The organism is Piscinibacter lacus (genome assembly GCF_016735685.1).
In the GTDB taxonomy this organism is placed as follows: Bacteria; Pseudomonadota; Gammaproteobacteria; order Burkholderiales; family Burkholderiaceae_C; genus Aquariibacter; species Aquariibacter lacus.
Genome location: NZ_JAERRA010000001.1, coordinates 499,918 through 555,667 on the forward strand (window position 1 = coordinate 499,918; position 55,750 = coordinate 555,667).

General features: G+C 72.2%; 50 protein-coding genes and 1 pseudogene (2 of these 51 running past the window's edge). 24 read left to right on the forward strand and 27 right to left on the reverse strand.

Annotated features, from left to right (window positions below; genetic code table 11):
* The 5 genes from JI742_RS02300 to JI742_RS02320 form a co-directional block, all read left to right on the forward strand.
* On the forward strand, nt 1-471 hold the 3' portion of the coding sequence (locus JI742_RS02300) for a F0F1 ATP synthase subunit delta (protein WP_201823651.1). The gene continues 63 nt to the left of window position 1, outside the view; only the last 471 of its 534 coding nucleotides appear in the window; the start codon falls outside the window, past its left edge; it ends in the stop codon at nt 469-471.
* An 88-nt stretch (nt 472-559) separates the two neighbouring features.
* Entirely contained in the window at nt 560-2,113 is a 1,554-nt protein-coding gene (atpA, locus tag JI742_RS02305) for a F0F1 ATP synthase subunit alpha (RefSeq protein WP_201823654.1), read from the forward strand.
* Between the two features lie 38 nt (nt 2,114-2,151).
* On the forward strand, nt 2,152-3,030 hold the full coding sequence (atpG, locus tag JI742_RS02310) for a F0F1 ATP synthase subunit gamma (protein WP_201823657.1): 879 nt from the start codon (nt 2,152-2,154) through the stop codon (nt 3,028-3,030).
* Between the two features lie 49 nt (nt 3,031-3,079).
* The gene (atpD, locus tag JI742_RS02315; protein WP_201823659.1) at nt 3,080-4,495 is read left to right on the forward strand and encodes a F0F1 ATP synthase subunit beta; all 1,416 of its coding nucleotides are present in this window, start codon (nt 3,080-3,082) and stop codon (nt 4,493-4,495) included.
* A 116-nt stretch (nt 4,496-4,611) separates the two neighbouring features.
* The gene (locus tag JI742_RS02320) at nt 4,612-5,028 is read left to right on the forward strand and encodes a F0F1 ATP synthase subunit epsilon (RefSeq protein ID WP_201823661.1); all 417 of its coding nucleotides are present in this window, start codon (nt 4,612-4,614) and stop codon (nt 5,026-5,028) included.
* 121 nt (nt 5,029-5,149) lie between these two features.
* Here the strand turns inward: JI742_RS02320 and JI742_RS02325 are convergent, their stop codons facing one another.
* Together JI742_RS02325 and JI742_RS02330 are read right to left on the reverse strand one after the other, a co-directional pair.
* Nucleotides 5,150-5,914, reverse strand: a complete 765-nt coding sequence (locus tag JI742_RS02325; protein ID WP_201823663.1) for a 16S rRNA (uracil(1498)-N(3))-methyltransferase — start codon at nt 5,912-5,914, stop codon at nt 5,150-5,152.
* A gap of 17 nt (nt 5,915-5,931) precedes the next feature.
* Nucleotides 5,932-6,984, reverse strand: a complete 1,053-nt coding sequence (locus JI742_RS02330; RefSeq protein WP_201823665.1) for an aminoglycoside phosphotransferase family protein — start codon at nt 6,982-6,984, stop codon at nt 5,932-5,934.
* Between the two features lie 243 nt (nt 6,985-7,227).
* Here JI742_RS02330 and JI742_RS02335 point away from each other — a divergent pair, with 243 nt between their 5' ends.
* From JI742_RS02335 to rsmA, 3 genes are read left to right on the forward strand one after another with little or no spacing between them, the layout of a single operon-like run.
* Nucleotides 7,228-9,807, forward strand: a complete 2,580-nt coding sequence (locus JI742_RS02335) for an LPS-assembly protein LptD (protein ID WP_350309619.1) — start codon at nt 7,228-7,230, stop codon at nt 9,805-9,807.
* The gene (locus JI742_RS02340; protein WP_201823667.1) at nt 9,804-11,144 is read left to right on the forward strand and encodes a peptidylprolyl isomerase; all 1,341 of its coding nucleotides are present in this window, start codon (nt 9,804-9,806) and stop codon (nt 11,142-11,144) included. Before JI742_RS02335 ends, JI742_RS02340 begins: the two co-directional genes overlap by 4 nt.
* A gap of 17 nt (nt 11,145-11,161) precedes the next feature.
* Complete coding sequence (gene rsmA, locus JI742_RS02345) at nt 11,162-11,926, forward strand: 16S rRNA (adenine(1518)-N(6)/adenine(1519)-N(6))-dimethyltransferase RsmA (protein WP_201823670.1); 765 nt, start codon at nt 11,162-11,164, stop codon at nt 11,924-11,926.
* A gap of 245 nt (nt 11,927-12,171) precedes the next feature.
* Here the strand turns inward: rsmA and JI742_RS02350 are convergent.
* The 3 genes and pseudogenes from JI742_RS02350 to JI742_RS02360 all read right to left on the reverse strand — a co-directional run.
* Nucleotides 12,172-12,639, reverse strand: a pseudogene (locus JI742_RS02350) (barstar family protein); the annotation flags it as partial.
* A complete protein-coding gene (locus tag JI742_RS02355) occupies nt 12,602-13,003 on the reverse strand; it encodes a guanyl-specific ribonuclease (protein WP_201823677.1) in 402 nt (133 codons plus the stop codon). The gene JI742_RS02355 and the pseudogene JI742_RS02350, both read right to left, overlap by 38 nt.
* A gap of 217 nt (nt 13,004-13,220) precedes the next feature.
* Nucleotides 13,221-15,518, reverse strand: coding sequence for an NADP-dependent malic enzyme (locus tag JI742_RS02360; RefSeq protein WP_201823679.1), 2,298 nt, complete (start codon nt 15,516-15,518; stop codon nt 13,221-13,223).
* Between the two features lie 244 nt (nt 15,519-15,762).
* Here JI742_RS02360 and JI742_RS02365 point away from each other — a divergent pair, with 244 nt between their 5' ends.
* The 6 genes from JI742_RS02365 (at nt 15,763) to JI742_RS02390 (ending at nt 23,218) form a co-directional block, all read left to right on the forward strand.
* The gene (locus tag JI742_RS02365) at nt 15,763-17,940 is read left to right on the forward strand and encodes a sensor histidine kinase (protein WP_201823681.1); all 2,178 of its coding nucleotides are present in this window, start codon (nt 15,763-15,765) and stop codon (nt 17,938-17,940) included.
* A gap of 20 nt (nt 17,941-17,960) precedes the next feature.
* Nucleotides 17,961-18,629, forward strand: a complete 669-nt coding sequence (locus JI742_RS02370) for a response regulator transcription factor (RefSeq protein ID WP_201826298.1) — start codon at nt 17,961-17,963, stop codon at nt 18,627-18,629.
* Nucleotides 18,630-18,660: 31 nt separating this feature from the next.
* Entirely contained in the window at nt 18,661-19,674 is a 1,014-nt protein-coding gene (gene thiL, locus JI742_RS02375) for a thiamine-phosphate kinase (RefSeq protein ID WP_201823682.1), read from the forward strand.
* Nucleotides 19,675-19,700: 26 nt separating this feature from the next.
* Nucleotides 19,701-21,023 carry an OmpP1/FadL family transporter gene (locus tag JI742_RS02380; RefSeq protein WP_201823685.1) on the forward strand — a complete coding sequence of 441 codons (1,323 nt, stop codon included), beginning with the start codon at nt 19,701-19,703 and terminating at the stop codon, nt 21,021-21,023.
* 61 nt (nt 21,024-21,084) lie between these two features.
* Complete coding sequence (locus tag JI742_RS02385) at nt 21,085-21,645, forward strand: phosphatidylglycerophosphatase A family protein (RefSeq protein ID WP_201823688.1); 561 nt, start codon at nt 21,085-21,087, stop codon at nt 21,643-21,645.
* 4 nt (nt 21,646-21,649) lie between these two features.
* On the forward strand, nt 21,650-23,218 hold the full coding sequence (locus tag JI742_RS02390; RefSeq protein ID WP_201823691.1) for a nicotinamide-nucleotide amidohydrolase family protein: 1,569 nt from the start codon (nt 21,650-21,652) through the stop codon (nt 23,216-23,218).
* A 98-nt stretch (nt 23,219-23,316) separates the two neighbouring features.
* On the opposite strand, the gene holA is transcribed toward JI742_RS02390, so the two are convergent.
* The 7 genes from holA to JI742_RS02425 all read right to left on the reverse strand — a co-directional run bounded on the left by holA (nt 23,317) and on the right by JI742_RS02425 (nt 30,450).
* Nucleotides 23,317-24,390 carry a DNA polymerase III subunit delta gene (gene holA, locus JI742_RS02395; protein WP_201823693.1) on the reverse strand — a complete coding sequence of 358 codons (1,074 nt, stop codon included), beginning with the start codon at nt 24,388-24,390 and terminating at the stop codon, nt 23,317-23,319.
* 24 nt (nt 24,391-24,414) lie between these two features.
* Complete coding sequence (locus JI742_RS02400; protein WP_201823695.1) at nt 24,415-24,969, reverse strand: LPS-assembly lipoprotein LptE; 555 nt, start codon at nt 24,967-24,969, stop codon at nt 24,415-24,417.
* Between the two features lie 16 nt (nt 24,970-24,985).
* Nucleotides 24,986-27,787 (reverse strand): leucine--tRNA ligase, encoded by a 2,802-nt coding sequence (gene leuS / locus JI742_RS02405; RefSeq protein ID WP_201823697.1) that lies wholly within the window; start codon nt 27,785-27,787, stop codon nt 24,986-24,988.
* A 143-nt stretch (nt 27,788-27,930) separates the two neighbouring features.
* Entirely contained in the window at nt 27,931-28,347 is a 417-nt protein-coding gene (locus JI742_RS02410; protein WP_201823700.1) for an ExbD/TolR family protein, read from the reverse strand.
* 16 nt (nt 28,348-28,363) lie between these two features.
* Complete coding sequence (locus JI742_RS02415; protein WP_201823701.1) at nt 28,364-29,044, reverse strand: MotA/TolQ/ExbB proton channel family protein; 681 nt, start codon at nt 29,042-29,044, stop codon at nt 28,364-28,366.
* A gap of 16 nt (nt 29,045-29,060) precedes the next feature.
* Entirely contained in the window at nt 29,061-29,873 is an 813-nt protein-coding gene (dapB, locus tag JI742_RS02420) for a 4-hydroxy-tetrahydrodipicolinate reductase (RefSeq protein ID WP_201823703.1), read from the reverse strand.
* A 7-nt stretch (nt 29,874-29,880) separates the two neighbouring features.
* Entirely contained in the window at nt 29,881-30,450 is a 570-nt protein-coding gene (locus JI742_RS02425; protein ID WP_236676746.1) for an outer membrane protein assembly factor BamE, read from the reverse strand.
* Nucleotides 30,451-30,584: 134 nt separating this feature from the next.
* Here JI742_RS02425 and fur point away from each other — a divergent pair, with 134 nt between their 5' ends.
* Nucleotides 30,585-31,025: a ferric iron uptake transcriptional regulator gene (gene fur / locus JI742_RS02430; RefSeq protein ID WP_201823704.1), complete on the forward strand. Its 441-nt coding sequence runs from the start codon at nt 30,585-30,587 to the stop codon at nt 31,023-31,025.
* A 13-nt stretch (nt 31,026-31,038) separates the two neighbouring features.
* Here fur and hprK read toward each other — a convergent pair whose 3' ends face one another.
* From hprK to hpf, 3 genes are all read right to left on the reverse strand, one after another.
* Nucleotides 31,039-31,989, reverse strand: coding sequence for an HPr(Ser) kinase/phosphatase (gene hprK, locus JI742_RS02435; RefSeq protein WP_201823705.1), 951 nt, complete (start codon nt 31,987-31,989; stop codon nt 31,039-31,041).
* Between the two features lie 30 nt (nt 31,990-32,019).
* Nucleotides 32,020-32,490, reverse strand: a complete 471-nt coding sequence (locus JI742_RS02440; RefSeq protein WP_201823706.1) for a PTS sugar transporter subunit IIA — start codon at nt 32,488-32,490, stop codon at nt 32,020-32,022.
* A gap of 210 nt (nt 32,491-32,700) precedes the next feature.
* Entirely contained in the window at nt 32,701-33,045 is a 345-nt protein-coding gene (hpf, locus tag JI742_RS02445; RefSeq protein ID WP_201823707.1) for a ribosome hibernation-promoting factor, HPF/YfiA family, read from the reverse strand.
* Between the two features lie 340 nt (nt 33,046-33,385).
* Here hpf and corA point away from each other — a divergent pair, with 340 nt between their 5' ends.
* From corA to JI742_RS02460, 3 genes are all read left to right on the forward strand, one after another.
* Nucleotides 33,386-34,354 (forward strand): magnesium/cobalt transporter CorA, encoded by a 969-nt coding sequence (corA, locus tag JI742_RS02450; RefSeq protein ID WP_201823709.1) that lies wholly within the window; start codon nt 33,386-33,388, stop codon nt 34,352-34,354.
* A 191-nt stretch (nt 34,355-34,545) separates the two neighbouring features.
* Complete coding sequence (locus JI742_RS02455) at nt 34,546-34,761, forward strand: hypothetical protein (protein WP_201823711.1); 216 nt, start codon at nt 34,546-34,548, stop codon at nt 34,759-34,761.
* Nucleotides 34,758-35,960 (forward strand): MFS transporter, encoded by a 1,203-nt coding sequence (locus tag JI742_RS02460; RefSeq protein ID WP_201823716.1) that lies wholly within the window; start codon nt 34,758-34,760, stop codon nt 35,958-35,960. Before JI742_RS02455 ends, JI742_RS02460 begins: the two co-directional genes overlap by 4 nt.
* A 75-nt stretch (nt 35,961-36,035) precedes the next feature.
* Here JI742_RS02460 and JI742_RS02465 read toward each other — a convergent pair whose 3' ends face one another.
* The 10 genes from JI742_RS02465 to JI742_RS02510 all read right to left on the reverse strand — a co-directional run bounded on the left by JI742_RS02465 (nt 36,036) and on the right by JI742_RS02510 (nt 45,291).
* On the reverse strand, nt 36,036-37,079 hold the full coding sequence (locus tag JI742_RS02465) for an NAD(P)/FAD-dependent oxidoreductase (protein WP_201823718.1): 1,044 nt from the start codon (nt 37,077-37,079) through the stop codon (nt 36,036-36,038).
* A gap of 13 nt (nt 37,080-37,092) precedes the next feature.
* Nucleotides 37,093-37,536 (reverse strand): nuclear transport factor 2 family protein, encoded by a 444-nt coding sequence (locus tag JI742_RS02470; RefSeq protein ID WP_201823722.1) that lies wholly within the window; start codon nt 37,534-37,536, stop codon nt 37,093-37,095.
* A gap of 4 nt (nt 37,537-37,540) precedes the next feature.
* Complete coding sequence (locus tag JI742_RS02475) at nt 37,541-38,329, reverse strand: SDR family NAD(P)-dependent oxidoreductase (RefSeq protein ID WP_201823724.1); 789 nt, start codon at nt 38,327-38,329, stop codon at nt 37,541-37,543.
* A gap of 61 nt (nt 38,330-38,390) precedes the next feature.
* Nucleotides 38,391-38,972 carry a DUF3833 domain-containing protein gene (locus JI742_RS02480; protein WP_201823725.1) on the reverse strand — a complete coding sequence of 194 codons (582 nt, stop codon included), beginning with the start codon at nt 38,970-38,972 and terminating at the stop codon, nt 38,391-38,393.
* The gene (locus tag JI742_RS02485; protein ID WP_201823726.1) at nt 38,969-40,300 is read right to left on the reverse strand and encodes an MFS transporter; all 1,332 of its coding nucleotides are present in this window, start codon (nt 40,298-40,300) and stop codon (nt 38,969-38,971) included. The genes JI742_RS02480 and JI742_RS02485 overlap by 4 nt, the downstream gene beginning before the upstream one ends.
* 29 nt (nt 40,301-40,329) lie before the next feature.
* Entirely contained in the window at nt 40,330-40,917 is a 588-nt protein-coding gene (locus JI742_RS02490) for a chalcone isomerase family protein (protein WP_201823727.1), read from the reverse strand.
* A gap of 4 nt (nt 40,918-40,921) precedes the next feature.
* Complete coding sequence (locus tag JI742_RS02495) at nt 40,922-42,181, reverse strand: SAM-dependent methyltransferase (RefSeq protein WP_201823728.1); 1,260 nt, start codon at nt 42,179-42,181, stop codon at nt 40,922-40,924.
* A 25-nt stretch (nt 42,182-42,206) separates the two neighbouring features.
* Complete coding sequence (locus JI742_RS02500; RefSeq protein WP_236676747.1) at nt 42,207-43,076, reverse strand: DUF1365 domain-containing protein; 870 nt, start codon at nt 43,074-43,076, stop codon at nt 42,207-42,209.
* A 10-nt stretch (nt 43,077-43,086) separates the two neighbouring features.
* Nucleotides 43,087-44,427 carry an NAD(P)/FAD-dependent oxidoreductase gene (locus JI742_RS02505; RefSeq protein ID WP_201826304.1) on the reverse strand — a complete coding sequence of 447 codons (1,341 nt, stop codon included), beginning with the start codon at nt 44,425-44,427 and terminating at the stop codon, nt 43,087-43,089.
* 333 nt (nt 44,428-44,760) lie between these two features.
* Nucleotides 44,761-45,291, reverse strand: a complete 531-nt coding sequence (locus JI742_RS02510; RefSeq protein ID WP_236676748.1) for a glutathione peroxidase — start codon at nt 45,289-45,291, stop codon at nt 44,761-44,763.
* Between the two features lie 213 nt (nt 45,292-45,504).
* Between JI742_RS02510 and JI742_RS02515 the strand changes: the two genes are divergently transcribed.
* From JI742_RS02515 to rfaE2, 5 genes are all read left to right on the forward strand, one after another.
* Nucleotides 45,505-46,443, forward strand: coding sequence for a MerR family transcriptional regulator (locus JI742_RS02515; protein WP_201823734.1), 939 nt, complete (start codon nt 45,505-45,507; stop codon nt 46,441-46,443).
* Complete coding sequence (locus JI742_RS02520; protein WP_201826307.1) at nt 46,434-46,610, forward strand: DUF2256 domain-containing protein; 177 nt, start codon at nt 46,434-46,436, stop codon at nt 46,608-46,610. The genes JI742_RS02515 and JI742_RS02520 overlap by 10 nt, the downstream gene beginning before the upstream one ends.
* 2 nt (nt 46,611-46,612) lie before the next feature.
* Nucleotides 46,613-48,166: a cryptochrome/photolyase family protein gene (locus tag JI742_RS02525; protein WP_201826309.1), complete on the forward strand. Its 1,554-nt coding sequence runs from the start codon at nt 46,613-46,615 to the stop codon at nt 48,164-48,166.
* 82 nt (nt 48,167-48,248) lie between these two features.
* Nucleotides 48,249-49,115 carry a ferritin family protein gene (locus tag JI742_RS02530; RefSeq protein ID WP_201823737.1) on the forward strand — a complete coding sequence of 289 codons (867 nt, stop codon included), beginning with the start codon at nt 48,249-48,251 and terminating at the stop codon, nt 49,113-49,115.
* Nucleotides 49,116-49,141: 26 nt separating this feature from the next.
* Nucleotides 49,142-49,636 (forward strand): D-glycero-beta-D-manno-heptose 1-phosphate adenylyltransferase, encoded by a 495-nt coding sequence (gene rfaE2 / locus JI742_RS02535; protein WP_201823740.1) that lies wholly within the window; start codon nt 49,142-49,144, stop codon nt 49,634-49,636.
* Between the two features lie 15 nt (nt 49,637-49,651).
* Here the strand turns inward: rfaE2 and rrtA are convergent, their stop codons facing one another.
* Complete coding sequence (gene rrtA / locus JI742_RS02540) at nt 49,652-50,356, reverse strand: rhombosortase (RefSeq protein WP_201823743.1); 705 nt, start codon at nt 50,354-50,356, stop codon at nt 49,652-49,654.
* On the reverse strand, nt 50,353-53,253 hold the full coding sequence (glnE, locus tag JI742_RS02545) for a bifunctional [glutamate--ammonia ligase]-adenylyl-L-tyrosine phosphorylase/[glutamate--ammonia-ligase] adenylyltransferase (RefSeq protein ID WP_201823746.1): 2,901 nt from the start codon (nt 53,251-53,253) through the stop codon (nt 50,353-50,355). The genes rrtA and glnE overlap by 4 nt, the downstream gene beginning before the upstream one ends.
* 164 nt (nt 53,254-53,417) lie before the next feature.
* Here glnE and JI742_RS02550 point away from each other — a divergent pair, with 164 nt between their 5' ends.
* A protein-coding gene (locus JI742_RS02550) for a YhdP family protein (protein WP_286184020.1) crosses the window boundary here: on the forward strand, nt 53,418-55,750 show its 5' portion. It continues 2,158 nt past the right edge of the window; only the first 2,333 of its 4,491 coding nucleotides appear in the window; the start codon lies at nt 53,418-53,420; its stop codon lies off the right edge, out of view.

A 55,750-nucleotide genomic window follows, 5' to 3' on the forward strand; every position in this document is an offset into this window, starting at 1 on the left:
GGCGACGTGGCGGCCTGGGGCCGACAGATCGATGCGCTGGCCGCGGTTGCGGTCGACGCCGGTCTGCGGGCCTTCGCCGACAACCCCAAGGTGACCGTGTCGCAGGTCGAAGAGGTGTTGCTGGCTGCCAGCGGACAGGGCGTCGAGGACGGCGTGCGCAACTTCCTGCGCGTGCTGCTCGACAACGGCCGCCTGGCCGCCCTGCCCGAGGTCGCGGCGCAGTTCCGAGCCCTGGTCAATGCGTCCAGTGGCGCGGCTGATGCCGTGGTCCACAGCGCGTTCGCCCTCGACGATGCGCAACTGTCGGATCTGGCCGAGACGCTCGAAAAGCGTTTCGGCCGCAAGCTCAACGCGTCCGTGGTCCTGGACTCGGAGCTGATCGGCGGCGTTCGCGTCGTCGTCGGCGACCAGGTACTCGACACCTCGGTGCGCGCCCGCCTCGAACGCATGAAGGTCGAGCTCACCGCCTGAGGCGGCGAGCGCGACGGCACCGAATCACCCCTGGACAGCGCCGCACAGCCCAGGCCGACGAGCCGCTGGACCCGACTGGGAGCACACGATGCAACTCAATCCCGCTGAAATTTCCGAACTGATCAAGAGCCGCATCGAGGGCCTCGGCGCCTCCGCGGACGTGCGCAACCAGGGCACCGTGCTGTCGGTCACCGACGGCATCGTTCGTGTCCACGGTCTGTCCGACGCGATGGCCGGCGAAATGCTGGAGTTCCCCGCGACCAAGGACGGCCAGCCGACCTACGGTCTCGCGCTGAACCTCGAGCGCGACTCCGTCGGCGCCGTGATCCTGGGCGAGTACGAGCACATCTCGGAAGGCGACACGGTCAAGTGCACCGGCCGCATCCTGGAAGTGCCCGTCGGCCCCGAGCTGATCGGTCGCGTCGTGAACGCGCTCGGCCAGCCGATCGACGGCAAGGGCCCGATCAACGCCAAGATGACCGACGTCATCGAGAAGGTCGCCCCGGGCGTGATCGCGCGGAAGTCGGTGGACCAGCCGGTTCAGACCGGCCTGAAGTCGATCGACTCGATGGTGCCCGTGGGCCGTGGCCAGCGCGAGCTGATCATCGGCGACCGCCAGACCGGCAAGACCGCGGTGGCGATCGACACGATCATCAACCAGAAGGGTCAGAACATGACCTGCGTCTACGTCGCGATCGGGCAGAAGGCCAGCTCGATCAAGAACGTGGTGCGCTCGCTGGAGCAAGCCGGCGCGATGGAATACACCATCGTGGTGGCCGCCAGCGCCTCGGAATCGGCGGCGATGCAGTACGTATCGGCCTACTCGGGCTGCACGATGGGCGAGTACTTCCGCGACCGCGGCCAGGACGCGCTGATCATCTATGACGACCTGTCCAAGCAGGCCGTGGCCTACCGCCAGGTTTCGCTGCTGCTGCGCCGCCCGCCGGGCCGCGAAGCCTATCCCGGCGACGTGTTCTATCTCCACAGCCGCCTGCTGGAGCGTGCCGCGCGCGTGAACGCCGACTACGTCGAAGCCTTCACCCAGGGCGAGGTCAAGGGCAAGACGGGTTCGCTGACCGCGCTGCCGATCATCGAGACGCAGGCCGGCGACGTGTCCGCCTTCGTGCCGACCAACGTGATCTCGATCACCGACGGCCAGATCTTCCTGGAGACCAGCCTGTTCAACGCCGGCATCCGTCCCGCGATCAACGCCGGTATCTCGGTGTCGCGGGTGGGCGGTGCGGCGCAGACCAAGCTGATCAAGGGCCTGTCGGGCGGCATCCGGACCGACCTGGCGCAGTACCGTGAACTGGCCGCCTTCGCGCAGTTCGCCTCGGACCTGGATGCCTCGACCAAGAAGCAGCTCGACCGCGGTGCCCGCGTGACCGAGCTGCTCAAGCAGGCCCAGTACCAGCCGCTGTCCATCAGCATGATGGCCGCGACGCTGTACGCCGCCAACAAGGGCTACCTCGACGACATCGCCGTCAAGCAGGTGCTGGCTTTCGAATCGGGTCTGCATCAGCACCTGAAGACCAGCCATGCCGCCCTGGTGGCCAAGCTCGAAGCCGACAAGGCGCTCGACAAGGATGCCGAGGCCGAGCTCAAGGGCGCGATCGAAGCCTTCAAGAAGAGCTTCGCCTGATCCCCGTCTGACGACCCCCGAGAGAAAGGAGCTCCGTCATGGCGGCCGGCAAGGAAATTCGCGGCAAGATCAAGAGCGTCGAGAACACCAAGAAGATCACCAAGGCCATGGAGATGGTCGCGGCTTCGAAGATGCGCAAGGCCCAGGACCGCATGCGTGCGGCCCGGCCTTACGCGGACAAGATCCGCAACATCACGGCCAATCTCGCCAAGGCCAATCCGGAGTACACCCACCCCTTCATCGTGAGCAACGACGAAGCCGCCGCCAAGGCCGGCTTCGTGGTGGTGACGACGGACAAGGGTCTCTGCGGCGGTCTCAACACCAACCTGCTGCGCGCGGTCACGGCCAAGCTGCGCGAGCTGGACAGCCAGGGCGTGGCCTCGGAATCGGTGGCCATCGGCAACAAGGGCCTGGGCTTTCTGAACCGCATCGGCGCCAAGGTCGTGGCCCAGGCCACCGGCCTGGGTGACACCCCGCACCTCGATCGCCTCATCGGTCCGGTCAAGGTGCTGCTGGATGCCTATGCCGAAGGCAAGCTCAAGGCGGTCTACCTCTGCTACACCCGCTTCATCAACACGATGAAGCAGGAGTCGGTAGTGGAGCAGCTCCTGCCCCTGGCGGCCGACAAGCTGCAGGCCGACAGCGGCAGCCACAGCTGGGACTACATCTACGAGCCCGACGCGAAGTCGGTCATCGACGACCTGCTGCTGCGCTACATCGAGGCGCTGGTCTACCAGGCGGTTGCCGAGAACATGGCGTCCGAGCAATCGGCGCGCATGGTGGCCATGAAGGCCGCGACCGACAACGCCGGCACGGTGATCAACGACCTGAAGCTGGTCTACAACAAGACCCGCCAGGCCGGCATCACCAAGGAACTCTCCGAGATCGTCAGCGGCGCAGCCGCCATCAGCGGCTGACGCCGCGCCCTGCTCGCAGCAGCAAAGAACCTGATTGAAGGAACGCAAGATGTCGAACACTCAAGCCGCGGTCGGCAAGATCGTCCAGTGCATCGGCGCGGTCGTGGACGTGGAGTTTCCGCGCGACCGCATGCCCAAGGTCTACGACGCGCTGAAGATGGAGGGCTCGGCCCTCACGCTGGAAGTCCAGCAGCAGCTCGGCGACGGCGTGGTCCGCACCATCGCCCTGGGTTCGTCCGACGGCCTGCGCCGCGGCCTGACCGTGACCAACACCGGCGCGGCCATCACCGTGCCGGTCGGCCCGGCCACCCTGGGCCGCATCATGGACGTGCTGGGCTCTCCCATCGACGAGCGCGGCCCGGTCGACCAGACCCACACCGCCTCGATCCACCGCAAGGCCCCCAGCTACGACGAGCTCTCGCCGTCGCAGGAGCTGCTGGAAACCGGCATCAAGGTGATCGACCTGATCTGCCCCTTCGCCAAGGGCGGCAAGGTGGGTCTGTTCGGCGGCGCCGGCGTCGGCAAGACCGTGAACATGATGGAGCTCATCAACAACATCGCCAAGGCGCACAGCGGCCTGTCGGTGTTCGCGGGGGTGGGCGAGCGGACCCGCGAGGGCAACGACTTCTATCACGAGATGGCCGATTCGGGCGTCGTCAACCTGGAGAACCTGGCCGAGTCCAAGGTGTCCATGGTCTACGGCCAGATGAACGAGCCGCCGGGCAACCGCCTGCGCGTCGCGCTGACCGGCCTGACCATTGCCGAGTCCTTCCGCGACGAAGGCCGGGACGTGCTGTTCTTCGTGGACAACATCTACCGCTACACCCTGGCCGGTACCGAAGTGTCCGCGCTGCTGGGCCGCATGCCCTCCGCCGTGGGCTACCAGCCGACGCTGGCCGAGGAAATGGGCCGCCTGCAAGAGCGGATCACGTCGACCAAGGTCGGCTCGATCACCTCGATCCAGGCCGTCTACGTGCCTGCGGACGACCTGACCGACCCCTCGCCGGCCACGACCTTCGCCCACCTGGACGCCACCGTCGTGCTGTCGCGTGACATTGCCTCCCTGGGCATCTACCCGGCGGTCGACCCGCTCGACTCGACCTCGCGCCAGATCGACCCGAACGTGATCGGCGAAGAGCACTACTCGACCACCCGCGCCGTCCAGGGCATCCTGCAGCGCTACAAGGAGCTGCGCGACATCATCGCCATCCTGGGCATGGACGAGCTGGCGCCGGAAGACAAGCTGACCGTGGCCCGCGCCCGGAAGATCCAGCGCTTCCTGTCGCAGCCCTTCCACGTGGCCGAAGTCTTCACCGGCTCGCCGGGCAAGTACGTGCCGCTGAAGGAAACCATCCGCGGCTTCAAGATGATCGTGGCCGGCGAATGCGATTCGCTGCCAGAGCAGGCCTTCTACATGGTCGGCACCATCGACGAAGCCTTCGAGAAGGCCAAGAAGCTTCAGTAAGACCTGCTGCGGCTCGGTCTGGCCGCAGCGCCCGCTGCCTTCGGGCGGCACGGCGCAGCGGCTGGGCCAGTCCCCGGTCCTGCTGACTGCTTCCCACCCTGACACCAAGGTTCCCCATGGCCACCATCCACGTTGACGTCGTCTCGGCCGAAGCCCTGATCTTCTCGGGCGAAGCCAAGTTCGTCGCGCTGCCCGGCGAAAGCGGCGAGCTGGGCATCCTGCCCAAGCACACCCCCCTAATCAGCCGCATCAAGCCCGGTGCCGTGCGCATCGAGCGGGCCGACAACGGCGAAGAGGAGTTCGTCTTCGTCGCGGGCGGCATCCTCGAAGTGCAGCCGGACCGCGTGACCGTGCTGGCCGACACCGCCATCCGCGGCCACGACCTCGACGAGGCCAAGGCCACCGAGGCCAAGCAGAAGGCCGAGGAAGCGATGAAGAACGCCAAGAGCGACATCGACTTCGCCAAGGCCCAGGGCGAATTCGCCGCGATGGCCGCCCAGATCGCTGCGCTGCGCAAGTTCCGCCGCAAGTAAATCGCGCCGGGCCCGCGTCGCCGGGTTCCGCCAGACGCCCTCGCCACCCTTGGGTGCCGGGGGCGTTTTCACGTCCGGGCCAAGGTGGGTCTTGTCGTGGGCCCTGCCGCCGCGCGACGACTCAGCCCTGGGCGGCGACGGCTGCCAGCACCATCAGCGGCGCGGTCTCCGCGCGCAGCACGCGGGGCCCCAGGCTCAGCGGCTGCCAGCCCGCGGCCAGGGCCTCGGCCTCTTCCTCGGGGCTCAGGCCGCCCTCGGGCCCGCTGAGCAGGCGCAGGCCCTGGCCCGGCGCCAGGGCCGCCAGGGCGGCGGGCAGGGCCAGGGCCTCGGGCCGGAAGCTCAGCAGGTAGCGAGCCGCGGCGGGGTCGGCTTCAACCGGGCTGCGCAGTCCGTCGCGGAAGCTGCGCACGGGATGAAGCTGGCAGACCCGCGCCCGGCCGCATTGCTCGGAGGCCGCCACCGCAATGCCCTGCCAGTGCGCCAGCCGCTTCTCGGCCCGCTCGCCCTGCACGCGCAGCACCGAGCGGGCGCAGATCAGCGGCTCGATCGCGGTCGCGCCCAACTCACCGGCTTTCTCGACCAGCCAGTCCATGCGCTCGTTGGCCGGCATGCCAAGGGCCAGGCTCACCGGCCGAGACAGCTCGCGGTCCACCGGCTCCGCGGTGTCGACCCGTACCTGCACGCTGCTGCGGCCCATGTGCAGGATCTCGGCCGACCAGTCCAGGCCGCCGGGCTGGCCGGGATGCGCGCGGCCGTCGAAGAGCCGCAGCCGCTCGCCCGGCTGCAAGCGCAGCACCTGCACATGGCGGGCGCTGCCCGGCGGCAGCTCGAACACATCGCCCGCGCGCAGCGGGCGATCGACATGGCAACGCGGCGCAGCGGCCATGGCCGTCGGCGCCCGCTTCAGAAGGTGGCGGCGTCGAGCCGCTGCACGCCGGCCAAGCGCTCCAGCAAATGAGCCAGCGGCCCCAGGCCCTGGTAGCGCGCAGCAACCTTGTGGGCGTACTGCCAGACGCGCGGCAGGTCGGCCAGGTAGGCATCCTTGCCGTCGCGGTGGTGCAGGCGCGCGAAGATGCCGAGCACCTTGAGGTGGCGCTGCAGGCCCATCCACTCGAAATCGCGCCAGAAGGCGCCGAAGTCGGCATCGACCGGCAGGCCGGCCTTGCGGGCCTGCTCCCACCAGCGGATCGCCCAGTCGAGCTGCACTTCCTCGTCCCACTGCACATAGGCATCGCGCAGCAGGGAGACGAGGTCGTAGCTGATCGGGCCCCAGACGGCGTCCTGGAAGTCCAGCACGCCCAGCGGGGCGGAGGCGTCCGCGCGGTCGACCATCAGGTTGCGGCTGTGGAAGTCGCGATGAACCAGCACGGCGGGCTGGCCCGCGCAGACGTCCAGAATGCGGGCGAGACAGACGTCGAGCTGCTCGGCCTCCTTGGCGTCCAGGCTCAGGCCGCACTGGCGTTCCACATACCAGGGCTTGAACAGGTCCAGCTCGCGCTGGAGCAAGGCGCGGTCGTAGGCCGGCACCCGGCCCTCGGCGGGGATGCGCTGCAATTGCAGCAGCGCGCCCATCGCCTGGCGGTAGAGGGGCGCAGCGGCTGCGGTGTCCAGGCCGTCCAGGGCCTGCAGCAGGGTGCGGTCGCCCAGGTCCTCCAGCAGCATGAAGCCCTGGGTCTCGTCCCAGTCCAGCACCGCCGGCGCGCGCACGCCGCCTTCACGCAGCAGCGCGGCCAGGGCGACGAAGGGCTTGCAGTCCTCCTGCGCCGGCGGCGCGTCCATCACGATGCGGCTGCCCTGGGCGCTGTCGATGCGGAAGTAGCGGCGGAAGCTGGCATCGGCACTGGCCGGGCGCAGGCTGTCGGCTTGCAGGCCTTGTGGGCCGGCGAGCTGCTGCAGCCAGTCGGCGAAGCGGGCCTGGCGCTGGGCATCGGTCCAGGCGATCGGGGGATGGGACATGGTGCAGGGGAGGGCGGCAAGGAAAGGGCGGGCCCGCCGCCGGGCTGCGGCCCGTGGGGCGGCGTAGCCAGCGGAAACCGCAGCCCGCGAAGGCGTTCTGGGCGCCGGGGTGCGCGTGGATAATCGCGCGAATTTTGCCAGCGGGGGCTGCCCGCCCCGCAGCGCGACCGACGCGCGGCCCCGCCCCGGCCCACCGCCCGTCGGTGTCCGATCGCGAACCTCCTTCCGACGCCTGCCCTGACCGTGCGCGCTGCCCGCTCTGCCCTCACCCTGCCCCGGCCCGCCGGCCTGCCCGGCCCGGCGGCCCGGCTGTCCCTGCCCTACCTGCTGGCCGGCCTGATGCTGGCCGGCTCGGCCGAGGCCGGCCAGGGCGCGTCCGGTAAGCGCGGGGCCGCTTCCCAGGCAGGCAAGGTGACGGGCGGCAGCGGCCTCTGCCCGGCGCCTGCCGGCTGGGGCGCCGGGGCCGAGCTGGGCGCCCTGCTGCCAGCCGAGCCGGGCCAGTCGGCTTCGCGCAACCGGCTGGAAGGCCGCCTGGCGGCGGGCCGTGAGGCCGAGCTGCCGGTCAGCGTCGAAGCCGAACGGCTCAGCGGCACGCCGGGCGTCGATTCCCTGGCCGAAGGCCATGCGGTGCTCAGCCGCGGCCCGGTCACCTTGCGGGCCGACCGGATCGGCTACAAGCCGCCGGAGGACCTGGCCGAGGCCGAGGGCGAGGTGGTCATCACCCGCGATGGCAATGTCTTCCGCGGCAAGTCCCTGTCGCTCAGGCTGGGCCGCTACGAGGGCGAGTTCGTCGAGCCGAGCTACTTCTTCGCCCGCACGCAGGCCGGCGGCTCGGCGGCGCGCTTCGAGTTCCTTGGCGAGAACCGCGGCCGCGCGACCGATGCCAGCTACAGCAGTTGCCCGCCGTCCGCGCAGGACTGGGTGCTGCGCAGCGACCGCGTGACCCTGGACTTCGCAGCCAACGAGGGCGTGGCCGAAGGCGCGGTGCTGCGCTTCCTGGGCGTGCCCATCCTGGCCGCGCCCAAGCTCAGCTTTCCGCTGACCGAGGCGCGCAAGTCCGGCTGGCTGCCGCCCAACATCAACCTCGACAACAAGAGCGGTCTCGATGTCGCGGTGCCCTACTACTGGAACATCGCGCCCGACCGCGATGCCACGATCACCCCGCGCGTCTACAGCCGCCGCGGCGCCGGCGCGACCGGCGAGTACCGCTACCTGAGCGCCAGCGACCGCGGCTCGCTCGAAGCCACCGCCCTGCCCGACGACCGGGTGGCCGGCCGCGACCGCTGGGCCCTGAACCTGCGCCACGAGGGCGGGCTGGGCGCGCGGGCGCCTGTCTACCGCCAGGATGGCTCGGCCCTGCTGGACTACCGTTTCTCGATGCAGCGGGTCTCGGACGACGATTACTGGAAGGACTTCCCGCGCGGCGTGCCCAGCCTCACCCCGCGCCTGCTGCCGACGAATCTGCAAGCCGAGCACCGTCGCGCGGCCGACTGGGGCCTGACCACCGCCTACGCCCGCGTGCAGCGCTACCAGGTGCTGCAGGACGCCGACCTGACGGCCCGCATCCTCGCCCCCTACCGCCGCGAGCCGCAGATCGGCCTGCGCCAGATCGGCGCGGCGCGCGGCTTCGAGTGGCGCTGGGAGACCGAGGCCAACCGCTTCAGCCACGAGGACCGCAGCCTCGTCGCCGGCAACCGCGTGCACCTGCTGGGCAGCATCGCGCGGCCGATCCGGCCGCTGGGCGCCAGCGGCTGGACGGTGACGCCGCGGCTCTCGCTCAACAGCGCCAGCTACGACCTCGACGAGCCGCTGGCCAACGGGCGCAAGCGCCTCTCGCGCACCCTGCCCACCGTTTCGCTCGACAGCGCCTGGGTCTTCGAGCGCGAGGCCAGCTACTTCGGCCGGCGCTTCACGCAGACGCTGGAGCCGCGCTTGCTCTATGTCCACACGCCCTTCCGGCGCCAGGACCAACTGCCCAACTTCGACAGCGCGGCCAACGACTTCAACATCACCTCCATCTTTGCCGAGAACGCCTTCTCCGGCATCGACCGGGTGAGCGATGCCAACCAGCTCACCGCCGGCGTGACGAGCCGCTTCCTCGACCCCTCCACCGGCGCCGAGGTCCTGCGCCTGGGCGTGGTGCAGCGCGTGCTCTTCGACGACCAGCGGGTCACGCCCGACGGCCCGCCCATCACCCAGCGCCTGTCCGACCTGCTGCTGCTGGGCAGCACCAACCTCATCCCGCGCTGGTGGCTGGACGGCAACCTCCAGTACAGCCCGCAGACCGACCGCATCCAGCGCCAGGTGCTGGGCGTGCGCTATTCGCCGGGCCCGCTGCGGACGATCAATGCCGCCTACCGCTTCACCCGCGAGGCCACCGACCAGCTTGAAGTCGGCTGGCAGTGGCCCCTGAATGCCCATGGGCGCGAGCATGCCCAGACCCTGCTCGACCGCGAGCAGGATGCCGCCGCCCGCGGCGACCCGGTGAGCCTCTCGCGCTTCGGCGCGGGTGGCAGCGCCCTGGGCTGCGCGGGCGCCTGGTACACCGTCGGCAACCTCAAGTACAGCCGCCGCGACGACCGGGTGACCGATGCCATCGTCGGCTTCGAGTACGACTCGGGCTGCTGGATCGCCCGCATCGTCGCCGAGCGCCTGTCCACCGGCCGCAGCGAGGCCACCACCCGCCTGCTGCTGCAACTGGAGCTGGTCGGCCTGTCGCGCCTGGGCTCCAACCCGCTGGGCGTGCTGCGCGACAACATTCCCGGCTACCGCCCGCTGCGCGACGAAGGCGCCGCCATCGGCAGCCTGCCGCTCACGCAATGACCCCCTCTGCCCTGCTGCCCGCCGTGTCCATCCTCCGCCTTCTCCCCCTGCGCGCCCTGGGGCGCGCCTGCGCCGGTGGCGCACTCCTGATCGCCGCCCTGGCCCAGGCCCAGCCGGCCAGCCAGATCAGCGACTACATCGTGGCCGTGGTCGGCCGCGAGCTGGTCACGCATGCCGAGGTGCAGCGCCGCGTCCTCGCCCTGGAACGCGAGGCCCAGCGCAACGGCCAGCGCCTGCCGCCGGCCGAGGACCTGCGCAGCCAGGTGCTGGAGCAGATGATCATGGAGCGCGCCCAGCTCGCCCATGCGCGCGAGAGCGGCGTGCGCATCAGCGACGAGGAGCTGGACCGCGCCGTGGCCAATATCGCGGCCTCCAACCGCATGACGCCGCAGCAGTTGCGCGAGCGCCTTCAGCAGGAAGGCACCGACCCGGCCCGCTTCCGCAGCCAGATCCGCGATCAGATGCTGGTCGAGCGCGTGCGCGAGCGCGAGGTGCAGGGCCGCATCCGCGTCACCGACGCCGAGATCGACCGCTACCTCGAACAACGCCAGGCCGAATCGGTGCCGGAGTACCACATCGCGCAGATCCTGGTTCCGGTGCCCGAAGGCGCGTCCGAGGCCGAGGCGAGCCAGCGCCGCGTGATCGCCGAGCGAGCCCTGGCCCGCGCCAAGGCCGGCGAGCCCTTCGCCGCCCTGGTCGACGAGTACTCCGCCGGCAGCAAGGCCGACGGCGGCTCGCTGGGCGGCCTGCGCACGGCCGACCGCCTGCCCGACCTCTTCGTCGAAGCCGTCAAGCCCCTGCGGGCGGGCGAGCTGGCCCCTGCGGTGCTGCGCTCCGGCGCCGGCTTCCATGTGCTCAAGCTGGTCGAGCGCAGCGAGGGCGGCCTGAATGTGCAGCAGAGTCATGCCCGCCACATCCTGCTGCGCACCAGCCCGCAGCTCGGTCGCGACAAGGTCGTGGCCCGCCTGCGTGAGCTGAAGGCCCAGATCGAATCGGGCCGCCTGCCCTTCGCCCAGGCGGCGCGCGAGGTGTCCGAGGACGGCAGCGCGCCGCAGGGCGGCGACCTGGGCTGGGCCTCGCCCGGCCAGTTCGTGCCCGAGTTCGAGCAGGTCCTGGACCGCCTGCCGATCGGCGTCGTCTCCGAGCCGGTGGTCTCGCGTTTCGGCGTGCACCTCATCGAGGTGACCGAGCGCCGCCGCGTGCCGGTCGACCGCCGCCAGTTGCGCGAGGCCGCCCGCAATGCCGCGCGCGAGCAGAAGTACGAGCCGGCCTACGAGGAATGGTCGCGCGACATCCGCGCCCGCGCCTATGTCGAGATGCGCGAGCCGCCGCGCTGAGGCCGCCCGCCGTCCCGATGAAGCACATCCCGCGCAAGCGTTTCGGCCAGCATTTCCTCGCCGACTTCGGCGTGCTCCACGCCCTTGTGGACGCCATCGACCCGCAGCCCGGCGAACACCTGGTCGAGATCGGCCCGGGCCTGGGCGCGATGACCGATCCGCTTGTCGCGCGCTGCGGCCGGCTGACCGTGATCGAGCTGGACCGCGACCTGGCCGCCCGCCTGCGTCGCCGGCCCGAGCTGGAGGTGGTCGAGTCCGATGTGCTCAAGGTCGATGTCGCCGCCCTGGCCGCCGGGCGCAAGCTGCGCATCGTCGGCAACCTGCCCTACAACATCTCCACGCCCATCCTCTTCCACTTGCTGGAGGCGGTCGAGGTCGTCGTCGACCAGCACTTCATGCTGCAAAAGGAGGTGGTCGACCGCATGGCCGCCGCCCCCGGCGGCAAGGACTACGGCCGCCTCAGCGTGATGCTGCAGTGGCGCTACGCGATCGAATCGGTGCTGGACGTGCCGCCCGAGGCCTTCGATCCGCCGCCGCGGGTCGATTCGGCCGTGGTCCGCATGCAGCCGCTGCCGGCGCCGGCCGGAGTGGACGCCGCACGGCTGGGCGCCCTGGTCACCGCGGCCTTCTCGCAGCGCCGCAAGCTGCTGCGCCACAGCCTGGGCCGCTGGCTGGAGACCCAGGCCTACGCGGGCGACTTCGACCTGCAGCGCCGCGCCGAGGAGGTGCCAGTGGCCGAGTTCCTCGCCCTGGCCGCCGCCCTGCCGCCCGTCGCGGCCTGAAAACGCCGACGGGCCCCGCAGGGCCCGTCAGATCGGGTGGCGCAGCCGTCCGCGCAAGGAGGCGGCGGGCCGAGCCCTCAGGCCGCGTCCAGCCAGCAGGCGGTGTCGAAGGCGCTGCTCATCAGCGGCATGTTCGTGCCGAAGTTGCTGGCATTCGACTTGGCCGGGGCCTTGGCCGGCTTGGCTTCGGGGGCGGGCAGCTCGATGGCACGCTCGCCGGCCACGCCGGTGTCCTGGCGGGTGACCGCGAAGGAGTAGAAGCAGCGGAAGGCGATCTTGCGCTCGGCCCAGAAGTCAGCGGCCTCGCGGAAGACATCGAGCAGTTGCTCGCGCGCCTCGCGGTCGAAGCGGGCATGGTCGGGGAGCTGGTCGAGCACGACGACGAAGCCCGGCTGCACGCCGGCCTTGTGCACGATGTCGGTCATGCAGTCGTAGAGCGCGTCCAGGTTCTTGCCGAAATGCAGCGGGAAGAAGAAGGATGTGGCCAGCGTCTCCAGCACCTCCTGCTTGCTCTGGGCCTGCGCGAGGTTGGCATAGAGGAAGTGCTGGCCCAGGTCCTGGGCAGCCTGCATCAGCTCGTCCACGCGGAAGGCGCGGATCGCCTGGACGATATTGGGTCGGACGGTTTGCAAGAGCATGGTCACGTTCCCCCTCGGTGGCGGCAGATGCCTGGTTTCACTGCGCGACGAGGCGGAAGCTCGCGTAGTGATCATCGGTGTAGTAGCAGGCCTCGGGCTGCGTGGGCGGGCGCCCGCCGCAGACGAAGCGCCGGGCGCCCCGATTGCGGGCCCCCGGGGTGCGTACCGTGTATTCGCGATAGTGACCGCGCGGGCGGTCCGGCAGCAGGCGCTCGCGGTTGCCGAAGACGCTGCCGTCCTTGTCGTAGGGGAAAGGTCCGCCGGCCAGGATCAGCCGGTGGGTCTGGCGCGCCTCGGGCGGAAGCTGGGCCAGCGAGACCGTGGCGGCCTGGGCCGGCTGGGTCGTCGCGGGAGCGTCCGAGCGGCCGAGGGCCGCCGGTCCGGAGAGGCCGCCCCACAGGGCGCCTGCGCCGATCGCCAAGGTCGCTGCGACGCGCATCCAGCCGCCAAGGCGGGTGGAGCGACCGGAACGACGGCCGGATGGGCCGGAGATCAGCACGGGTTATCCCTGAGAACGGAAGGCGCGCATGGTATCGAATCGGCCCCAAAAGCTCAAGTGAGCTGCAACAAATGGAGGCAGTCCGGCAAGGCCATTGGCAGCGGCCCGGGGCTTGTCGCGACCGTCCCGCCCTCCCGGGCGGCAAGGTCGGCAGGCTTCAACGTGCCGCGTTCGCGTCGGCCACGGTCAGGGCCGTCATGTTGACGATGCGCCGCACGGTGGCCGAAGGGGTCAGCACATGCACCGGCTTGGCCGCGCCCAGCAGCACCGGGCCGACGGCGATGCCGCCGCCTGCGGCCGACTTGAGCAAGTTGTAGCTGATGTTGGCCGCGTCGATGTTGGGCAGCACCAGCAGGTTGGCTTCGCCGCTCAGCGTGCTGTCGGGAATCAGTTCGTCGCGGCAGCCGGGGTCGAGTGCTGCATCGCCGTGCATCTCGCCGTCGATTTCCAGCCAGGGGGCGCGGGCCCGCACCCGGGCGAGCGTCTCGCGCATCTTGATGGCCGAGGGCGCATTGCTGGAGCCGAAGTTCGAATGGCTCAGCAGCGCCGCCTTGGGCTTGACGCCGAAGCGCAGCATCTCCTCGGCCGCCATGATGGTGATCTCGGTCAGTTCCGCGGCCGTGGGGTCGAGGTTGACATGGGTGTCGACCAGGAAGACCTGGCGGCCCGGCAGGATCAGCGCGTTCATGCAGGCATAGGTGTTCACGCCCGCGCGCCGGCCGATCACCTGGTCGATGAAGCGCAGGTGCATGGCGGTGCTGCCCCAGGTGCCGCAGATCATCCCGTCGACCTCGCCCTTGTGCAGCAGCATGCAGCCGATCAGGGTCAGGCGGCGGCGCATCTCGATCTTGGCAAGCTGGGCGGTCACGCCCTGGCGCGCCTGCATGCGGTGGTAGGTCTGCCAGTAGTCGCGGAAGCGCTCGTCGTGCTCGGTGTTGACCACGTCGTAGTCGCGGTCGGCTTCCAGCCGCAGGCCGAAGCGCTCGATGCGCTGGGCGATCACCGTCGGCCGGCCGATCAGGGTGGGCCGGGCCAGGCCCTCGTCCACCACCACCTGGGCGGCGCGCAGGATGCGCTCCTCCTCGCCCTCGGCATAGGCCACGCGCTTGTGCTGCGCGCGCTTGGCCAGGTTGAAGATCGGCTTCATCGCCGTGCCGGAGGCGTAGACGAAGGTCTGGAGCTTCTCGCGGTAGGCGTCCAGGTCGGCGATCGGCCGGGCCGCCACGCCGCTGTCGGCCGCGGCCTGGGCGACGGCCGGCGCGATCTTCATCATCAGCCGCGGGTCGAAGGGCTTGGGGATGAGGTACTCGGGCCCGAAGCTCAGGTTGGCGCCGGCATAGGCCGCGGCCACCACCTCGCTCTGCTCGGCCTGGGCCAGCTCGGCGATGGCGTGGACTGCGGCGATCTCCATCTCCACCGTGATCGTCGTCGCGCCGCTGTCGAGCGCGCCGCGGAAGATGTAGGGGAAGCACAGGACGTTGTTGACCTGGTTCGGGTAATCGGTGCGGCCGGTGGCCATCACCGCATCGTCGCGAACTGCCTTCACGTCCTCGGGCTGGATTTCGGGGTTGGGGTTGGCCAGGGCGAAGATCAGCGGCTTGGCGGCCATCTTGGCGACCATGTCCTGCTTGAGCACGCCGCCGGCGGACAGGCCCAGGAAGATGTCGGCGCCCTCGATCACCTCGCCCAGGGTGCGCTGCGCGGTCGGCTGCGCGAACTCGGCCTTGTCCGGGTCCATCAGCTCGGTGCGGCCCTCGAACACCACGCCCTTCAGGTCGGTCACCCAGATGTTCTCGCGCGGCATGCCCAGCTTGACCAGCAGGTTCAGGCAGGCCAGGGCCGCCGCGCCGGCGCCCGAGGCGACCAGCTTGACCTTGCGGATGTCCTTGCCGACGACCTTCAGGCCGTTGATCATCGCCGCGCCCACGACGATGGCGGTGCCGTGCTGGTCGTCGTGAAAGACCGGGATCTTCATCCGCTCGCGCAGCTTGCGCTCGACGTAGAAGCAGTCCGGGGCCTTGATGTCTTCCAGGTTGATGCCGCCGAAGGTCGGCTCCAGCGCGGCGATCGCGTCGACCAGCTTGTCGAGGTTGTTCTCGGCCAGCTCCAGGTCGAAGACATCGATGCCGGCGAACTTCTTGAACAGGACGGCCTTGCCCTCCATCACCGGCTTGGCCGCCAGCGGGCCGATGTCGCCCAGGCCCAGCACGGCCGTGCCGTTGGTGACCACGGCCACCAGGTTGCCGCGCGCCGTGTAGCGGTAGGCGGTGGCCGGGTCGGCGGCGATTTCCTCGCAGGCGAAGGCCACGCCCGGCGAGTAGGCCAGCGCCAGGTCGCGCTGGTTGACCAACTGCTTGGTGGCGGCGATGGCGAGCTTGCCGGGGATCGGGAACTCGTGGTATTCGAGCGCGGCCTGGCGCAGCGAGTCGCGCTTTTCGTCTTGGGGGCTGGACATGAAGGTCTCCGGTCGGGATCGCGCAGGCAGGCGGGCGGCGGCTGGATCGGGCCGCGGTGCCCGCGGCCTCGTCGAGCGGCTCGATGGATCGCGGGCCGGCGAGGCCGGGATTGTCCGCCCAGGCCGCCGAGGCCGGCGCCGGGTGGGCTGCGCCCCCGCAGTGTTCCCCGCCGCGGGGTGCGGGCTCATGCGCGAAACTGCGTAGCACTTTTGCGCTGGGCGTCCGAATACTGGGGCCTCGACCATGACGCCCGTCCCGCCCCCAGTCTCCCCGCCCGAGGCCCTGTCGCCGGCCCCGCCCTGGCCCGCGGCCGCCGAGCTGCCCCCAGCCCGCCCGCGCGCCTGGCGCCGGGCCCTGCCCTGGGTGGTGCTGGTCGCCCTGCTGGGCATCGCCCAGACCCTGCTGATCGTGCTGAGCCTGGAGGCCGAAAGCACCCGGCTGCAAGAGGAATCCGATCGCACCGCGGTCGCCGTGGCGGCCGACCTGCGGCTGCGTTTCGGCCGCCACCAGCAGGCGCTGCAGGGCCTGTCCTGGGCCGAATCCCCGGCGGCCGAGGCCGCCAGCGCCCTGGCCCGGGGCCTGCTGCGCGAGCGTCGCGACATGCTGCGCATCGAGCTGCGCGATGCCCAGCTCGAGCTGCGCCTGACGCTGGAGAGCCCCTTCCGCGGCCCGCTCTTCGCCCCGGCCGGCGGCGAGCGCATGAGCGAGGGCCTGCTGCCGCGCGCCCAGCTCGACCTGGAACTGCAACTGGCCTGCACCAGTGCGCGCCGGCTGATGCTGCCGCGCTGGTCGCGCAGCTACTTCGTGCCCCAGCCCGGCGGCCTGGGGCTGGAGGTGGTCGACCTCTGCATGCCGCTGATCGGCCCGCAGGATGCGGGCGGCTATGTCGTCGCCACCGTCGCGCTCGGCCTGGCCATCGAGGAGGCGGTGCCGCCGGCCATCCTGCGCAGCCACGAGCTGGCCCTGGTCGAAGGCGACGGCACCCGCCTGGTCCGCGTCGGCGGCCCGCGCGGGGCCGGCGTCTACTTGGCCGAGCGCCTGCTCGACCTGCCCGGCCTGGGCCTGGCGTTGCGGGTCGACACCGACCGCCGTGGCCCGCCGCTGATTCCCAATCTCTCGACCGGCCTGGTGGTCGGCCTGTCGCTGGCGCTGGCCGCCGTCGTGGCCCTGCTGGTGCGCGACGTGCGCCGCCGCGCCGCGGCCGAGCAGCGCCTGGCCGAGGAACTGGCCCTGCGCCGCGCGATGGAGGATTCGCTCGTCACCGGCCTGCGCGCCCGCGACCTGCTGGGCCGCATCACCTATGTGAACCCGGCCTTCTGCGCGATGGTCGGCTTCCCGCCGCACGAGCTGGTCGGCCAGCTTCATCCGCCCTACTGGCCGCCCGAGCAGCGCGCGCTCTACGAGGCCCGCTGGAGCGAGCGCCTCACCGGCCAACTGCCGCCGCGCGAGGGCTTCGAGACCCTGTTCATGCGCGCCGATGGCGAACGCTTCCCGGTGCTGGTCTTCGAGGCGCCGCTGGTCGATGCCCAGGGCCGCCAGGCCGGCTGGATGAGCGCGGTGCTCGACGTCTCGGCCCAGCGCCGCGCCGAGGAGCTGGCCCGCCAGCAGCAGGACAAGCTTCAGACGGCGGCCCGCCTCGCCACCGTCGGCGAAATCGCCACCCTGCTCAGCCATGAGCTGAACCAGCCGCTGGCGGCCATCGCCAGCTACGCCACCGGTTCGCTCAACCTGCTGGGCGGGCCGCCGCCGGCCGAGCCGCCCGCGACACCGCAGGCCGGCATGGAGCCGCCGGATGCGCCCACCTTCGCCATGATCCGCGAGGCCGTGCAGCGCATCGCTGAGCAGGCCGAGCGCGCCGGCCGCGTCATCAAGGGCGTGCATGACGTGGTGCGCCGGCGCGAGCAGCCGCGCGAGGCCCTGCCCGCCGCCCTGCTCTTCGAGGCCGTGCTGCCCCTGGTCCAGTTGCAGGCGCGGCGCAGCGGCACCCGCGTCGCGCTCGACCTGCCGCGCAGCCGGCCCGAGGTGCGCTGCGACCGCACGATGATCGAGCAGGTGCTGCTCAACCTGACCCGCAATGCCGTGCATGCGATGGAAGCCGCCACCCCGCCCGAGCAGCGCGAGCTGACCCTGCGCGTGCGCGAGGAGGCCGCGACCGTGCGCTTCGAGGTCGTCGACCGCGGGCCGGGCATTCCGGACGAGGTCGCGGCCCAGCTCTTCACCCCCTTCTTCACCACCAAGGCCGAGGGCATGGGCCTGGGTCTGAACTTCTGCCGCACCGTCATCGAGCAGCACGGCGGCACGCTGCGCCATGCCCCGGCGCCGGTGGCCGGCGCCGGGCCGCGGGCCGCCCCGGGCTTGCGCGGCAGCTGTTTCTCGTTCACGCTGCCGCGCGTTGCGGCGCCGGAATCCTCCCCGCCATGAACGTCGCGACCCTCCTCGACATGCGCTCTCCCTCGCCCGCCGCGGCGGCGCCCATCACCGGCCTGCCGGTGGTCCATCTGGTCGACGACGAACCCGTGGTGCGCGAGGCCCTGGGCTGGCTGCTGCGCACCCGCCGTCTGCTGAGCGAGGCCCACCCCTCGGCCGAGGCCTTCGAGCGCATGCTGCTGACCCGCGGCGACCGGGCCTATGCCGACCCGGCCTGCCTGCTGCTCGACATCCGCATGCCGGGCCTCAGCGGCATCGAGCTTTTCGACCGCCTCGTCGCGCGCGGCGTGCTGCCGCTGATGCCGGTGATCTTCCTGACCGGCCACGGCGATGTGCCGACCGCGGTGGCCGCCATCCAGCGCGGCGCCTTCGACTTCGTCGAGAAGCCCTTTTCCGACAACGCCCTGGTCGACCGCATCGAACGCGCCCTGGAGGCCAGCCGCAGCGCGCTGGAAGCCCGCCAGCGCCGCGTGCAATGGGCCGCCCGCGAGGCCGAGCTGACCGAGCGCGAGCGCGAGGTCATGCGCCTGGTCGTCGATGGCCGGCCGAACAAGCTGATCGCCGATGCCCTGGCCATCAGCGTGCGGACGGTGGAAGTGCACCGCGCCCGCGTCTTCGACAAGCTCGGCGTGCGCTCGGCCGTCGAGCTGGCCAACATGCTGCGCGAGTCGGCTGCCGACTGAGCGCAGCCTGGCGGCGGTCGACAATCCGCCGATGTCCGACGCCGCCTCCTCGCCGCCGCCCGGCGAGTTCGACCTCATCGCCCGCTGCTTCCACCGCCACCGTGCGCCGCGTCCCGGCGTGCCGCTGGGGCCGGGCGACGATTGCGCGCTGCTCGCGCCGCGGCCCGGCATGCAACTGGCCGTGTCCACCGACATGCTGGTCGAAGGCCGGCATTTCCTCTCCACCGTCGCGCCCGAGGCCCTGGGCCACAAGGCCCTGGCCGTCAACCTGAGCGACCTGGCCGCCTGCGGCGCCACCCCGCTGGCCTGCACCCTGGCCCTCGCCATGCCGCGCGGCGATGCCGACTGGCTGGGCCGCTTCGCCGACGGCTTCTATGCCCTGGCCGACCGTCACGGCATCGCCCTGGCCGGGGGCGACATGACCGCCGGCCCGCTGAACCTCAGCCTCACCGTGATCGGCGAGGTGCCCACCGGCCAGGCCCTGCTGCGCAGCGGCGCGCGGGTCGGCGACACGCTCTGGGTCAGCGGCCGGCTCGGCGATGCGCGGCTTGCGCTGGAGGGCTTCCGCGGCACGGTCAAGCTGCCGGGCGAGGTCTTCGACCGGGTCCGCCTCGCCATGGAGCGGCCCGAGCCGCGGGTCGCCCTCGGCCAGGCCCTGCGCGGCCTGGCCAGCGCGGCGCTGGACCTGTCCGACGGCCTGCTGGGCGATGTGCGCCACCTGCTGGCCCGCAGCGCCGAGGCCCTGGGCCGGCCGCAGCCGCTGGGCCTGCGGCTGGATGCCGATGCCCTGCCACGCAGCGCCGAGCTGGCCGCCCAGCCCCTGGCCCTGCAGCGCCTGTGCACCCTGGCCGGCGGCGACGACTACGAACTCGCCTTCACCGCCCCGGCCGCGGCCGAGGCGGCCGTGCGCGCAGCCGCCGCGCAGGCCGGCGTGGCCGTCACGCCGGTCGGCCGCATCGAGGCCGAGACCGGCCTGCGCTGCGTCGATGCCGCCGGCTTGCCGGTCGCGGCCGACTACCTCGCTTTCGACCACTTCCGCGGCTGAGGCCGCCCCACCTCCCGATCCCCGCCATGTCCACCCTCCGTGCCCTCCTCTCCCCCGGCCTGCTCGCGCTGGCCTTGGCCGCGCTGCCCGCCGCCGCCACCAACGGCTACTTCGCCCATGGCTACGGCCTGAAGGCCAAAGGCATGGGCGGCGCGGCCACCGCGCTGGCGCAGGACGCCTTCGGCGGCGCGAACAACCCGGCGTCCTTCGCCTTCGTCGGCGCGCGCTTCGATGTGGGTGGCGATGTCTTCCGCCCGGTCCGCGATGCCGAGCGCGAGGGCGCGCTCGGCCTGCCCCTCGGGCTCTTCCAGCTTGACGGCGCAAGCCGCAGCAACCGCGAGACCTTCCTGATCCCCGAGTTCGGCCTGAGCCGGCCGATCAACGAGCGCCTGGGCTTGGGCCTGACGGTCTATGGCAACGGCGGCCTCAACACCGCCTACCCCCAGGGCAACTACAGCTGCCTGCTGACCGGCTTCTCCAACAACCAGCTCTGCGGCCAGGGCAAGCTCGGCGTGGACCTGATCCAGCTTGTCGTCGCCCCGTCCCTGGCGTGGCGGTTCAGCGAGAAACAGGCTTTCGGGATCTCTCTGCTGCTGACGGCGCAGCAGTTTCAGGCCGAGGGCCTGCAGGCCTTCGACAACACCATTCCGCTCTTCAACTTCACCAGCCGCAAGGGCAAGGTCACCAACCGCGGCAAGGACCGCAGCTACGGCGTCGGCTTGCGGGTGGGCTACCTCGGCCACTTCTTCGACGAGCGCCTGAGCGTCGGCGCGGCCTATGCCAGCCGCACGCACATGAGCCGCTTCAAGAAGTACGAGGGCCTGTTCGCCGAGCAGGGCGATTTCGACATCCCGTCGAACTGGAGCCTGGGCCTTGCCCTCAAGCTCAGCCCGCGCTGGACCCTGGCGCTGGATGCCAACCGCATCCGCTTCAGCGAGGTCCGCTCGGTCGGCAACCCCAGCGCTTCGATGGCCCTGCTCGGCCAAGACAACGGCCCCGGCTTCGGCTGGCGTGACATCGACGTGCTCAAGCTCGGCCTCATCTGGCAGGCCACGCCCCGGCTGGCGCTGCGCGCGGGCGTCAACGTCGGCGACAACCCCATCCGCGGCGAGGACGTGACCTTCAACATCCTCGCGCCGGGCGTGGTCCGCAAGCACTTCACCCTGGGCTTCACCCAGAGCCTGGACGACAAGAGCGAGCTGACCGGCGCCTTCATGATCGCGCCGCGCGAATCGGTGCGCGGCACCTCCTTCTTCGACCGGGCCTTCGGCCTGCCCGGCATCGGTGGCGAGGAGACGATCCGCATGCGGCAGGTCTCGGTGGGCCTGGCCTACGGCCGCAGCTTCTGAGCCCGGGCGGCGCATGGCTTAGGCTTGCGGTCCGCCGCATCCTCAGCCCCCTGCGTCCGCCATGTCCGAAGCCCTTGCCCTGCCCGCGCCGCGCCGCGCCGATGCGCGCTTCATGCGCGGCCATCCCGCCCGCTGGCTGGCCCTGGGCTTCGGCTCGGGGCTCAGCCCGGTCGCGCCGGGCACGGTGGGCACGCTCTGGGCCTGGCTCAGCTTCCTGGTGCTCGATGTATGGCTCGACGACGCGGCCTGGGGCCTGCTGATCGCCCTGGGCCTGGGCGGCGGCTGGTGGGCCTGCACGCGCTGCGCGCAGCACCTGGGCACGGCCGACCCGGGCGCCATCGTCTGGGACGAGGTGATCGCCTTCTGGATCGTGCTGTGGCTGCTGACCCCGGCCGGTCTGATGGAACAGACCCTGGCCTTCGCCCTGTTCCGCTTCTTCGATGCCGCCAAGCCCGGCCCGGTGCGCTGGGCCGATGGCCTGTTCAAGCGCCGCGGCCTGGGCGCGGGCGGGCAGCCGCCGCGCATCGGCTGGGCCCAGGGCTTCGGCATCGTGCTCGACGACCTGGTGGCCGCACTCTGCACCCTGCTTGTGCTGGCGCTGCTGCGCTTTGCCGGGGTCTGAGCCGGTGGATGCCACGGACCCGGAGCTGCACGCGCAGCTCGATGCGCTGGCCGAAGCCCTGCGCGCCCGCGGCCTGCGCCTGGCCACGGCCGAAAGCTGCACCGGCGGCCTGATCGCCGCCGCCTGCACCGCGCGGCCCGGTTCCAGCCACTGGTTCGAGCGCGGCTTCGTCAGCTACAGCAATGCCGCCAAGACCGAGCTGCTCGGCGTGCCGGCCGGCCTGATCGAGGCCGAGGGCGCCGTCAGCGAGCCGGTGGCCCGCGCCATGGCCGAAGGCGCGCTGCGGCACAGCGCCGCCGACCTGGCCCTGGCCGTCACCGGCATCGCCGGCCCCGGCGGCGCGCGGCCCGGCAAGCCGGTCGGCACCGTCTGGCTGGCCTGGGCCTGGCACAGGGCGGGCGTGCCGTGCAGCGAGGCCCTGCACCTGCAATGGCCCGGTGACCGCCGCGCCGTGCGCGAGGCCACGCTGCACGAGGCCCTGGCCCGCGCCCTGGGCTGGGCGCTGGCGCAGCCCTTGCCTGCCGGGAAGGCGCCCGCGGCGGCGACCTGCGCCGAGCCGAATCCCGGCGACACCGCCACCGCCGCCGCCGCCGCCGCGCTGACAGCGCCTGTCGCCCTGCTCGCCGGCCGCTTCACGCCCGCCGAGCAGGCCTTCTGGGCCGAGGCCCTGCAGGCCGAGCTGGCCACGCTCGATCCGCCCTGGCGCCTGGTGAGCGAGCCGGCCCAGGGCCCGGCTGAGGCGATCCGCCTGGCCTTCGTCGCCAACCCGCCGCCCGGTGCGCTGGCCGGCTTGCCGGCGCTGGCGGCGGTGCAGTCGCTGTGGGCGGGGGTGGACCGGCTGCTGGCCGATCCCAGCCTGCCGGCCGATCTGCCGCTGGCGCGCATGGTCGATCCGGCCATGAGTGCCGCCATGGCCGAGACCGCGGTCTGGGCCGTGCTCGCCCTGCAACGCGGCTTCTTCGACTACGCGGCCCAGCAGCGCGCCGCGCTGTGGAACCCGCTGCCGCAGCGGCGGGCCGACGAGACCACGGTGCTGCTGCTCGGCCTGGGCCAGATGGGTGCGGCCGTGGCCCGCGCGCTCGCGCCGCTCGGCCACCGCCTGCTGGGCTGGCGCCGCAGCGCCGAGGCGCCCCGGCCGGCCGGCCTGCCGCCGAGCCTGCGGCTGCTGCCGGGCGAGGCCGGCCTGCGCGCCTCCCTGGCCGAGGCCGACCTGGTCATCAACCTGCTGCCGCTGACGCCCGCCACCCAGGGCTTCTTCGACGCCGCCCGGCTGGCGCAGATGCGGCCCGGCGCCGCCCTGATCCACCTGGCGCGCGGCGCCCAGGTGGTCGAGCCCGACCTGCTCGCCGCGCTCGACACCGGCCGCCTGCGCCATGCCGTGCTCGATGTCTTCGCGACCGAGCCGCTGCCGGCCGGGCATCCCTTCTGGCGCCATCCGCGCGTGACCGTGCTGCCGCATGCCGCCGCGCTGACCGACCCGCGCAGCGCGGCCCGCATCGCCGCCGCCAATGCCCAGGCCCTGACCGAGGGCCGGCCCCTGGCCCACCGGGTGGATCGCCTGCGCGGCTACTGAGCGCGCCCAGGGCCGGGCTGCGCCCCGCCCGCCCCCCGCGGGATCCAGGCGACTTGGCGCAGCCCGGCGAGTTTTGGGGAGGCGCTGCGGCCAGCGACTCAGCCGCGCCGTGCCGGGCCGGACCGCGCCGGCTGCGCCAGCGGCAGGGCCAGGCGCAGTGCAAGCTGCTCCAGCGCGGCCCAGGGCGAGGCGGGCCAGCCGGGCTGCGGCAGGCCCTTGACGATGCCGTCGCAGCGGTGCGCGTCGGCCAGGGCGGCATCCAGCCGGGCGGCGTCCAGCCGCGGCAGGGCGCGCTCGTAGAGCGCTTCCTTCGGCCCCCAGATGCGCTGCTCGCGCAGCACCGCCGCCAGCGGCTGGCCGGCGTCCAGGGCCTGCCGGCAGCGGCGCAGCGCACGGATGTCGTCGGCAATCGCCCAGTGCACCAGCACGGCGGCCTCGCCCTCGGCCTCCAGCCCGGCCAGCACGCGGCGCAGGCGCGCGACCTGGCCGCCGAGCAGGGCCTCGCCGAGCTTGAAGATGTCGTAGCGCGCCACCGGCAGCACCGCCGCCTCGATCTGCGCAGCCGACAGGGTGCCGGGCGGATGCAGCAGCGCGAGCTTGCGGATCTCCTGCGCGGCGGCCATCAAGTTGCCCTCCACCCGGTCGGCAAAGCGGGCCAGGGCCTGCTCGCCCTCGGGGCCGGGCGCGACATGCTGGCCCTGCGCCGCCAGGCGCCGCGCCAGCCAGGCCGGCAGCGCGGCGCGGCCGACCGGCTCGACCTTAACCGTCACGCCCGCCGCCTCCAGCGCGCCGAACCAAGCGCTGCCCATCTGCATGCGGTCCAGTCGCGGCAGGCTGACCACCGTCAGCGTGTCCTCCGGCAGCTGCGCGGCATGGGCTTGCAGCGCGGCGCTGCCGTCCTTGCCGGGCTTGCCCGAGGGGATGCGGATCTCGATCAGGCGCTTGTCCGCGAACAGGCTCATGGCCTGAGCCCCGCCCAGGATGCCGGACCAGTCCACATGCGCGCCGGCCACGGTGTGCACCTCGCGCTCGGTGTGGCCGGCCGCGCGGGCCGCGGCGCGGATCGTGTCGGCCGCTTCCAGCGCAAGCAGCGGCTCGTCGCCGTGCACGGTGTAGAGCGGCGCCAGCCCGCGCTGCAGATGCGCGGCCAGTTGATCGGCGCGGACCTGCATGGCCGGTGCCCGGATGCGTGCGACTCAGCGCGCCGCGGTGGCCGGCGGCGCCGGCAGGCGCAGCACCGCCAGGCGGCGCAGCACCTGGGCCGAAAGATCGTCTTCCATGGCGCGGTAGAGCAGGGCCTCCTCCTGCTCCTTGGCCAGGGCATTGCTCTCGTTGAAGCTCATGTCGCGCACCTGCACCAGCTCGGCATCCGGGGCCAGCAGGCGGCCGTCGGGCGTGCGCAGGCGGAAGGCCAGGCGGCTGCGCAGCGTGAACTCGCGCACCTGGCCGGCGGCCGTCTGCGCGGCGACCACCCGCTCGCGCTGGGCCAGCAGTGCGTCGATCACGACCTGGGCCTCGCGCGGCGAATCGACGACGCGGCTGCGGCCATCGGCCTCGATGTCGCGCTTGAGGGTCAGGGCCAGCGCCGTGCCGCGTTCGCCGAAGCCCTCCAGCGCCACGCGCTCGAAGGGCAGGCCGGCTGCGCCCCGAAGCTGGAAGCCGCAGCCCGTAGCCAGCAGGGCCAGGGCGGCGGCGGGGCCGGCACGCAGCAGGCGGCGGCGGAGCAGGGGGGCGGGGGCAGCAGCGGACATCGCGGGGCCTTCGGCTTCAGACGACCAGGTTGACGAGACGGCCGGGCACGACGACCACCTTCTTCGGCGGCTTGCCCTCGGTGAACTTCAGCGCATCGGGGGAGGCCAGCGCGGCCGCCTCGATGGCGGCCTTGTCGGCGCCGGCCGGCACGCGGATCGCGCCGCGCAGCTTGCCATTGACTTGCAGCACCAGCTCGATTTCGTCCTGCACCAGCGCGGCCTCGTCGACGGCGGGCCAGGGCGCGTCGAGCAGCTCGCCGATCGCCGTCGCGTAGCCGAGCTGCTGCCACAGCGCGTGGGTCAGGTGCGGGCAGGCCGGGTAGAGCGCGCGCAGCAGCACCGAGACGGCTTCGCACAGCACGGCGGCATCGCCGTCCGAGGCATCCGGCGCATAGGCATCGAGCGCATTCAGCAGCTTCATGCAGCCCGAGACCACGGTGTTGTACTGCATCCGCTCGTAGTCGTGGCTGACCTGGCGCAGCACCAGGTGCAGCTCGCGGCGCAGGGCCTTGGCCTCGGCGCGCAGCGGCGCGGCCGACAAGTCCGAGGCCGTCGCGCGGACCAGCGTGGCGGACTGCTTCTGCGCGTAGGACCACACCCGCTTGAGGAAGCGGTGCGCACCCTCGACCGCCGACTCGTTCCACTCCAGCGTCTGCTCCGGCGGCGCCGCGAACATCACGAAGAGGCGGGCGGTGTCGGCGCCGTAGCGGTCGATCAGCTCCTGCGGATCGACGCCGTTGTTCTTCGACTTGGACATCGTGCCGACGCCCTGGTAGTCGATGGCGGTGCCGGCGGGCAGGCCGTCCTTGTCGGCCTTGAGCCGCGCGCCGACCACCTTGCCGCCGGCATCCAGCACATGCTCGACCTCATGCGGCCAGAAGTACTCGATGCCGCCCTGCTCGCTGCGGCGCGAGTAGATGTGGTTGAGCACCATGCCCTGGGTCAGCAGCTTCCTGAAAGGCTCGCTGACGGTGACCAGCTTCAGGTCGCGCATCACCTTGGTCCAGAAGCGCGCGTAGAGCAGGTGCAGGATCGCGTGCTCGATGCCGCCGATGTACTGGTCCATCGGCATCCAGTGCTGCGCGCCGGCGCCGACCATGGCCTGGCCGTTCGTCGGATCGCAGTAGCGCATGAAGTACCAGGACGAATCGACGAAGGTGTCCATCGTGTCCGTCTCGCGCCGCGCCGCGGCGCCGCAGACCGGGCAGGTGACGCCGGCATGGAAGCCCTCGTGCCTGTGCAGCGGGTTGCCGCTGCCGTCGGGGATGCAGTCCTCCGGCAGCACGACGGGCAGGTCCTGCTCGGGCACCGGCACCGCGCCGTGTTCGGGGCAGTGGATGATGGGGATGGGCGTGCCCCAGTAGCGCTGGCGGCTGATGCCCCAGTCGCGCAGGCGCCAGGTGATCTTCTTTTCGCCCAGGCCTTTCGCGGCGAGCAGTTCGGCGACCTTGTCCACCGCGGCCGCGTGCGGCAGGCCGTCGAGCACCCCGGAGTGGATGCACACCAGGGATCCCGACTTGTCGGCGTACCAGTCCTGCCAGCGGCGCGCGTCGAACACGCGCGAGTCGGCCCGGGCGGGGGCGCCGGGTGACGATTTCTGCTCGCAGCATGAGGAACCCGGCGCCCCCGCCCGGGCCGACGGGCCCTCGCCTTCGCCGATCACCTGACGGATCGGCAGGCCGTACTTCAAGGCGAAGGCAAAGTCCCGCTCGTCATGTGCAGGCACGCCCATCACCGCGCCGTCGCCATAGCCCATCAGCACATAGTTGCCGACCCAGACCGGCACCTCGGCGCCGGTCAGCGGGTGGCTGACGACCAGGCCGGTCGGCACGCCCTTCTTCTCCTGCGTGGCCAGTTCGGCCTCGGTGGTGCCGCCGGCCTTGCATTCGGCAATGAAGGCGGCCACCTCGGGGCGGCCCTGCGCGGCATGCAGGGCCAGCGGATGCTCGGGCGCGACGGCGCAGAAGCTGACGCCCATGATCGTGTCGGCGCGCGTCGTGAACACATACAGCCGCCCGCCGCCGATCGGCGCGCCGTCGGCGCCCGCAATCGTGTGCGGGAAGGCAAAGCGCACGCCGCTGCTCTTGCCGATCCAGTTCTCCTGCATCAGCCGCACGCGCTCGGGCCAGCCGCTCAGGTAGTTGGGATCTTCGGGGTCGGTGACGGCCGAGAGCAGCTCCTCGGCATAGTCGCTGATCTTCAGGTAGTAGCCCGGGATCTCGCGCTTCTCGACCAGCGCGCCGCTGCGCCAGCCGCGGCCGTCGATGACCTGTTCATTGGCCAGCACCGTCTGGTCCACCGGGTCCCAGTTGACGACCTGGGTGCGGCGCTCGCAGATGCCGGCCTCCAGCATCTTCAAGAAGAGCCACTGGTTCCACTTGTAGTAAGACGGCTGGCAGGTGGCCAGCTCGCGCGACCAGTCGATGGCCAGGCCCATGGCCTGCATCTGGCCCTTCATGTGGGCGATGTTCGAGTAGGTCCAGGCGGCCGGCGGTACCTTGTTCTTCATGGCCGCGTTCTCGGCCGGCAGGCCGAAGGCGTCCCAGCCCATGGGCATCAGCACATTCATGCCCTTCATCCGCAACTGGCGGGTGAGCATGTCGTTGATGGTGTAGTTGCGCACATGCCCCATGTGCAGCTTGCCGCTGGGGTAGGGCAGCATGGAGCAGGCGTAGAACTTGGGCTTGTCCGTGTCTTCGCTGACGCGGTAGGCATCGCGCGCGGCCCAGTGCGCGCGGGCGGCGGCCTCGACGGCCTGCGGGTCGTAGCGGCTGCCGTCGGCAGCGGAATCGGCGGGGGCTTGCGGGGCAGCGCTCATGCGGCAGGGGGCGCGGGCGCGCCCTCGGGGAGGCGATGGATCGGGGGGCCGGCGGGGCCCGGCCCGGCGCGGCGCAGCGGCCGGCGGCGGGGCCCGGGAAGAGCAGCTGATTCTAGGTGGCGGGTCCGCGGCCGCCGGCCCGCTCAGGGCCGGGCCTGGGTGACGAAGGCGATGCGGCTCAGGCCGGCTTGCTGAAGCGTGTCGATCAGGCCGGCCACCTCGCCATAGGGCACGGCGCGGTCGGCCTGGAGATGCACTTCGGTGGCCGGGTCCTGCGCCGCCGCGGCGGCCAGGCGGGCGGCAAGCTGGCTGCGGTCCAGCGCGGCTTCGTTCAGGCGCAGCCCACCCTGGGCATCCAGGCTGAGCCGCAGGGCCTGCGGCGCGGCGGCGGCCGGCGGGGCCTCGCTGCTCGGCAGCTTCAGGCCGAGCCGGCCGGTCAGCAGCGGGGCGCTGACGAGGAAGACCACCAGCAGCACCAGCATCACGTCGATGAGCGGCGTCATGTTGATCTCGCTCATCGGCCGGGCCGAGGCGCGGCGTTCAAGGCGGCCGAAGGGCATGGCGGGCGGCGGCGTCTCAGGCCCGCGGCCCGGGCGGACTGCCCGGCGCCCCGGCGCGGCCCAGGCGCCAGGCGCGCAGGTCGTGGGCCCAGCCTTCCAGCTCGGCCTCGCAGGCGGCCAGGCGCTGGCCGAAGGCGTTGTAGGCCAGCACGGCCGGGATGGCCACGGCCAGGCCGGCAGCGGTCATCACCAGGGCCTCGCCGACCGGGCCGGCCACCGCGTCGATGCCCTGCACCTCGCTGCCGGCCAGGCCGAGCAGGGCCTTGGTCACGCCCCAGACGGTGCCGAACAGGCCGACGAAGGGGGCGGTCGCGCCGATCGAGGCCAGCACGACCTGACCGGTCTGCAAGCGCAGCAGGCCGGCGTGCAGGGCGTCGCGCAGGCGGCGGGTCAGGCGGTCCTCGGCCGAGGTCTCGGCGGCCAGGCTGCCCGGGCCGTCGTCCTGCACGGCGGCATCGACCATGGGCAGCAGCAGGGCCTCGCGGTCCAGGGCCTGGAGCTGGCGGCGGGCCTGGTCCAGATCGGGCGCGGCCCAGAAGGCCGGCAGGGCCAGGGCCAGGTCGCGCCGCAGCCGGGCCAGCACCCGACCGCGCCAGAGGATCAGCACCCAGCAGACGACCGACATGGCCAGCAGCAGCAGGGCCACGGCCTGGCCGACGGGGTCGCCGGCGTGCCAGAGCTCGGCGATGCGGTCCATGGCGGCGGGGGCGGGCTCAGCCAAGGCCGAGCACGGCGTCCATGTCGAACAGGCCGGCGCGGCGGCCGGCCAGGAAGCGCACCGCGCGCAGGCTGCCCTGCGCATAGGTGGCCCGGCTGCTGGACTTGTGGCTGATCTCGATGCGCTCGCCGGTGCCGAGGAACATGACGGTGTGGTCGCCCACCACGTCGCCGCCGCGCACGGTGGCGAAGCCGAGGGTGGAGGGGTCGCGCTCGCCGGTCACGCCCTCACGGCCGTAGACGGCGCAAGTCTTCAGGTCGCGGCCCAGGGCCTCGGCGATGACCTCGCCCATCTTCAGCGCGGTGCCGCTGGGCGCATCGACCTTGTGGCGGTGGTGGGCCTCGACGATCTCGATGTCATAGCCCTGGCTCAGGGCCCGGGCGGCCTGCTGCAGCAGCTTGAGCACGACATTGACGCCGACGCTCATGTTGGGCGCCATGACGATGGCGATGTCCTCGGCCGCCGCGGCGATGGCGGCCTTGCCGGCCTCGTCGAAGCCGGTGGTGCCGATGACCAGGGCGGTGCCCTGGCGGCGGCAGGCGGCCAGGTGGGCCAGGGTGCCGGCGGGGCGGGTGAAGTCGATCAGCGCGTCGGCGCCAGCCAGGGCGGCATCCAGGTCGGCGGTGATGGTCACGCCGCTGGTCTGGCCGAGGAAGGCGGTGGCGTCCTGGCCCAGGGCCGGGCTGCCGGCGATGTCGAGGGCGCCGGCGAGCACGCAGTCCTCGGCGGCCAGCACGGCTTCGATCAGCATGCGGCCCATGCGGCCGGAGGCGCCGGCAATGGCGATGCGGTGGGGACCTTGGCTCATCAGGGGGTCAGGGGGTTTCGAGCGGGGGGTAGGCCCGCGCCGGGCCGGCCGCCGGGCGCGCTGCGGCGGGTGCCGTGGCAGCAGGCGCGGCCGCCTTGGGCGCGGGCAGGGCGCGCAACTGGGCCTCGCTCAGCTCCAGCACCGGCGTCTTGCCCTTGGACTTGCCGGTGTCGATGCTCTCGACGAAGTCGCGCTCGCTGGGCAGCTCGTCGGCTTCCAGGCTCTCCAGCGCGTCGCCCTTGAACAGGGCCGTGATGCGCCGCTGCTGGTAGGCGGTGCCGGCGCGGCGGATGGTGAAGACGTAGTCCCAGCGGTTCTCGTGGAAGGCGTCGGCGATCAGCGGCGAGCCCAGCAGCTCGCGCACCTGGCTGCGGCTCATGCCGGTGCGCACGCGTTCGAGCATCTCGCGGGTGACCACATTGCCCTGCACCACGTCGATCCGGTAGGGCGTGACCACGCCGAGCATGCGGTCGGTCAGGCTCGGCCCGGTGGGGGTGAGGCCGCAGCCGCTCAGCACCAGGCCGCAGCCGGCCAGCATCAGCGCCCGCCCGCGGGCTGGGAGTGGGTTTTTGCTCATCGCAGGGTGGGCCACAGGCCAGGGGGACGGTCCTGCCGCCGGGCAGGATCCGCAAGCTTCGACGCCACCCGGCGGGCGGCCCGATATGATCGTTTCATTCTAGAGGAGCCCCCCGGGGCGTCTTGGAGGCCCCCATGAATCACGCCGACGAACTCAAGAGCAGCGGGCTGAAGGCCACGCTGCCCCGCATCAAGATCCTGGAAGTCTTCCAGCGGTCCAAGGTGCGCCACCTCACCGCCGAGGATGTCTACAAGGCCCTGCTGACCGAGGGCGCCGACATCGGCCTGGCCACCGTCTACCGCGTGCTGATGCAGTTCGAGCAGGCCGGCCTGCTTTCGCGCAACCACTTCGAGAGCGGCAAGGCGGTCTTCGAGCTCAACGAGGGCCAGCACCACGACCACCTGGTCTGCCTGGATTGCGGCGCGGTCGAGGAGTTCTACGACGCGCAGATCGAACTGCGCCAGCGCGAGGTCGCCGAGTCGCGCGGTTTCCGCTTGCAGGAACATGCGCTGGCGCTCTACGCCCATTGCGAAACGAGCGACTGCGCCCGGCGCCGCGAACGCGGCGGCCGCTGAAGCGCGCGCGGGCTCACTGCCCGCGTTCCATGGCCGCCTGGTGGCGGGCGATGAACTCGCGGTAGGTGTCGATGCCGCGCAGTTGCAGCACGGTGTTGCGCACCGCGGCCTCGACCAGCACCGCCAGGTTGCGGCCCGCATCGACCGCGATCACCACCTTGCGCACCGGCACGCCGAGCACGGTCTCGTAGAGCGGCTCGTTGGGCAGGCGGTCGAACTCGCGGTCCATGGTCTCCTGCCGCACCAGGTGGACGATCAGCTTGAGCCGCATCTTCCGGCGCACGGCGGTCTCGCCGAAGATGGCCTTGATGTCGAGCAGGCCGATGCCGCGCACCTCCAGCAGGTTCATCAGCAGCGGCGGGCAGCGGCCCTCGATGGCGGTCTGCGAGATGCGGAACAGGTCGACCGCATCGTCGGCCACCAGGCCGTGGCCGCGCGAGATCAGCTCCAGGCCCAGCTCGCTCTTGCCCAGGCCGGATTCGCCGGTCAGCATCACGCCCAGGCCGAGGATGTCGAGGAAGACGCCGTGGCGCGTCGTGCGCTCGGCGAAGTGATGGGCCAGGAAAGTGCGCAGCACGTCGATCACGTGGCCGGCGGATTCCGCCGTCACGAAGAGCGGGATCTCGGCGCGCTCGCACATGGCCACCAGGCGGTCGGGCGGCGTCACGCCGTCGGCCACGATCAGCACCGGCGGCTCCAGCGTGACGATGCGCGAGATGCGGCGCTCCTGGTCCTCGGCCGTGCTGTGGCCAAGGTAGTGGGCCTCGCGCAGCCCGACGATCTGCACCCGGTAGGGATGCAGGTAGTTCAGGTAGCCGACCAGGTCGGCAGCCGACTGAGCATCGCGCACCGCGATCTCGTCGAAGCGTCGCTCGGGGTGGGCATGGCCTGCAATCCACTCCCAGCGGAGCGAGGCCCGGTGCGTCTCGAACAGCGCCTCGGCGCTGATGACATCGGCTTTCATGGCCCCGATCCTAGCGGGGCCGCCGGCGGATCAGGCCACCGTCTTGAGCGGCGCCCAGCCTTCGATCAGCGCATGCACCTGAGTCGCCTCGGGCTCGGTCTTCAGGCGCTCGCGCAGTTCCCGGTCGGACAGCAGCTCGGCGATTTCCGACAGGATTTCCAGGTGCCGCTGGGTCGCGGCCTCGGGCACCAGCAGGAAGATCAGCAGGGTGACGGGCTCGTCGTCCGGCGCATCGAAGGGGATGGGCTGGCGCGTGCGCAGCACCGCGGCCAGCGGGTTCTTCAAGCCCTTGATGCGGCCGTGCGGAATGGCCACCCCGTGGCCCAGGCCGGTCGACCCGAGACGCTCGCGGGCGAAGAGGTTGTCGGTCACGGTCGCGCGGGCGATCGCGTGACGGTTCTCGAACAGCAGGCCAGCCTGCTCGAAGACGCGCTTCTTGCTGGTGGCGTCCACATCCACCAGCACATTGCTGACGGGCAGGATGGTGGAGAGACGGTTCATCGGGAACGACGCGGCGGTTTTGACGCGGAAGCTGGGCCGACGCTGCTGCAAAAGTGAAAACGATTATAGAAACGCGGGGACACCCTGCCGGCGACGCGTCGGTTGCGTCGCGGCAACGGCCTTTGCCGCGGGCTTCGGACACGAAAACGGCCCCCGCGGGGGCCGTGCTCTTCGCTTCACCGACCCTCAAGGGGTCGCGTGCCGCGGGGATCAGATCATGCCGGCCAGCGGCTGCTTCTTGATCGATTCATGGTGATGGTCCTGCAGGCGGTCCTTATGGCGGATCACCTGGCGGTCCAGCTTGTCCATCAGCTCGTCGATCGCGGCGTACAGATCGGCATGGGCGGACTCGACGTAGATGTCGCGGCCCTTCACATGCAGATTCACCTCGGCCTTCTGGCGGCGCTCCTTCTCCTTCAGCTTCTCCACGCTCAGAACCACGGCGACATCGACCACCTGGTCGAAGTGGCGGGTGATCCGGTCCAGCTTGGTCATCACGTATTCACGCAAGGACGGGGTCACCTCGAGATGGTGTCCGCTGATCGTCAGATTCATGGGAACTCCTTTCACGGGAAGGACGGGGGCCGGTCTGCCCCCGGGGCCTGCGCAACGGGGTGTCGAGCAGGCTTGATCCCAGACTACGCCCCTGCGCCGCCTGTGACAAGTCCATGACCTGCCGGCCGCCCCGGGCGACCGCCGAGGGCCTGGGGCCGGTGCGATACTTCACGCCGTTCCGAAGCAACGGAGTCACCTTGGACGCCCCCTCGCCCCCTCGGTGACCGCCGCTCCGACCGCAGGCACATGGCCCAGGGAGCGCGCGGTCGCCCCCTGACCGGCCCCCGCCGAGCCCCGCTCGCCGGCCGTGTCCGTTCCATCCGTCTGGTCGGAGCCCCCCATGCTGAACGTCTTCACGCTGGCCCACGGCCGGCTGTTCCAGGAAGAGATCGAAAGCGCCGAGGCGCTGTCCCATGTCGAGCCCGTCTGGGTCGATCTGGAGAACCCGACGCCCGAGGAAAAGGGCTGGATCGCCGGCCGCTTCGGTCTGGTCATTCCCGAGAACATTGTCGACGACGACCTGGAAGAGTCGGCCCGCTTCTACGAGGACGACGAGGGCCAGCTCCATCTGCGGACGGACTTCCTGCTCGACGACGACGAGGAGCGCGGCTCGCGCAATGTCCGCGTCGCCTTCATCCTGCACCGCAAGGTGCTGTTCTCCGTCCATGCCGAGGACCTGCCGGTCTTCCGCCTGCTGCGCCTGCGCGCGCGCCGCATCCCGGCGCTGATCGAGGACGCGAAGGACGTGCTGCTCAAGCTCTACGACGCCGACACCGAGTACTCGGCCGATGCGCTGGAGGGCGTCTATGACGCGCTAGAGTCGGTCTCGCAGCGGGTGCTGCGCTCCTCCGTCAACGACGAGGCCGCCGCCGAGGCCCTGGCCGCCATCGCCCGCCAAGAAGACCTGAACTCGCGCATCCGCCGCAATGTGATGGACACCCGCCGCGCGATCAGCTTCATGATGCGCAGCCGCATGCTGGGCGCCGAGCAGTTCGAGGAGGCGCGCCAGATCCTGCGCGACATCGACTCGCTCGATTCGCACACAGCCTTCCTCTTCGACAAGATCAACTTCCTGATGGATGCCACCGTCGGCTTCATCAACATCAACCAGAACAAGATCATCAAGATCTTCTCGGTGGCCAGCGTCGCCTTCCTGCCGCCGACGCTGATCGCCAGCATCTACGGCATGAACTTCAAGGTGCTGCCCGAGCTGGACTGGTCGCTCGGCTACCCCTGGGCCCTGGGCCTGATGCTCGCCAGCGCCATCGCCCCCTTCCTCTACTTCAAGAAGCGGGGGTGGTTGGGGTGAGGCCCGCGGCTCCAAGCCGGCCGATGCCGGCTTGGACGGGCCGAACCGCCCGAGCTCCGCGAGGGCGTGGGGTGAGCCAGGCTGAAGACGGTCCCTTCGGACCGTCTTCAGCCTGGCTCACGGTCCGGGCGTCCCGCCCGGGCCTGGGCGCGCATCGCTCCACCCATCCCACCCAGGACCGGGATGTCCCCATGCCCCTCCGCACCCAACTCCGCCTCCTCGCCGCCGCCGCCCTGATCGTGCTGTGCGTCTTCCTCCTCTGGCTGCGCCATGCCGAGAGCCTCTGCCTGGCGCAGGGCGCCCGCTGGGCCGAGGGTGAATGCCACTTCGACGAGCGCGAGCCGAGCCGGGCCGTGCCGCTCGGCCGCGTGCCCTTCCCCCCTGCCCCCGCGGCCTCGCGGCCGTGAGCCCGCTCCCGCCCGCCGCGCCATCCGCCGCGCCGCCCGGCACGCAGCGCACCGTGCTGCGCGTGGTGGCTGCCGTGGTGCTGCTGGTGCTGATGTTCAGCCTGGTCAGCCCGGTGCTGGCCGTGCGCTTGCAGGCCCAGGCCCACAGCGCGGCGGCCATCGGCTTCGTGCTGATGCTGCCCTTCGCGACCGTGGCCTGCGCGCTGCCGCTGCTGCCGCGGCTCTTCGCGCGCTTCGGCCCGGGGCCCGTCCTGCGCGCCGGCCTGGCGCTGGAGACCCTGGCCACCGGCCTCTACTTGCTCAGCCCCGACTTCCGCTGGGTCTGCGCGGCCGGCGTGCTCTGCGGCCTGGGCGCGGCGGCGGCCTGGAACGGCACCGAGGCCTTGATCGCCCACCATGCGCCGCCGGCCGCCCGCGGCCGCTGGACGGGGCTCTACCAGACGGCCCTGGGCGGCGCGCTGGCGCTCGGCCCCTTCCTGCCCGGCCTGCTCGGCTTGGGCACGCAGGCGGCGCTGGGCCTGGCCCTGGCGGGTCAGATGGGGGCGGTGCTCATGTGCCTGGGCCCTGCCGTCGATGCCCTGCAGGCCAGTCCGCCCGGTGCGCCGGCGCGCGGCAGCGGCTGGGCGCTGCGGCAGCGGCCGGGCCTGGTCTGGTGTGCGCTGGTGGGCGGCGTTTTCGAGGCCGGCCTGGCGGCGCTCTCGGCCGCCCAGGGCGCCGCCCTGGGCTGGAGCCTGGGCGCGGCCACCGCCCTGGCCGGCGTGCTGGGCGTGGGCAGCTTCCTGCTGCAATACCCGGCCGGGCATGCGGCCGACCGGGTCGGCGCCCGGCCGCTGCTGGCCGGCGCCGCCGCGCTGCTGCTGCTGGCGACCCTGCCGCTGGCCCTGGGCGCGCCGGCCGAGCCCTGGCTGTGGCCGGCGGTGGCGGCCTGGGGCGGCGTCGGCGGTGCGCTCTACACCCTGACGATGGTTCGCACCGCCCAGGCTTTCGCCAGCCAGTCGGCCCTGGCCGGCACGGCGGCGGTGATCGGCGGCTACACGGTCGGGGGGGCGATCGGCCCGCTGATCAGCGGCAGCCTGCTCGACCGGGCCGGCCTGCCCGGCCTGGCCAGCGGCCTGTGCCTGCTGGCGCTCAGCGTGGCCCTGCTGGCCTGGCGCGAGCGGCCGGCTGCCGGGTCCGCGGCCAGTGGCCCGGCGGGCTGAGGCCCCCGGCATCGCCGATCAAGCCTGGCGCCGCGGCGTCCGCCCGCTCGGGCGCGGGGTGATCCGCCCAGCCGCTCAGCCGCCCAGCACGCGATCGACCAGGGCCCCGGCACTGAGCCAGGCGCGCTCCAGGCCGTCGAGCGGCATCGCAGCCTCGGAGCTGCCCAGCCAGCCGTCGCCGCAACTGCCCAGGCCGAGGGCGGCCGACCATCCGCAGGGCGCCGCGGCGGCTTGCAGCAACTGGGCGTAGCGCCAGCGGTGGACGGCGGCATGCGTCGGCGCGCCGCCGGGGGCGGCCTCGCCCAGGGCGTCCCGCAAGGCGTGCAGCATGGGCGCGAGCAAGGCCTCGGGCGGCGTGTCGATCGCGGCCAGGCTCCAGTCGGCCCGGGCATGGGCGGTCCAGCGGGTCGGGGCGAGGTCGGCGGCCCCGGTATCGAAGGCGTCCTGGCGGAAGGCCAGGGCCAGCGGGCCCTCGGCCGGCCGCAGCAGGTGCGGGCCGCCGGGCTGGGGGTCGGACCAGGCGGCCATCAAGGTGATGCAGGCCTCGCTGCGGCAGGCGGCCAGCAGGGCGGCCTGGGCCGGGTCGTGCGGTTGAAGCAGGGGCACCGCCTGCTCGGCTGGCACGGCCAGCAGCACGGCATCGAAGCGGGTATCACCCAGCGCGGCGCGGGCCGGCTCTTCGGCCAGTTCAAGCAGCCAGCCGGTGGACTCGCGCCGCAGGCCGCGCACGGTGGCCTCGGTCAGCAGCCGCAAGCCGCGGCCGACGAGGCGCTCGCGCAAGGCCTGCGGCCAGGCGTTCATGAAGGGCGCGCCGCGCCAGGCGGGGGCGTCGGAAGGCCCGGGGTCGAGGTCGAGCAGCCGCTGGCCGGCCGGTGCGGCATGCAGCAGGCCCTGGGTTGCCGCCGCTGCCACGGCGGCCTGGAAGGCCGGCGTGCGGGCCCGGAAGGCGCCCGCCCCGTGGTCGAAGGGGCCCACCGGGCTGCGCCGCGTCGCGCAGCGGCCGCCGGGGCCGCGGCTCTTTTCCAGCAGGGTGACCTGCGCGCCGGCGTCGAGCAGGCGCTCGGCAGCCCGCAAGCCGGCCAGGCCGGCACCGACCACGGCGATCGTCTGGCGCGTCATGGGCCGCGATCCTTCAGCGATTGGCCTGGCGCTTGAGCCAGCGCATCAGCGCGCCCACGCCGGGCAGCTTCTCGTAGAGCTCTTCGGCCGCATCCCAGTAGTCGCGGTGCAGCTCGATGCGGCCATCGGCCGCGAAGCGCAGGTGGCTGCCGCCGTGCACGGTCTGCAAGTCCGGGCTGAAGCGGCGGAAGTGGAAGAGGAAGTCCCAGACCAGGAAGCACTGCCCGCCCTGGACGATGGCTTCGCGCACGACGAAGCGCGGCTCGCGCAGCGCGACGAACATGTGCGTGAAGACCGCACGGATCGCCGCATGGCCCTGCACCTGGTTGAAGGGGTCCTTGAACACGGCGTCCGGCGTGTAGAGCGTGTCGAGCCGCTCGACATCGCCCGGCTGCAGGGCTTCGAAGGCCTCGATGATGCGTTGGACGCGCGGGTCCGCGCAGCCGGGGACGGGCATGGCTTCAGCCTCCGGTGGCGCGCCGTACGGCCGCGAAGTAGGCGCCGTCGCCCAGCAGGCCCAGGGCCTTGAGCACGCGGGTGAAGCGCTTGGGGAAATGGATCTCGAAGCGGCCTTCCGACCAGCCGCGCAGGATGGCCTCGGCCGCCTGCTCCGGCGTGAGCAGGGCCGGCATGGTGAAGGTGTTCTGGGCGGTCAGCGGCGTCTCGACGAAGCCCGGGTTGACCAGGGACACGCCCAGGCCGCGCGCATGCAGGTCCAGGTAGAGCACCTGGGCCAGGTTGATCAGCGCCGCCTTGGTCGGCCCGTAGGCCAGGGCCTTGGGCAGGCCGCGGTAGCCGGCCACGCTGGCGACCAGGCTGAGGTGGCCGCTGCCCTGGGCCAGCAGCGTGGGCAGCAGCGCATCGAGCATGTGCAGCGCGCCCGTCACATTGATCTGCTGGTGCTTGAGCATCTCGTCGAGGTCGAAGGCCGTGGCGCGCTGCGGCTTGTAGTGGCCGGCGCAGTACATGGCCAGGTCCAGCGTGCCGCGCGGCCCGGCGGCCGCCAGGCGCTTGACCGCCGCGGCCGCGGACTGCATGGCCTCGCGGTCGGTCGCGTCGAAGGGAAGGGCGACGGCGCCCGGATGCTGGAGGGCGAATTCGTCCAGCGCCTCGCGGCTGCGCGCCGAGACGACGACGCGCGCGCCGCGTGCATGCAGCGCGCTGGCGGTGGCGCGGCCGATGCCGCTGGAGGCGCCGATCAGCCAGACGAGACGGTCTTGCCAGTCGCTCAGGCGGGGGTTCAGGCTCATCGAAGGCTCCGGGGAACGGCGATCGGGTTCGATGCGAAAGACCGTGGGGCGGGGGGCAAGCTCAGCGTGCGGCCGGCTTGTGGAAGGCGAGGGTGACCTCGCCGAGACGGATGCCGAACTTGCTCATCACCGCCTTGTTCAGCATGACCTGGTCGTCGATCAGGTACATCCAGTCGTCGAACTGAACCTCGTAGACCGTGCCGTCGACCGGCAGCTTGAGCGTGTAGCGCCATTGCAGGGCATTGCCTGCGGCGCGGCCCTCGGCCTCGCCCTTCACGTCGGCGGCGGTGCCGGTGTAGCGGCCGCCGCCGTGGTCGATCACGGTCCAGACGCGGCGCTCGGTGCTGCCGTCGCTGTAGGCAAAGCGCTCGTCCAGCGTGCCGCGCGGGCCGTCCCAGCGGCAGTCCATCGTCACCGTGAAGCGGCGCTTGACCTTGCCGCCGCGGTCGGTGAACACGCCGTGGGCCAGCACCCGGCCGTCGAAGTAGCGCTTGAGGTCGAGCACCGGGGTTTCGGCGGCGTAGTCGGCCGGGCTCGGCGCGCTGGCGCAGCCGGCCAGGGTGCCCAGGCCGATCAGGCCCAGGCCGCCCAGGCGGCGCAGGGTGGCGCGCCGGTCCGGCGCAGGGGGCAGCGTGCGGTTCATGGGGCAGGGTTCTCGTCGAGTCGGATCAGGCGCTGCAGCGCGGCCGCGGCCAGCAGCTTCAGCAGACAGGGGAGCAGGCAGTAGGCCAGGGTCAGCGCGCCCAGGGCGGCCGGCTCGCGGGCGCCCGGCGCATAGCCCAGCAGGCCCAGCAGCGGCAGGGCCAGGCCGGCGGCCAGGGCCAGGTTCAACTTGGTCGCGAAGGCCCACCAGCCGAAGTAGGCGCCCTCGGCCCGGTCACCGTGGCCGGCGCGGCGGATCAGGCCGGCCAGCAGGGCGGCGGGCAGGGTCAGGTCGGCGCCCAGGGCCAGGCCGCTGGCCAGGCAGACGATCAGGAAGGCCGTGGTGTCGCCGGCGCCCAGCAGGGCCGCGCCCGAGAAGGCGGCGATCGCCAGCCCCATGCTGGCCTGCCAGGCCCGCGCCAGGCCGTAGCGCGCGACGGCCCGCACCCAGGCCGGGATGCTCAGCGCGCCGGCCAGGAAGTAGGCGGCCAGGAAGGCCGGCTCCCAGGCCGGGGCCTGCAGCCGGTCTCGGATGAAGAAGAGCACCAGCGTCGCCGGCAAGGCGCTGGCGATGCCGTTGAGCACGAAGACCAGCATCAGCCGCCGGAAGGCCGGCACCTGCCAGGGCAGGCCCAGCGGCACCGCCGCCACCGGCCCACCACGCGGCGCCTGCGGTTGCGGCGCGCGCGCCAACAGGCCGATGCCCAGGGCCAGGGCCAGCAGGAAGACGGCCGTCATGGCTTGCAGGCCGGCCAGGCTGGGCAGCACGCTGGCCACCACCACGCCGATCAGGGCCGCGCCTTCGCGCCAGGCCACCACCCGCGCGCGGCCGGGCGCGTCGCCGCCCAGGCGGGCGCCCCAGGCGTTGTGGATCACGCCCACCGTGCTGTAGCCCAGGTAGGCCAGCACCAGCATGGCCGCGGCCCAGGCCAGCAGCGGGTTCTGGCCCTGCACCGGCGGGAAGAAGAGGCCGGTGAAGGCCGCGCCCAGGACGAAGGCCGCCAGCGCCGCGACGGCCCAGGCCCGGCGCGGTGACCGGGCGAACAACCGGTCCACGGCGCGGCCGATCCAGGGGTCGGCGACGGCATCGACCAGCCGGGTCGCCAGCAGCAGGCCGCCCAGCAGGCCCAGCGGCATGCCGAAGGCCGCCGCATAGTGGTTGGGCAGCAGCACGTAGAGCGGCAGGGCAACGAAGGCCAGCGGCAGGCCGAGCAGGCCGTAGCGCAGGCCCGGCCCGGCGCCACGCAGGGCGGCAGCCTCCGCTGGCGGACGCGGCCCCTCGGCCGGCGCAGGACCGGGCAGGGGCGGGGCGTGGGCGGGCGTGGGCATGGCGGATCGGGCCGGCCGGGGCGGCCGGCTCAGCGGTCGAGCCCGAGCAGGCTGCGTCTCAGCTTGGGCTGGGAGCTGGCCGGCGCAAGCCAGATGCCGAAGAAGAGCCGGGCGAAGTCCGCATCGCGCAGGCTGGCGCGCGGGCTGCCGTTGAAGGTGAAGGCCGCGCCCTCGCCGGGGCGCAGCAGGCCGGTCAGGCGATCGCCGTCCTTCACGTCGGGAAAGGCCTCGCGCATGAAGGCCAGCCAGCTCGCCGACTGCTCGGCGCTGAAGGGGCCGATGCCGCGCATCTCCTCGATCGAGCGTTCGGCGATCTTGACGCCATCGAGGCTGCGGGCGTAGCGCAGCACCAGGGCCAGGGGCTGGCGGCCAGGCTCGCCCTCGCCGGCCTGGAAGCCGGGGCCGGCCCAGAGTTCGGCGTCGTAGATGTGCAGGCCGAAGTAGCGCAGGCGGCCCTGGCCGACCAGCCGCGCCTCGGGCAGCTCGCGCGCCACCTCGGGCGGCATTGCGGGGGCTGCCGCGCGGCCCAGCCCGGGCAGGCCGCCCAGGCCCAGGGCGGCCAGCGCCAGCACAAGCTGGCGGCGGTTCGCAAGACGGGGCGGGTGGGGGCGCGTCATGGCCTCAGCCCGGCTTGCGCAGCGTGAACTGCACGACATTGGTGTTGCCCATGGCGAAGGCCGCCTCGCAATAGGCGAGGTAGAACTCCCAGATGCGCATGAAGCGGGTGTCGAAGCCCAGGCGACGCACCCGGCCGTCCTGGCCGAGGAAGGCCTCGCGCCACCGCTTGAGCGTCTCGGCATAGTCCGGCCCGAAGGCCAGCCGCCGCTCGACCAGCAGGCCGTGCTTGCCCGCCATGGCCTCGAACTGGCTGATGCTCGGCAGCAGGCCGCCCGGGAAGATGTATTGCTGGATGAAGTCCGTGCTCTTGACGTAGCGGTCGAAGAGGTCGTCGCGGATGGTGATGGTCTGGATGCAGGCCAGGCCGCCCGGCTTGAGCTGGCGCTGCACGGTGTCGAAGTAGCTGTCCCAGTATTCGCGGCCCACGGCCTCGAACATCTCGATCGAGACGACGGCGTCGAAGGGGCCATCGTCGATCTCGCGATAGTCCTGGTAGCGCAGCCGGGCCTGCTCGGCCAGGCCGGCGGCCTGCATGCGGGCCTGGCCCCAGGCGAGCTGCTCGCGCGAGATGGTCACGCCGTCGAGTCGGGCGCCGAACTCGGTGGCCGCCACCTCGGCCAGGCCGCCCCAGCCGCAGCCGATCTCCAGCACGCGGCAGCCCGGGCCGGCCTGCACCTCGCGCAGGGCCCGGCGCACCTTGGCGCGCTGGGCCTCGGGCAGGGGGCGGTCCAGCTCGCCTTCGAACAGCGCGCTGGAATAGCTCATTGTCTCGTCCAGCCAGAGGCTGTAGAAGCCATTGCCCAGGTCGTAGTGGGCGTGGATGTTCTTTTCGCTGCCGGCCTTGGTGTTGCGGTTGAGCAGGTGCTTGATGCGATAGAGCAGCGCGCCCCACCACGAGCCATAGACCACCGACTCGATCGCATCCCGGTTGGCGATGAAGACCTTGAGCAGGGCGGCCAGGTCGGGCGTGGTCCAGCGGCCGTCGATGTAGGACTCGGCAAAGCCGATGTCGCCCGACTTCAGCGCGGCGCTGCACGCCGACCAGTCGAGCAGGCGCAGCGCGCCGTGGCGCTCCTGGGTGCTGGGGTGCGGCTCGCCAAAGCGCAGCAGGCTGCCATCGGGCAATTGCACGTCGAGGGTGCCGTGCTGCAACTTCTGCAGCAGGCCAAAGACGACGCGGGCCGCGGCCGGCGCGCCGGCCGGCAGGGCGCTGAGGGCCCCGAAGGTCGGGACGGTGGCGGAGGGTTCGTGACGGGAGCTCATCGGCGGGTTCCGGGTCGGGCGGCGCTCAGGGATGCGCCGGGGTGGCTTGCGTTCGGCCGGGCGGCAAGGCCGGCGCCTCGGTGCGCGGGCTGTCCTGGCTCAGGAAGCGGGCCGGCGGTTCGGGCTTGCGGAAGAAGGGCACGCGCTTGCGCCACAGCTTGAGCGCCTGCCAGTGGATGCGGGCCATCACGCCCAGGGTCATCAGGGGATGGCCCCAGAAGGCGCGGCGCAGGCTGGCGGCGTCCAGCGGATGGAGGCGGCCGCTGAGGCAGGTTTCGAGCAGCGGGCCCTCGGCATCGTCATGGTCCACGCAGGCAATCAGGTGCTCGGCACCCTGGCGCTGTGCGGCCCGGCCGGTGCGCAGGAAGCGGAAGCGGTAGCGCCCCTCGACCTTGCAGAAGGGCGAGACGTGGAAGACCTTGGCCGCCTGAAGCTCGCGGCCCCAGACCAGCTCCGGCCCCCGCAGCAGGTAGGCATGGCGTTCGCCGAAGGTGTTGTTCACCTCGGCCAGCACGGCGGCCAGCGTGCCGTCGGCCCGGTGGGCGTACCAGAAGCTCACCGGCTTGAAGACGTAGCCGAGCACCCGCGGATAGGTCTGGAGCCAGATCTCGCCGGTGGCGTCCTCGATGCCGGATTCGGCCAGCAGGCCTTCGAACCAGGCCAGCGCGTCGGGGCCGCCGAGGCCGTGGTCGGCATCGTGGAAGCTGATCGGCGCGAAGCGGTTGCGCGCCAGCGCTTCGTCGGGCCGGGCACGCAGGCTGCGCAGCGGCAGGACGAGGCTGTAGGTGGCGTAGCTGAAGGCATGCGCCTGCGGCCGCAGCCGGCGGTGCTTGACCCAGCCGAAGGCGATCTGCGGCCGGTCGCCGGACTCGGGCAGGGCGCGGTTCGGCATCATGCCAAGGCCTTCAGGCGAACTGCGCAAGCGGCTGGCGCGGCGCGTCCGCCGGGGCGGGCAGGCCCTCCAGCGCGCGGGCCACGGCCAGGCCGGACTTCAGGCCGTCCTCATGGAAGCCGTAACCCGTCCACGCGCCGCAGAACCAGGTGTTGCGCTCGCCCTGCAGGGCGGGCAGCTCCCCTTGGGCGCGCACGGCGGCCAGGTCGAAGACGGGATGGGCGTAGTCGTATTCGCCGATAACTTGCTGCGGCTCGCGCACCGGGTTGAGCGAGACGACAACCGGCTGCGCGAAGGGCAGGGGTTGCAGCTTGTTCAGCAGGTAGTGCAGGCAGACCGAGGCCTGCTCGCGCTGGCTGCTGAGTGCGCGCTCGTAGTTCCAGGCCGCCCAGGCCTTGCGGCGTTCGGGCAGCACGGTGGTGTCGGTGTGCAGCACCGCGCGGTTGCGGTGGTAGCGGATCGCGCCCAGCACGCGGCGCTCCTCGGGGCTGGGATCGGCCAGCAAGGCCAGGGACTGGTCGCTGTGGCAGGCCATGACCACATGGTCGAAATCCTCGCTGCCCTGCAGCGTCCACACCCGCACGCCGCCCGGCACGCGGCTGACCTTGTCGACGGCCAGGCCCAGGCGGGCATCGGGCAGGCGCTCCAGCATGCGCTGCACATAGTGCTTGGCGCCGCCGCGCACGGTGAACCACTGCGGCCGGTCCTTCACCTGGATCAGGCCGTGGTTGTGGCAGAAGCGGATCATGGTGCCGATAGGGAAGCGCAGCATCTGGTCGGTCGGGCAGGACCAGATGCAGCCGATCATCGGCAGGAAGTACCAGTCGCGGAAGCGCGCATCGAAGCCCTCGGCATCGAGGAAATCGCCAATGGGCTGGGCCATCTCGGCTTCCAGGCCGCGCTCGGCCCGCGCCGTGCACAGGCGGTTGAAGCGCAGGATCTCGCGCAGCATGTGCCAGAAGGCCGGTCGCAGCAGGTTGCTGCGCTGGGCAAAGACGGTGTCGAGATCGCTGCCGTTCCATTCCAGCGCGCGACCGGCACCGAAGGCTTCGGGCACCCGCACGGAGAAGGACATGTCCGAGGGCGCGGTGGCCACGCCCAGGTCGGCGAAAAGCTGGATCAGATTGGGGTAGGTGCGCTCGTTGTAGACGAGGAAGCCGGTGTCCACGCCGTGGCGCACCGTCTTGCCGCTGGCATCGGGCAGGCTCACGTCCACGGTGTGGGTGTGACCGCCGAAGTAGCTGCCAGCCTCGAAGAGCGTGACCCGGGTGTCGGGATGCCGCTGCGGGTCGGCCAGCGACCAGGCCGCGGACAGGCCGGCGATACCGGAGCCGATGACGGCGATTCGCCGCAGCGGCCTCAAGCTCGACCTCCGCCGGCCGGATGAGAAAACGCCGCGAAGCTGCCCCGAGCGAAGGAGGGAGGGAGGGAGGAGGAGAAGACACGCTCGGAACGGACCGGGGCTCGCGGGGAGACCGGGCTTCGCGACGGGAAACCGTCGGGACCTTGTTCACGGGCTCGGGCCCGCAACCACGTCCTCACCCCTAGATCGAGGCCCCTGCCGGTAAGTTCCGCCCCGGCCGGCCGGGCGCTTGGGCGGCCGGCGGGGCAAGGGGTCTGTCGGCTGGGAAGGCTCACGGCTTCAAGGGTTGTTGTGACTCGTTGGTCGGACTATAACCGTTCAGTCTCATTTTGCATCCAGTAGTTTTTCGATGCGGGCGACGAAGGCCGGATCGGTGGGCTCGACGCGGGTGGAGACGCTCTCCACGCTGCGCCCGTCCCGGGCCACCAGGTACTTGTGGAAGTTCCAGCCCGGGGCGCTGCCGCTGAGGCGGCTCAGCGCCTGGTAGAAGGGATCGGCGCCGCTGCCGCGCACCGACAGCGGCCCGACCATGGGGAAGCGCACGCCATAGGTGCTCTGGCAGAAGTCCGAGATCGCCTCGCGGCTGGCCAGCTCCTGGCGGAAATCGTTCGAGGGCACGCCCAGCACCACCAGGCCCCGCGCGGCATAGCGCTTGTGCAGGGCCTCCAGTTGCTCGTATTGCGGGGTGTAGCCGCAGCGGCTCGCGGTGTTGACCACCAGCAGCACCTTGCCGGCGTATTGGCAGAGGTGCTGGGGTTGCTCGTCCTGCAGGCGGGGCAGCTTGCGGTCCAGCAGCTCGGGGCAGGTCGTCCGCGCTTGGCTCGGTCCCGCCAGCAGCAGCCCCCCCAGCAACATGCCGCCCGCGGCGCGCCGCGTCAGCTTCGGGCGCGGGGAAACGGTTCCCGAGTCGTCAACAAGGTTGGTCATTTGTCTTGGGCAAAAATGGGGTGCGGCTCGTTACTATGGGGTTTGGCTAGAAGTTTCAGCCTTTGTCCAGGTCAAGACTATGCGCTCTTCACGGTTTTCGCTTGCCCGTCCGGTCCGTCAAGCGCGGCCTGAGGCGCAGCCATGAACGACCGGCGCGAGGCCCAGGGCCTGAGCCTTTCGATCGCTGCGGTCGAACGGGACACGGGCTTGTCGAAAGACACCCTGCGCGTATGGGAGCGACGCTACGGCTTCCCTGTCCCCGCGCGGGACCTGGGCGGTGAGCGAGCGTATCCGCTGGATCAAGTCGAGAAGCTGCGCGTGATCAAGCGCCTCATGGATGCGGGCCACCGGCCCGGCCGCATCGTGGCCCTGCCGGTGCAGGACTTGCAGCAACTGGCCGACAGCGGCTCGGGCAGCCCGCAGCGCAGCGCCGAGATGCATCTCGTGCCCGACCTGCGGCCCTACATCGAGCTGATTCGCGGTCACGACGTGGATCGCCTGCGGCGCCAGCTCTCGCAGGCCCAGGCCCGGCTCGGGCTGGGCAGCTTCGTGCTGGAGCTGCTCGCGCCGCTCAACACCCTGGTGGGCGACACCTGGATGCGCGGCCACATGGAAATCTTTGAAGAGCACCTTTACACCGAGTCGGTGCACGTGGTGCTGCGCCAGGGCATCGCCAATGTGCCGCAGCCCGAGGCCGGCAGTGCCCGCCCGCGCGTGCTGCTGACCACGGTGCCCAATGAGCCGCACAGCCTCGGCCTGCTGATGGCCGAGGCGCTGTTCCTGCTGGAAGGCGCGCGCTGCGTCAGCCTCGGCACGCAGACGCCGATCTGGGACATCGTGCTGGCCGCCACCGCCCACCGCGCCGACATCGTCGCGCTGAGCTTCACGGCCGCACAGAACCCGAATGTCGTCGTCGACGGCCTGGCCGAGCTGCGCGAGAAGCTGTCCAAGTCGACGGAAATCTGGGCCGGCGGCGCCGCGCCCGTGCTGCACCGGCGGCCGACCCCCGGGGTGCAGGCCCTGTCCTCGCTGACCGACATCGCCCCCGAGCTGCGCCGCTGGCGCCGCACCTGGCTGTGAGCGGCGGCTTCCGCGGCAACAAGGCCGCGCTGCCGAGCAAGCCCTGCCAGCACTGCAAGCGGCCGATGAGCTGGCGCAAGGCCTGGGCGAAGAACTGGGACGAGGTGAAGTACTGCTCCGACCGCTGCCGCGGCGAGGCCCGTCGCGCACCCGGGGCCCGGCCGTGAGCCTGCGTCATCTCGTGCTGGTGCTGGGCGACCAGCTCAACCTGGACAGCGCGGCCTTCGACGGTTTCGACCCCGCCCAAGACTGCGTGCTGATGATCGAGGCCCGTGGCGAGGCCGACAGCGTCTGCTGGAGCCACAAGGCCCGGATCGCCCTGTTCCTCAGCGCGATGCGCCACACCGCCGAGGCCCTCCGCGCCCGCGGCTGGCCGCTGCGCTACCTGCGGCTGGACGAGGCCGTCGGCGCGGCCGATGACGCCACGCTACCGGGCCGCCTGGCCGCCGTGCTTGCCGAACAGCCGCCCGAGGGCCTGGTCGTCGTCGAGCCCGGCGAATGGCGGCTGGCGCGGGCCGTCGAGGCCGTGGCCCGCGCGGCCGGTGTGCCGCTGCAGCCGCGGCCCGACCGCCACTTCCTCTGCAGCCGGGCCGAGTTCGCCCGCTGGGCCCAGCCCATGAAGGGCAGCCTGCGCATGGAGTTCTTCTACCGCGAGCAGCGCCGCCGCCATCGCGTGCTGCTCGATGCCGAGGGCCAGCCCGAGGGCGGGGCCTGGAACTTCGACGCCGACAACCGCAGCGCCTACCCCAAGACCGGCCCGGGCACGATCCCGCCGCCGGCCGGCTTCGCACCCGATGCCCTCACCCGCGAGGTCTTCGACCTGGTCGAGCGCGTCTTTCCCAGGCATCCGGGCCACCTCGACGCCTTCGCCTGGCCGGTCACCCGCGCGCAGGCGCTGGAGGCGCTGGATCGCTTCATCGCGCATCGGCTCGCCCAGTTCGGCCCCTACCAGGACGCGATGTGGGAGGCCACGCCCTTCGGCTGGCATTCCTTGCTCTCGACCAGCCTGAACCTCAAGCTTCTCGACCCACGCGAGGTGATTGCCGCCGCCGAGGCCGCCTACCGCGCCGGTCGCGCCCCGCTGGCCGGCGTGGAGGGCTTCATCCGCCAGATCCTCGGCTGGCGCGAGTTCATCCGCGGCGTCTACTGGCGCTTCATGCCGGATCTGGCCGAGGCCAACCACTTCGACCACCAGCGGCCGCTGCCAAGCTGGTGGTGGACCGGCGACACCCAGATGGCCTGCGCGCGCGACGTGATCCGCCAGACCCTGGACCATGGCTATGCCCACCACATCCAGCGCCTGATGGTGACCGGCCTCTTCGGCCTGCTGGCCGGGCTCGACCCCAAGGCGGTCGCGGCCTGGTACCTGGCCGTCTATGTGGATGCGGTCGAATGGGTCGAGCTGCCGAATGTCGCCGGCATGGCCTTGTTCGCCGACGGCGGGCGCTTCACCAGCAAGCCCTACCTGGCCTCGGGCGCCTACATCCAGCGCCAGAGCAACCACTGCGCCGGCTGCCGCTACCGGCCCGAGCGCAAGACCGGCCCGGACGCCTGCCCCTACACCGTGCTGTACTGGGCCTTCCTCGACCGGCACGAGGCCGCGCTGGCCGGCAACGCCCGGACGGCACTCATGGTCAAAAACCTCCAGCGCCTCGATGCCGGGCAACGCGCCGCCCTGCGCGACGAGGCCGAGGCCCTGCTCGGCCGGCTGGACTCGATCTAGGCCGCCGCCTCGGGCTGCGGGGTTTTGTGGCAGGGCTGTCACGCACCCCGCCTAAAATTCGTGCAGCCGTGAAGGATCCCGCATGCTTTATCCCGAACTTTTCAAGCAGCTCGAAGCCGTCCGCTGGAACATGGACAAGGACATCCCCTGGGACCGCTTCGACGCCAGCCAGCTCAGCGACGAGCAGGCCCGGACCATCAAGATGAATGCCATCACCGAGTGGGCGGCGCTGCCGGCCACCGAGATGTTCCTGCGTGACAACAAGGACGACAGCGACTTCAGCGCCTTCATGTCGGTCTGGTTCTTCGAGGAGCAGAAGCACTCGCTGGTGCTGATGGAGTACCTCAAGCGCTTCCGGCCCGACCTGGTGCCGACCGAGCAGGAACTGCACGATGTGCGCTTCGACTTCGACCCCGCCCCGGCGCTCGAAACCCTGATGCTGCATTTCTGCGGCGAGATCCGCCTGAACCACTGGTACCGCCGCGCGGCCGAGTGGCACACCGAGCCGGTGATCAAGGCCATCTACGAGACCCTGGCCCGCGACGAGGCCCGCCACGGCGGTGCCTACCTGCGCTACATGAAGCGCGCCATGGGCAAGTTCGGTGACGAGGCCCGGGCCGCCTTCGCCAAGGTCGGCGTGCTCATGGCCAGCGCCCGGCGCACCGCCAAGGCGCTGCATCCGACCAATCTGCATGTCAGCGAGACCCTGTTCCCGCGCGACACCATCCAGAGTCGCCTGCCCGACCCGGAATGGCTGGAGCACTGGCTCGACACCCAGATCCAGTTCGACGCCGTCTGGGAGAACAAGGTCGTCGAGCGCATCCTGCACAACCTCAGCCTGCTGATGGACCGCAGCTTCTCGACCGTGCAGGAGCTCAACCGCTTCCGCAAGGAAATGAGCCAGCGTGTCGCAGCCGCGACGCCGACCGGCGCGCATCCCGCCGTCTGAGCGGGGCGGCGGACACAATCCGCCGCATGCCTGACACCGCCGCCCCGCCGCCCGACTTCCTCGACAAGCTCTGCCCGCGCGGGGACCTGCCGGAGCGCATCGCGGCCCTGCCGCGGCCGCTGGTCTTCACCAACGGCGTCTTCGACATCCTGCACCGCGGCCATGTGCAGTACCTGGCCCAGGCCCGCGCGCTCGGCGCCAGCCTGGTCATGGGCCTGAACAGCGATGCCTCCGCCCGCTTGCTCGGCAAGGGCCCGGACCGGCCGATCAACGGCGAGGCCGACCGCGCCACCGTGCTGGCCGCGCTGGAAAGCATCAGCCTCGTCACCCTGTTCGACGAGCAGATGCCGCTGGCGCTGCTGGAGATCGTCCGCCCCGACCTCTATGTGAAGGGCGGCGACTACGACATCGAGACCCTGGCCGAGACGGCCCTGGTCCGCCGCTGGGGCGGGGACGCCCGGGCCCTGCCCTTCCTCGAAGGCCGCTCGACCACCGCGCTGATCCGCCGCATCCGCGGCTGAGGCCGGCCGGCGCCCTCAGCGCCGCAGCCTGCCCAGCAGCAGGGTCAGCAGCGCGCCCAGGCCCGCGCCCCAGGCGTGGGCGGCCACGACCACCGGGAAATCCCATTCGCTGCTGTTGGCCATGGGCCCGCGCCAGGGCGATTCCAGGCCGATCTTCAGCAGCAGGCCCAGGGCGATGCCGGCGCCGATGCGGCGCAGGGCGCGCGGCATCTCGCGCCCGGCCAGCATGCGCACGGCCATCACCGCCACGCCGGCATGCAGCACCCCCGACAACCCGGCGTAGTGCTGAAGCAGCGGCGCATGCACCAGCAGGGCCAGATGCGTCAGCGGCCAGGCCAGGCTCCAGGCCACCACCGCGCCACGGTTGACCCGGCCCGCCCAGCCCAGGGCCGCGACCAGCAGGCCGCCGAGCAAGTTGGCGCTGAGATGCTCCGAGTCCAGGTGCACCCAGGCTGCGCTCCAGAGCCGCCAGGGTTCGTCGAGCAGCACGCTGGCCTGCCAGGCCAGGGTGGCATCGGACAGCCGGTCAAGCCGCGGCGAGCCGCCGATCAGCAGCGCCGGCAGCAGCAGCAGCGTGCTCATCAGCAGCCAGAGCGCCAGCGCGGCACGCGCGCTGCCGTCCGGGCGCGAAGGGTCCGGCAGGCGCTCGGGGCGGGATCGAAGACGCGGCACGGTGCCGGCGCCCCGGCGACCGGCCGGGGCGGGCACCGGCAGACTCATGCGGGGGCCGCCCCCGCCGCCGTGGGGCCGAAGACGGCCTGCCCGAGCGCCCGCACGGCCGCCTGCTCGGCGGCCAGGTCGCTGGCCTCGAAGCGGGTCGGAGCCTCGTCCAGCCGGGCACGGTGCTGCACCTGCCGCAGGCGGCGGTAGGCGGTCGCCGCGGCCTCGCCCACGCCGCCGGGCAGCAGGCCGGCGGCCTCGGCGCGTTGCAGCAGGGCGATGTTGCCGGCATCGTCCTGCAGCGGCGCCTGGCGGGCGCTGTGGGCCAGCACCAGGTGCTGAACGGCGAACTCCACATCCATCATGCCGCCCGGGCTGTGCTTGAGGTCGTACTTCCCGGCGGGCACCGGGTGGGCCGCCTGTACCCGCGACCGCATGGCCAGGATCTCCCCGGCCAGGGCCTGGGCATCGCGCGGGGCGGTGATCACGCTGCGCCGAACCGCCTCGACCCGGGCGGCCAGGCCGGGGTCGCCGGCGCACCAGCGGGCCCGGGTGATGGCCTGATGCTCCCAAGTCCAGGCGGTGTTGCTGCCGCGCTGGGTCTGGTAACGCTCGAAGGCGTCGACCGAGGTGACGAGCAGGCCCGAATTGCCGTTGGGCCGCAGCGCGGTGTCGATGTCGAAGAGCTCGCCCTCGGCGGTGCGCAGCGTCAACCAAGTGATCAGCTTGCGGACGAAGGCGGCATAGACCTCGGCCGCCGTGTCGGCATCGGGCTCGTCGGCCGGGTCGAAGAGGAAGACGACGTCGAGGTCGCTGCCATAGCCCAGCTCCTTGCCGCCGAGCTTGCCGTAGGCGACCACCGCGAAGCGCGGGCGCTCCGGCCGCGCCAGCCGCAGCCGCGGCTTGAAGATCTGCCAGCTCCAGCGGATGGCCACATCCAGCGTCGCGTCGGCCAGGGCGGAGAGGTCGTCGGCGACCTGCTCGATGCTCAGCAGGCCCTCGACATCGCGCACCAGGGTGCGGAAGACCTCGGCATGGTGGGCGCGCCGCAGAGTGTCGAGCAGGGCCTCCTCGCTGGCCTCGCCGCCGCGCGTCCAGGCCTCGTGGCGGTCCTGCATCTCGCGCAGGAAGGCGCCGCGGTCGAAGCGGCCGGCCATCAGGCGCGGGTCGGCCAGCTCGTCGATCACGCCCGGATGCTTCATCAAGTAGCGCATCGGCCAGCGCGCCAGGCCCAGCAGGCGCAGCAGCCGGGTCAGCACCTCGGGCCGCTCGGCCAGCAGGGCCAGGTAGCTTTCGCGGCGCAGCAGCGGCTCGATCCAGTCGATGAAGCGCAGCACGGCCGATTCCGGGATGGGGGCTTGCGGCGCGGCCACCAGGCTGGCGCGTGCGCCTTCGGCGGCCGGCACGTCGGCCGGCGGCAGGTCCTCGCCGGCCACGGCGGGGCAAAGCTCGGCCGACGCGTTGCTGCCAACGCAGCGCGCAGCGCGCTGGATCAGCTTGGCCAGGCGCAGCTTGCTCTCGTCGCGCAGCAGGGCCACGCGCGGGCTGGCGGCGAAGCTGCGCACCCGCTCGGCCAGGGTGGCGGGCAGCTTGTCGGCAAAGCCCGGCGCATCCACCGGCAGGGGCGGCCCGCCGCACTGGCGGCAGCCGCCCGCGCCGCCGGCCGGCGCGCGACCATCGTGCAGCAGGGCGTCGAACTCATTGGCGACGAACTCGCGGTGGACGACCAGGCCTTCAAGCAGCTCGCAGGCATCGGCGGTGCAGCGCAGGCCCATGCTGCGGCCGATCCAGGCCAGGTCCTCGTCGACGGTGGGCAGCAACTGGGTCTGCTGGTCGTCGAGGTACTGGATGCGGTGCTCGACCCGGCGCAGGAAGGTGTAGGCCTCGCCCAGGCGGCGCGCGGTGTCGGCCGTCATCAGGCCGACGGTGACGAGCCGCTCCAGCGCGCTGAGCGTGCTGCGCGTGCGCAGCTCGGGAAACTGGCCGCCGCGCACGACTTGCAGCAATTGCACGATGAACTCGATCTCGCGGATGCCGCCGCGCGAGAGCTTCACGTCATTGGCCCGCTGCGGCCGGCCGGCGGCGCGGCGCGCGGCCTCGTCGCGCACCTTGCGGTGAAGCTGGCGCAGGCCTTCGAAGACGCCGTAGTCCAGGTAGCGCCGGAAGACGAAGGGCACGACCACCTCGCGCAGGGCGAGCGGACCGTCGCCGCAGTCCGCCACCGCCGGCGCGACGACCCGGCTCTTCAGCCAGGCGAAGCGCTCCCACTCGCGGCCCTGGACGAGGAAGTACTCCTCCAGCATCGCCAGGCTGACCACGGCCGGGCCGGAATTGCCATTGGGCCGCAGCGCCAGGTCGACACGGAAGACGAAGCCGTCCTCGCTCGTCTCGCCGATCAGGGTGTAGAGCTGGCGCGCGACCGAGGCGTAGTACTCATGGTGGCTGAGCACGCCGCCGCCGTCGGCGCGGCCGCTGGTCTGGCCGTCCTCGTCGTAGACGTAGATCAGGTCGATGTCGCTGGAGACATTCAGCTCGCGGCCGCCGAGCTTGCCCATGCCGATCACCCAGAAGGCCGAGCGGCTGCCGTCGGCGCGACGCGGCATGCCGTGGCGCGCGTCGTGGTCGGCCAGGGCCTGGGCCAGGGCGCGCTGGAGCGTCACCTCGGCCAGGGTGCTCATGGTCTGGGTGACGGCCTGGAGCGGGCCGTCCTGCTCGGTGTCCAGCACCACCAGGCGCTCCAGCACCAGTTGGCGGGTGATGCGCAGGGCAGCGGCCAGGCCGTGGCCGCTGGCGAGCAGGCGGTCGATCAGGGTGTGCAGCGCGCTCGCGTCCGGCCAGCCGGGGGGCAGCAGCCCGAGCAGCTCCGCATAACGCCGGTGGATGCGCTGAACGAAGCGCGAATGACGGGCCAGGCCCGGCGGCGACGCCATGTCGATGGCAGGAGGGAGCAGGCCCATGAGGCGTTCAGCTCTGTGCTAGGGTGCCCGGGCCGTTGGCCAAGCGCGGGCCGGTCGGCAGGCCGGGACGGGGGCCCTGAGTGGCGAGATAGCAGGATCCGGGCCGAGGCAGCATGCACAGGCCGCACTGCCCCTTCCGCGTGTCGCGGTGCCCTCTCTCCGTCATGCCATCCGCTCCGACTGTCGCTGCCGATACGCCTTCCAACCCGCCCCCGAGACCCCGGGCGCGTGGGTGGCCGGCCCGTCTGGGCCGCTGGCTGATCTTGTTTTTCATCCTGGCCCCGAGTGTGCTGGGGCTGTTGTGGCTCGTGCTCCAGTGGGGCATTCTGCCCCGGATCGACCATTGGCGGCCCTGGGTGGAGCAGCGCGCCACCGAGGCCCTGGGCCGGCCGCTGCGCATCGGCGCGATCAGCACCCAGGGCGGTCGCGCCTGGCAGCAGGAACTGCGCATCGAGCGGGTGCAGCTTTTCGATGCCCAGGGCCAGGTCGCGCTGGAGCTGCCGAGCCTGCGCGCCACCGTCTCGCCCGCTTCGCTGCTGCACTGGCCGCCGCGCCTGACCCTGCTGGAACTGGAGGCGCCGCGGCTCGACATCCGCCGCGATCCGGCCGGCCGCCTGTGGATCGGCGGCCTGGCCCTGGCCGACGGCCGCCCCGCCGCAGCCGCCCCGGCCGACGACCGCCTGGCCGACTGGCTGCTGCGCCTGCCGCTGCTGCGCATCGTCGGCGGCCAGTTGCGCTGGCATGACGAGGCCCGCGGCGCCCCCCCGCTCAGCCTGGACCGGGTCGACCTGAACTGGCAGAACGGCGTGCGCCACCATGCCCTGCGCATCGACGCCAGCCCGCCCGCCGACTGGGGCGAGCGCTTCAGCCTGCGTGCCGACTGGACCCGCCCGCTGCTGCTGCCGCTGGGCGACCTGGGCGAGGACGGCCGCCTGCTCGCCGCCCCCACCGACTGGCGGCGCTGGCGCGGCAGCCTGCATGCCGACCTGCCCCGTGCCGATGTGCAGCGCCTGTCGCGCCACCTCAGCCTGCCGGTCGACCTGCAACGCGGCGACGGCGCGCTGCGCGCCTGGTTCGACTTCGCCGACGGCCGGGCCGAGGACCTCACCCTCGACCTGGCCCTCGACACCGTCACCCTGCGCTTGGCCCCCGAGCTGGCACCGCTGGACCTGCGCCGCGTGCGCGGCCGGCTGCGTGCGCTGGACGGGCCGCAGGGCGGTCGCATGAGCCTGGAGAACTTCGCCTTCGAGACCGCCGAGGGCGAGCCCTGGCCAGCCAGCACCACCCGGCTGGACTGGCGCTATGCCGCCCTCGCGCCCGGGGCGGGCGGGCCGGCGGGGTTGGCCTCGGCGGCTGCGGCTGCGTCTGCGTCTGCGGCTTCGGGGGCCACGGCTGCGGCTGCGCCTGCGGCGGTCTTGTCGGGCGCAGCCTCCGTGGCAACGGCAACGGCGTCGGCTTCGGGCGCCGCGGCTTCGTCCGCCCCAGCGGCCTCGGACGCCCCGGCGCCGGACCTGCTCTTCTTCGGCCAGCGCCCCCTGGCCGGCGGCGCGCTCAGCCTGAGCCAGGTCGATCTGGCCCGGCTGCGCGGCCTGGCCGCACGCCTGCCCCTGCCGCCGAACTGGCAGCAGGCGCTCGATGCACTGGCGCCCGAGGGCGAGCTGCGCGACCTGGCCCTGCGCTGGGACGGCCGCCTCGCCGCCCCCGATCGCCTGCAATTCGAGGGCCGCGCCGAGGGCCTGGCCCTGGCTGCCCAGGCCCTGCCGCTCGACCCGCTGGGCCGCGCCCTGCTGGCCGAGGGCAGTTGGCTGGGCCGGCCGGGCTTCCGCGGCCTGAGCGGCCAGTTCAAGGCCACCGAAAGCGGCGGCCAGGCCAGCCTGTCGATGCGCGACGGCCGGGTCGAGCTGCCCGGCGTCTTTGCCGAGCCCGCCCTGGACCTGCCCCAGCTCGATGCCCGGCTGGACTGGCAGCGCGAGGCCAGCGGCTGGCGCGTCGATTTCAGCGAGCTGGACCTGCGCACCCCCGACTGGAAGGGCCATGTCAACGGCCGCTGGCGGCGCGGCGATTTCGAGCAGGGCCCCGGCCACCTGGAACTCGACGGCCGCATCGACAAGGTCGCCCTGGAGCGCGTGCGCCGCTACCTGCCCCTGGTCCTGCTGCCCGAGCTGCGCGACTACCTGGGCCAGGCCCTCGTTGGCGGCCAAGGCGAAAGCCTGCGCCTGCGCCTGGCCGGCCCGCTGCTGGACTTTCCCTTCGCGGATGCCGAGGGCAAGCCGTCGGGCGGCGAATTCCGGGTCAGCGCCATGCTGCGCGAGGCCCGCTTCGACTACGTGCCCTGGGAGGTCTGGATGGGCGAGGCCCCCGGCCAGGGCGCCCGGCGCCGCTGGCCGGCGCTGGCGGCGATCGACGGCGAGCTGCGGGTCGACGGCCGCCAGCTCAGCCTGCGCAAGGCCCGCGCGCGGCTGGCCGATCCGGCCCTGGGCCAGATCGCGCTGGAGGC

Bases quoted from the DNA above. Each gene is read 5' to 3' on its own strand.
- atpA (WP_201823654.1), top strand. From the start codon at position 560: ATGCAACTCAATCCCGCTGAAATTTCCGAACTGATCAAGAGCCGCATC.
- atpG (WP_201823657.1), top strand. From the start codon at position 2,152: ATGGCGGCCGGCAAGGAAATTCGCGGCAAGATCAAGAGCGTCGAGAAC.
- atpD (WP_201823659.1), top strand. From the start codon at position 3,080: ATGTCGAACACTCAAGCCGCGGTCGGCAAGATCGTCCAGTGCATCGGC.
- JI742_RS02320 (WP_201823661.1), top strand. From the start codon at position 4,612: ATGGCCACCATCCACGTTGACGTCGTCTCGGCCGAAGCCCTGATCTTC.
- JI742_RS02325 (WP_201823663.1), bottom strand. From the start codon at position 5,914: ATGGCCGCTGCGCCGCGTTGCCATGTCGATCGCCCGCTGCGCGCGGGC.
- JI742_RS02330 (WP_201823665.1), bottom strand. From the start codon at position 6,984: ATGTCCCATCCCCCGATCGCCTGGACCGATGCCCAGCGCCAGGCCCGC.
- JI742_RS02340 (WP_201823667.1), top strand. From the start codon at position 9,804: ATGACCCCCTCTGCCCTGCTGCCCGCCGTGTCCATCCTCCGCCTTCTC.
- rsmA (WP_201823670.1), top strand. From the start codon at position 11,162: ATGAAGCACATCCCGCGCAAGCGTTTCGGCCAGCATTTCCTCGCCGAC.
- JI742_RS02355 (WP_201823677.1), bottom strand. From the start codon at position 13,003: ATGCGCGTCGCAGCGACCTTGGCGATCGGCGCAGGCGCCCTGTGGGGC.
- JI742_RS02360 (WP_201823679.1), bottom strand. From the start codon at position 15,518: ATGTCCAGCCCCCAAGACGAAAAGCGCGACTCGCTGCGCCAGGCCGCG.
- JI742_RS02365 (WP_201823681.1), top strand. From the start codon at position 15,763: ATGACGCCCGTCCCGCCCCCAGTCTCCCCGCCCGAGGCCCTGTCGCCG.
- JI742_RS02370 (WP_201826298.1), top strand. From the start codon at position 17,961: ATGCGCTCTCCCTCGCCCGCCGCGGCGGCGCCCATCACCGGCCTGCCG.
- thiL (WP_201823682.1), top strand. From the start codon at position 18,661: ATGTCCGACGCCGCCTCCTCGCCGCCGCCCGGCGAGTTCGACCTCATC.
- JI742_RS02380 (WP_201823685.1), top strand. From the start codon at position 19,701: ATGTCCACCCTCCGTGCCCTCCTCTCCCCCGGCCTGCTCGCGCTGGCC.
- JI742_RS02385 (WP_201823688.1), top strand. From the start codon at position 21,085: ATGTCCGAAGCCCTTGCCCTGCCCGCGCCGCGCCGCGCCGATGCGCGC.
- holA (WP_201823693.1), bottom strand. From the start codon at position 24,390: ATGCAGGTCCGCGCCGATCAACTGGCCGCGCATCTGCAGCGCGGGCTG.
- JI742_RS02400 (WP_201823695.1), bottom strand. From the start codon at position 24,969: ATGTCCGCTGCTGCCCCCGCCCCCCTGCTCCGCCGCCGCCTGCTGCGT.
- leuS (WP_201823697.1), bottom strand. From the start codon at position 27,787: ATGAGCGCTGCCCCGCAAGCCCCCGCCGATTCCGCTGCCGACGGCAGC.
- JI742_RS02410 (WP_201823700.1), bottom strand. From the start codon at position 28,347: ATGCCCTTCGGCCGCCTTGAACGCCGCGCCTCGGCCCGGCCGATGAGC.
- JI742_RS02415 (WP_201823701.1), bottom strand. From the start codon at position 29,044: ATGGACCGCATCGCCGAGCTCTGGCACGCCGGCGACCCCGTCGGCCAG.
- dapB (WP_201823703.1), bottom strand. From the start codon at position 29,873: ATGAGCCAAGGTCCCCACCGCATCGCCATTGCCGGCGCCTCCGGCCGC.
- JI742_RS02425 (WP_236676746.1), bottom strand. From the start codon at position 30,450: ATGAGCAAAAACCCACTCCCAGCCCGCGGGCGGGCGCTGATGCTGGCC.
- fur (WP_201823704.1), top strand. From the start codon at position 30,585: ATGAATCACGCCGACGAACTCAAGAGCAGCGGGCTGAAGGCCACGCTG.
- hprK (WP_201823705.1), bottom strand. From the start codon at position 31,989: ATGAAAGCCGATGTCATCAGCGCCGAGGCGCTGTTCGAGACGCACCGG.
- JI742_RS02440 (WP_201823706.1), bottom strand. From the start codon at position 32,490: ATGAACCGTCTCTCCACCATCCTGCCCGTCAGCAATGTGCTGGTGGAT.
- hpf (WP_201823707.1), bottom strand. From the start codon at position 33,045: ATGAATCTGACGATCAGCGGACACCATCTCGAGGTGACCCCGTCCTTG.
- corA (WP_201823709.1), top strand. From the start codon at position 33,386: ATGCTGAACGTCTTCACGCTGGCCCACGGCCGGCTGTTCCAGGAAGAG.
- JI742_RS02455 (WP_201823711.1), top strand. From the start codon at position 34,546: ATGCCCCTCCGCACCCAACTCCGCCTCCTCGCCGCCGCCGCCCTGATC.
- JI742_RS02465 (WP_201823718.1), bottom strand. From the start codon at position 37,079: ATGACGCGCCAGACGATCGCCGTGGTCGGTGCCGGCCTGGCCGGCTTG.
- JI742_RS02470 (WP_201823722.1), bottom strand. From the start codon at position 37,536: ATGCCCGTCCCCGGCTGCGCGGACCCGCGCGTCCAACGCATCATCGAG.
- JI742_RS02475 (WP_201823724.1), bottom strand. From the start codon at position 38,329: ATGAGCCTGAACCCCCGCCTGAGCGACTGGCAAGACCGTCTCGTCTGG.
- JI742_RS02480 (WP_201823725.1), bottom strand. From the start codon at position 38,972: ATGAACCGCACGCTGCCCCCTGCGCCGGACCGGCGCGCCACCCTGCGC.
- JI742_RS02485 (WP_201823726.1), bottom strand. From the start codon at position 40,300: ATGCCCACGCCCGCCCACGCCCCGCCCCTGCCCGGTCCTGCGCCGGCC.
- JI742_RS02490 (WP_201823727.1), bottom strand. From the start codon at position 40,917: ATGACGCGCCCCCACCCGCCCCGTCTTGCGAACCGCCGCCAGCTTGTG.
- JI742_RS02495 (WP_201823728.1), bottom strand. From the start codon at position 42,181: ATGAGCTCCCGTCACGAACCCTCCGCCACCGTCCCGACCTTCGGGGCC.
- JI742_RS02500 (WP_236676747.1), bottom strand. From the start codon at position 43,076: ATGATGCCGAACCGCGCCCTGCCCGAGTCCGGCGACCGGCCGCAGATC.
- JI742_RS02510 (WP_236676748.1), bottom strand. From the start codon at position 45,291: ATGTTGCTGGGGGGGCTGCTGCTGGCGGGACCGAGCCAAGCGCGGACG.
- JI742_RS02515 (WP_201823734.1), top strand. From the start codon at position 45,505: ATGAACGACCGGCGCGAGGCCCAGGGCCTGAGCCTTTCGATCGCTGCG.
- JI742_RS02530 (WP_201823737.1), top strand. From the start codon at position 48,249: ATGCTTTATCCCGAACTTTTCAAGCAGCTCGAAGCCGTCCGCTGGAAC.
- rfaE2 (WP_201823740.1), top strand. From the start codon at position 49,142: ATGCCTGACACCGCCGCCCCGCCGCCCGACTTCCTCGACAAGCTCTGC.
- rrtA (WP_201823743.1), bottom strand. From the start codon at position 50,356: ATGAGTCTGCCGGTGCCCGCCCCGGCCGGTCGCCGGGGCGCCGGCACC.
- glnE (WP_201823746.1), bottom strand. From the start codon at position 53,253: ATGGGCCTGCTCCCTCCTGCCATCGACATGGCGTCGCCGCCGGGCCTG.